The 57,671-nt window shown below is 45.0% G+C and carries 59 protein-coding genes and 1 pseudogene (1 of these 60 only partly in view); all 60 read left to right on the top strand.

What is annotated here, in order from left to right:
* Nucleotides 1–161 carry part of the coding region annotated (gene hslU / locus FE296_RS32525) for an ATP-dependent protease ATPase subunit HslU (protein WP_150367670.1) on the top strand (this coding region is incomplete at its 5' end). Its footprint begins 1,057 nt before the window's first position, so 161 of the 1,218 annotated nt are shown.
* A 983-nt stretch (nt 162–1,144) separates the two neighbouring features.
* On the top strand, nt 1,145–1,552 hold the full coding sequence (gene flgB / locus FE296_RS32520; RefSeq protein WP_076208905.1) for a flagellar basal body rod protein FlgB: 408 nt from the start codon (nt 1,145–1,147) through the stop codon (nt 1,550–1,552).
* A gap of 6 nt (nt 1,553–1,558) precedes the next feature.
* Entirely contained in the window at nt 1,559–2,008 is a 450-nt protein-coding gene (gene flgC / locus FE296_RS32515) for a flagellar basal body rod protein FlgC (protein WP_017689191.1), read from the top strand.
* A 58-nt stretch (nt 2,009–2,066) separates the two neighbouring features.
* Nucleotides 2,067–2,378, top strand: coding sequence for a flagellar hook-basal body complex protein FliE (gene fliE, locus FE296_RS32510; protein WP_017689190.1), 312 nt, complete (start codon nt 2,067–2,069; stop codon nt 2,376–2,378).
* Nucleotides 2,379–2,515: 137 nt separating this feature from the next.
* A complete protein-coding gene (fliF, locus tag FE296_RS32505) occupies nt 2,516–4,099 on the top strand; it encodes a flagellar basal-body MS-ring/collar protein FliF (RefSeq protein ID WP_124114068.1) in 1,584 nt (527 codons plus the stop codon).
* Nucleotides 4,100–4,110: 11 nt separating this feature from the next.
* The gene (gene fliG, locus FE296_RS32500; protein ID WP_047842476.1) at nt 4,111–5,127 is read left to right on the top strand and encodes a flagellar motor switch protein FliG; all 1,017 of its coding nucleotides are present in this window, start codon (nt 4,111–4,113) and stop codon (nt 5,125–5,127) included.
* A complete protein-coding gene (locus FE296_RS32495; protein WP_124114069.1) occupies nt 5,120–5,983 on the top strand; it encodes a FliH/SctL family protein in 864 nt (287 codons plus the stop codon). The genes fliG and FE296_RS32495 overlap by 8 nt, the downstream gene beginning before the upstream one ends.
* The gene (gene fliI / locus FE296_RS32490; protein ID WP_036609365.1) at nt 5,970–7,289 is read left to right on the top strand and encodes a flagellar protein export ATPase FliI; all 1,320 of its coding nucleotides are present in this window, start codon (nt 5,970–5,972) and stop codon (nt 7,287–7,289) included. The genes FE296_RS32495 and fliI overlap by 14 nt, the downstream gene beginning before the upstream one ends.
* 11 nt (nt 7,290–7,300) lie before the next feature.
* The gene (gene fliJ, locus FE296_RS32485) at nt 7,301–7,753 is read left to right on the top strand and encodes a flagellar export protein FliJ (RefSeq protein WP_091031905.1); all 453 of its coding nucleotides are present in this window, start codon (nt 7,301–7,303) and stop codon (nt 7,751–7,753) included.
* A gap of 43 nt (nt 7,754–7,796) precedes the next feature.
* On the top strand, nt 7,797–8,738 hold the full coding sequence (locus FE296_RS32480) for a MotE family protein (protein WP_150367669.1): 942 nt from the start codon (nt 7,797–7,799) through the stop codon (nt 8,736–8,738).
* Nucleotides 8,739–8,777: 39 nt separating this feature from the next.
* Complete coding sequence (locus FE296_RS32475) at nt 8,778–10,166, top strand: flagellar hook-length control protein FliK (protein WP_124114071.1); 1,389 nt, start codon at nt 8,778–8,780, stop codon at nt 10,164–10,166.
* Between the two features lie 19 nt (nt 10,167–10,185).
* A complete protein-coding gene (locus tag FE296_RS32470; protein WP_124114072.1) occupies nt 10,186–10,743 on the top strand; it encodes a flagellar hook capping FlgD N-terminal domain-containing protein in 558 nt (185 codons plus the stop codon).
* On the top strand, nt 10,740–11,123 hold the full coding sequence (locus FE296_RS32465) for a TIGR02530 family flagellar biosynthesis protein (RefSeq protein ID WP_047842481.1): 384 nt from the start codon (nt 10,740–10,742) through the stop codon (nt 11,121–11,123). Before FE296_RS32470 ends, FE296_RS32465 begins: the two co-directional genes overlap by 4 nt.
* Before the next feature lie 81 nt (nt 11,124–11,204).
* Nucleotides 11,205–12,023, top strand: a complete 819-nt coding sequence (gene flgG, locus FE296_RS32460; RefSeq protein WP_124114073.1) for a flagellar basal body rod protein FlgG — start codon at nt 11,205–11,207, stop codon at nt 12,021–12,023.
* Nucleotides 12,024–12,091: 68 nt separating this feature from the next.
* Nucleotides 12,092–12,313, top strand: coding sequence for a flagellar FlbD family protein (locus FE296_RS32455; RefSeq protein WP_076208897.1), 222 nt, complete (start codon nt 12,092–12,094; stop codon nt 12,311–12,313).
* The gene (locus FE296_RS32450) at nt 12,313–12,774 is read left to right on the top strand and encodes a flagellar basal body-associated FliL family protein (RefSeq protein ID WP_124114074.1); all 462 of its coding nucleotides are present in this window, start codon (nt 12,313–12,315) and stop codon (nt 12,772–12,774) included. Before FE296_RS32455 ends, FE296_RS32450 begins: the two co-directional genes overlap by 1 nt.
* Before the next feature lie 39 nt (nt 12,775–12,813).
* Entirely contained in the window at nt 12,814–13,812 is a 999-nt protein-coding gene (fliM, locus tag FE296_RS32445; protein WP_124114075.1) for a flagellar motor switch protein FliM, read from the top strand.
* Nucleotides 13,802–15,076, top strand: coding sequence for a flagellar motor switch phosphatase FliY (gene fliY / locus FE296_RS32440; protein WP_150367668.1), 1,275 nt, complete (start codon nt 13,802–13,804; stop codon nt 15,074–15,076). Before fliM ends, fliY begins: the two co-directional genes overlap by 11 nt.
* Nucleotides 15,077–15,104: 28 nt before the next feature.
* Nucleotides 15,105–15,470, top strand: coding sequence for a response regulator (locus FE296_RS32435; RefSeq protein ID WP_017689175.1), 366 nt, complete (start codon nt 15,105–15,107; stop codon nt 15,468–15,470).
* 11 nt (nt 15,471–15,481) lie between these two features.
* On the top strand, nt 15,482–16,018 hold the full coding sequence (locus FE296_RS32430) for a flagellar biosynthetic protein FliO (protein WP_091017292.1): 537 nt from the start codon (nt 15,482–15,484) through the stop codon (nt 16,016–16,018).
* Nucleotides 16,015–16,770 (top strand): flagellar type III secretion system pore protein FliP, encoded by a 756-nt coding sequence (fliP, locus tag FE296_RS32425; protein WP_036609355.1) that lies wholly within the window; start codon nt 16,015–16,017, stop codon nt 16,768–16,770. The genes FE296_RS32430 and fliP overlap by 4 nt, the downstream gene beginning before the upstream one ends.
* A 25-nt stretch (nt 16,771–16,795) precedes the next feature.
* Entirely contained in the window at nt 16,796–17,065 is a 270-nt protein-coding gene (gene fliQ / locus FE296_RS32420; RefSeq protein ID WP_017689172.1) for a flagellar biosynthesis protein FliQ, read from the top strand.
* Nucleotides 17,066–17,075: 10 nt separating this feature from the next.
* Entirely contained in the window at nt 17,076–17,864 is a 789-nt protein-coding gene (gene fliR / locus FE296_RS32415) for a flagellar biosynthetic protein FliR (RefSeq protein WP_036609353.1), read from the top strand.
* Nucleotides 17,865–17,887: 23 nt separating this feature from the next.
* Nucleotides 17,888–18,971 (top strand): annotated as a pseudogene (gene flhB / locus FE296_RS32410) (flagellar biosynthesis protein FlhB).
* Nucleotides 18,972–18,996: 25 nt separating this feature from the next.
* Complete coding sequence (gene flhA / locus FE296_RS32405; protein ID WP_036670372.1) at nt 18,997–21,030, top strand: flagellar biosynthesis protein FlhA; 2,034 nt, start codon at nt 18,997–18,999, stop codon at nt 21,028–21,030.
* Nucleotides 21,027–22,379, top strand: coding sequence for a flagellar biosynthesis GTPase FlhF (flhF, locus tag FE296_RS32400; RefSeq protein ID WP_150367667.1), 1,353 nt, complete (start codon nt 21,027–21,029; stop codon nt 22,377–22,379). The genes flhA and flhF overlap by 4 nt, the downstream gene beginning before the upstream one ends.
* Nucleotides 22,376–23,263, top strand: coding sequence for a MinD/ParA family protein (locus tag FE296_RS32395; protein WP_017689167.1), 888 nt, complete (start codon nt 22,376–22,378; stop codon nt 23,261–23,263). Before flhF ends, FE296_RS32395 begins: the two co-directional genes overlap by 4 nt.
* A gap of 32 nt (nt 23,264–23,295) precedes the next feature.
* Entirely contained in the window at nt 23,296–24,738 is a 1,443-nt protein-coding gene (locus FE296_RS32390) for a chemotaxis protein CheB (protein ID WP_150367666.1), read from the top strand.
* Nucleotides 24,739–24,770: 32 nt separating this feature from the next.
* The gene (locus FE296_RS32385; protein WP_150367665.1) at nt 24,771–26,843 is read left to right on the top strand and encodes a chemotaxis protein CheA; all 2,073 of its coding nucleotides are present in this window, start codon (nt 24,771–24,773) and stop codon (nt 26,841–26,843) included.
* 41 nt (nt 26,844–26,884) lie between these two features.
* Nucleotides 26,885–27,346 (top strand): chemotaxis protein CheW, encoded by a 462-nt coding sequence (locus tag FE296_RS32380; protein WP_036609340.1) that lies wholly within the window; start codon nt 26,885–26,887, stop codon nt 27,344–27,346.
* 10 nt (nt 27,347–27,356) lie between these two features.
* Nucleotides 27,357–27,977 carry a chemotaxis protein CheC gene (locus tag FE296_RS32375; protein WP_091034987.1) on the top strand — a complete coding sequence of 207 codons (621 nt, stop codon included), beginning with the start codon at nt 27,357–27,359 and terminating at the stop codon, nt 27,975–27,977.
* Complete coding sequence (locus FE296_RS32370) at nt 27,970–28,467, top strand: chemotaxis protein CheD (protein ID WP_017689162.1); 498 nt, start codon at nt 27,970–27,972, stop codon at nt 28,465–28,467. The genes FE296_RS32375 and FE296_RS32370 overlap by 8 nt, the downstream gene beginning before the upstream one ends.
* A 4-nt stretch (nt 28,468–28,471) precedes the next feature.
* The gene (locus tag FE296_RS32365) at nt 28,472–28,915 is read left to right on the top strand and encodes a hypothetical protein (RefSeq protein WP_150367664.1); all 444 of its coding nucleotides are present in this window, start codon (nt 28,472–28,474) and stop codon (nt 28,913–28,915) included.
* Nucleotides 28,916–28,930: 15 nt separating this feature from the next.
* A complete protein-coding gene (locus FE296_RS32360; protein ID WP_017689160.1) occupies nt 28,931–29,719 on the top strand; it encodes a FliA/WhiG family RNA polymerase sigma factor in 789 nt (262 codons plus the stop codon).
* Between the two features lie 62 nt (nt 29,720–29,781).
* The gene (locus tag FE296_RS32355; protein ID WP_124115514.1) at nt 29,782–31,191 is read left to right on the top strand and encodes a flagellar assembly protein A; all 1,410 of its coding nucleotides are present in this window, start codon (nt 29,782–29,784) and stop codon (nt 31,189–31,191) included.
* Nucleotides 31,192–31,243: 52 nt separating this feature from the next.
* On the top strand, nt 31,244–31,558 hold the full coding sequence (locus tag FE296_RS32350) for a hypothetical protein (RefSeq protein WP_150367663.1): 315 nt from the start codon (nt 31,244–31,246) through the stop codon (nt 31,556–31,558).
* Nucleotides 31,559–31,623: 65 nt separating this feature from the next.
* Nucleotides 31,624–32,205, top strand: a complete 582-nt coding sequence (locus FE296_RS32345; RefSeq protein WP_124114082.1) for a hypothetical protein — start codon at nt 31,624–31,626, stop codon at nt 32,203–32,205.
* 3 nt (nt 32,206–32,208) lie between these two features.
* Nucleotides 32,209–32,835 carry an endolytic transglycosylase MltG gene (locus tag FE296_RS32340; protein ID WP_150367662.1) on the top strand — a complete coding sequence of 209 codons (627 nt, stop codon included), beginning with the start codon at nt 32,209–32,211 and terminating at the stop codon, nt 32,833–32,835.
* A gap of 295 nt (nt 32,836–33,130) precedes the next feature.
* Nucleotides 33,131–33,829, top strand: coding sequence for a 30S ribosomal protein S2 (gene rpsB / locus FE296_RS32335; RefSeq protein ID WP_017689155.1), 699 nt, complete (start codon nt 33,131–33,133; stop codon nt 33,827–33,829).
* A gap of 115 nt (nt 33,830–33,944) precedes the next feature.
* Nucleotides 33,945–34,595: a translation elongation factor Ts gene (gene tsf, locus FE296_RS32330; RefSeq protein WP_124114084.1), complete on the top strand. Its 651-nt coding sequence runs from the start codon at nt 33,945–33,947 to the stop codon at nt 34,593–34,595.
* 232 nt (nt 34,596–34,827) lie between these two features.
* On the top strand, nt 34,828–35,556 hold the full coding sequence (gene pyrH / locus FE296_RS32325) for a UMP kinase (protein ID WP_017689153.1): 729 nt from the start codon (nt 34,828–34,830) through the stop codon (nt 35,554–35,556).
* The gene (frr, locus tag FE296_RS32320; RefSeq protein ID WP_017689152.1) at nt 35,556–36,110 is read left to right on the top strand and encodes a ribosome recycling factor; all 555 of its coding nucleotides are present in this window, start codon (nt 35,556–35,558) and stop codon (nt 36,108–36,110) included. Before pyrH ends, frr begins: the two co-directional genes overlap by 1 nt.
* 89 nt (nt 36,111–36,199) lie before the next feature.
* Complete coding sequence (gene uppS / locus FE296_RS32315; RefSeq protein WP_017689151.1) at nt 36,200–36,967, top strand: undecaprenyl pyrophosphate synthase; 768 nt, start codon at nt 36,200–36,202, stop codon at nt 36,965–36,967.
* 16 nt (nt 36,968–36,983) lie between these two features.
* Nucleotides 36,984–37,778 (top strand): phosphatidate cytidylyltransferase, encoded by a 795-nt coding sequence (locus FE296_RS32310; protein WP_100529403.1) that lies wholly within the window; start codon nt 36,984–36,986, stop codon nt 37,776–37,778.
* Nucleotides 37,779–37,848: 70 nt separating this feature from the next.
* Nucleotides 37,849–38,988 carry a 1-deoxy-D-xylulose-5-phosphate reductoisomerase gene (locus FE296_RS32305; protein WP_124114085.1) on the top strand — a complete coding sequence of 380 codons (1,140 nt, stop codon included), beginning with the start codon at nt 37,849–37,851 and terminating at the stop codon, nt 38,986–38,988.
* 113 nt (nt 38,989–39,101) lie between these two features.
* Nucleotides 39,102–40,373, top strand: a complete 1,272-nt coding sequence (gene rseP, locus FE296_RS32300) for an RIP metalloprotease RseP (RefSeq protein WP_124114086.1) — start codon at nt 39,102–39,104, stop codon at nt 40,371–40,373.
* A gap of 62 nt (nt 40,374–40,435) precedes the next feature.
* On the top strand, nt 40,436–41,890 hold the full coding sequence (gene proS, locus FE296_RS32295; RefSeq protein ID WP_091017266.1) for a proline--tRNA ligase: 1,455 nt from the start codon (nt 40,436–40,438) through the stop codon (nt 41,888–41,890).
* Nucleotides 41,891–42,042: 152 nt separating this feature from the next.
* The gene (locus FE296_RS32290; protein ID WP_150367661.1) at nt 42,043–46,362 is read left to right on the top strand and encodes a PolC-type DNA polymerase III; all 4,320 of its coding nucleotides are present in this window, start codon (nt 42,043–42,045) and stop codon (nt 46,360–46,362) included.
* 256 nt (nt 46,363–46,618) lie between these two features.
* Nucleotides 46,619–47,080 (top strand): ribosome maturation factor RimP, encoded by a 462-nt coding sequence (gene rimP, locus FE296_RS32285; protein ID WP_091017262.1) that lies wholly within the window; start codon nt 46,619–46,621, stop codon nt 47,078–47,080.
* 123 nt (nt 47,081–47,203) lie between these two features.
* The gene (nusA, locus tag FE296_RS32280; protein ID WP_062833827.1) at nt 47,204–48,301 is read left to right on the top strand and encodes a transcription termination factor NusA; all 1,098 of its coding nucleotides are present in this window, start codon (nt 47,204–47,206) and stop codon (nt 48,299–48,301) included.
* A 25-nt stretch (nt 48,302–48,326) separates the two neighbouring features.
* Complete coding sequence (gene rnpM / locus FE296_RS32275) at nt 48,327–48,632, top strand: RNase P modulator RnpM (RefSeq protein ID WP_124114088.1); 306 nt, start codon at nt 48,327–48,329, stop codon at nt 48,630–48,632.
* The gene (locus tag FE296_RS32270) at nt 48,625–48,954 is read left to right on the top strand and encodes a L7Ae/L30e/S12e/Gadd45 family ribosomal protein (protein ID WP_017689142.1); all 330 of its coding nucleotides are present in this window, start codon (nt 48,625–48,627) and stop codon (nt 48,952–48,954) included. The genes rnpM and FE296_RS32270 overlap by 8 nt, the downstream gene beginning before the upstream one ends.
* Nucleotides 48,947–51,532 (top strand): translation initiation factor IF-2, encoded by a 2,586-nt coding sequence (infB, locus tag FE296_RS32265; protein WP_091031850.1) that lies wholly within the window; start codon nt 48,947–48,949, stop codon nt 51,530–51,532. The genes FE296_RS32270 and infB overlap by 8 nt, the downstream gene beginning before the upstream one ends.
* 25 nt (nt 51,533–51,557) lie before the next feature.
* Nucleotides 51,558–51,917, top strand: coding sequence for a 30S ribosome-binding factor RbfA (gene rbfA / locus FE296_RS32260; protein ID WP_017689140.1), 360 nt, complete (start codon nt 51,558–51,560; stop codon nt 51,915–51,917).
* Between the two features lie 19 nt (nt 51,918–51,936).
* A complete protein-coding gene (locus FE296_RS32255; RefSeq protein ID WP_124114089.1) occupies nt 51,937–52,914 on the top strand; it encodes a DHH family phosphoesterase in 978 nt (325 codons plus the stop codon).
* A complete protein-coding gene (gene truB, locus FE296_RS32250; protein WP_124114090.1) occupies nt 52,908–53,831 on the top strand; it encodes a tRNA pseudouridine(55) synthase TruB in 924 nt (307 codons plus the stop codon). The genes FE296_RS32255 and truB overlap by 7 nt, the downstream gene beginning before the upstream one ends.
* Before the next feature lie 73 nt (nt 53,832–53,904).
* A complete protein-coding gene (locus tag FE296_RS32245; protein ID WP_411860613.1) occupies nt 53,905–54,843 on the top strand; it encodes a bifunctional riboflavin kinase/FAD synthetase in 939 nt (312 codons plus the stop codon).
* A gap of 47 nt (nt 54,844–54,890) precedes the next feature.
* Nucleotides 54,891–55,025 (top strand): hypothetical protein, encoded by a 135-nt coding sequence (locus FE296_RS33885; RefSeq protein WP_256719971.1) that lies wholly within the window; start codon nt 54,891–54,893, stop codon nt 55,023–55,025.
* Entirely contained in the window at nt 55,003–55,272 is a 270-nt protein-coding gene (gene rpsO, locus FE296_RS32240) for a 30S ribosomal protein S15 (RefSeq protein WP_056700672.1), read from the top strand. The genes FE296_RS33885 and rpsO overlap by 23 nt, the downstream gene beginning before the upstream one ends.
* Before the next feature lie 259 nt (nt 55,273–55,531).
* Nucleotides 55,532–57,634, top strand: a complete 2,103-nt coding sequence (gene pnp, locus FE296_RS32235) for a polyribonucleotide nucleotidyltransferase (RefSeq protein ID WP_091031843.1) — start codon at nt 55,532–55,534, stop codon at nt 57,632–57,634.
* Nucleotides 57,635–57,671 lie beyond the last annotated feature (37 nt).

Below are 57,671 nucleotides of genomic sequence, written 5' to 3'. Positions count from 1 at the left end.
GCGCTCGTCGATTGCATACGATTCTTGAAAAGCTTTTGGAGGATTTATCTTTTGAGGCACCTGAGCTTACACTGGAACGTATGGTGATTACTCCGGAGTATGTCCGGGAGAAATTAAATGATATTGCGCTTGATCGTGATTTGAGTCAGTATATCCTGTAACATGGAGCTAGCAATGTAGCTGTTAAAACGATGCTATAAATGAACGATATGCACGAGAGTAGAGAACATTTGTGTGATCGACAAAGGGAAGCAATCCTTTAGCGAATCACAAAGGCCCTCATACTTAACGCATATCGTTTATTTTTGTTTCCATCTAAAGGATTTCGATGTTACAACCGATAAAAGATGTGGGGTTGTTGTACGGGATCGACAAAACCTAGGACTTGTGCCGCATGTATACGAAGTTAAAACCTATCGGAGTGATAATTATTCTTCGTTTCAATACCCAACGATTCCCATATAAAAGGATTTTCCTTATTCCAAGTCTGGTCATCGGTTTAGTCGATAGATTGGTAAATGTTGCGTAAATGCGCAAAATGATGAATTGTAGAAAAGTGTGAAGCTACTAATTGTTTTCTTGAAATTAAAATATATAGACCCCGCTTAATTGTTAAGAAAGTGTTGTGTGGGAGAGACAAGTTTTCTTCATTCTTGAAAGATAACTTGTCAATTGATTAATATACAGCTTTGTATGTATACCTATCATATTGTCCATAAACCCTTAGTATAACGGCAAAAAATTCTAACATTATCAACTATGAAATATTCGGAAATATACATAATTACGGGCGTTGTAAGCTCATGTTGAGACTTGAAAGTTTTTTTTTATTTTAAGAATGTTTAAGAACAATAAGGGAGAGTATTAACATACTTTTGTTTTGGGCCCGAACATTTACGAAAAAATTCATAATTTGCAGAAAATACACAAAAAGCCCCGTCTTTCAGAAAAGATAGGGCTTTTTTCTTATTGTAATAAATCCCAAACTCGAAGAAACTTATGTTATACGACAACATCAGAGTTAATTCTACTTAAGTCCTAGAAAACCGTGTAAAGACGAATGTTTTTGTCGAAAAAAACATAAGAATTTTCAAGGGAAAAGATTCTATCTTTTTCCATTACTTCTAAAGAGAGGAGGGGGATTGTGAATCTTTTAAACGATATCAGCTTTAAAAGATTGCAAGGTGCACTCGATGCGTCCAATATCAGACAACGAACGATTGCTGACAACATCGCGAACGCCGATACCCCGTATTTCAAGCGCTCGAACGTTTCTTTTGAAGAAATGTTGCAAGGGCAAATGAATGGAGATATGCCTGTTCTTAAGGGTAAAGTAACTGATGCAAGGCATTTTGTCATAGGTCCTTCCTCTTCCGTGCCAACGCCAGTAGTTAATATGGACCAGTCAACCTCCATGAATAACAACGAAAACAATGTCGATATAGACAGAGAAATGAGTCTTCTGGCGGAGAATCAGTTACGCTATAACGCTTATATTCAGCAAGTGAACGAACAAATTAAAATCATGCGTGTTGGCGTGGAAGGGAGATAACCTAAATTGAACATTAGTAATAGTTTTAGTATCAGTAGCTCAGCTCTGACAGCCCAACGGTTGCGGATGGACGTAATATCTTCCAACATTGCCAACGCAGAGACGACGCGCGCGAGCGTATCTAATGGTGAAGCGGTCCCTTACAAACGTAAAATGGTTGTGCTTGAGCCGAATAAAACGTCATTTGGTACGATGCTGCAAAACCAGATGAGAGGTAGCGGTTCAGGAGATGGCGTAAGAGTAACGGAGATTCGCGAGGATCAGTCACCTTTGAAACCTGTGTATGACCCTTCTCATCCGGATGCCAATGCAGAAGGATATGTATTTATGCCTAATGTGGATATTGCGAAAGAAATGGTCGACATGATTTCTGCCTCGCGTTCCTATGAAGCAAACGTAACAGCACTGAATTCAACCAAAGCGATGATCTCCAAAGCTTTGGAGATTGGAAGATAATCTGCTTTGAGATGAAAATAAGAAAAATACAAACCAGGGATGAAGGGGAGGGACATTAATGATTCAGAACAACATGTTTAGCACACAGGGAATACAACCGCTACAGATGAAGAGTGCAACCGAAAGTAAGCCTTCTACACCAGCCGAAACCATTCAGAGCTTCGGTACATACTTACAGAATGCATTAGGGTCCGTTGCAGCACAGGAGGCTCAATCGCATGAAATGTCAAATCAATTTTTGGTCGGCAAAGCGAATGTGGATCAGGTGATGATTGCTTCAGAACAGGCCTTGTTAAGCCTACAACTCACAACTCAAGTCCGAAACAAAGTGGTCGAAGCATACCAGGAAGTTATGCGAACGCAGTTATAAAATAACCTACTTGCGCTTCGATAATAGCGCTGATCATTACAACAAAGCAGCTGCGATGCTGCTCCTGATCGTCAACCTATGAAACGGCTAGGGTTGAGTAAGGACAGACTAAGCAAAGTTTCGGATGGGGTGACAGAGTGAATGAGAGAATCGCCCAGTACAGGGATAAGGCATCCCAGTATTGGAATAGTTTTAGCAAAAAACAAAAAGTATTATTTATATCCACCTTCCTGTTTCTGATTTTGGCTGCAGTTGTACTCACGATGCAATTGTCAAAAACGGAATATGAAGTTGCTTTTACAGATTTGAATGCAAGTGATTCAGCAGGCGTGATCAGTTATCTCGATTCATCTAGCATTCCATACAAATTAAGTTCAGATGGCAAGACCATATCAGTACCGAGTACAAGTGTTGCAATTGCAAAGGTGAATGTTGGATCTCAAGGGATTATTCAGAATGGTTCATTAGGGTATAAGTCATTCGAGGAGTCATCATCCCCCATCGGGATGACGGATAAAGAGTTTGATGTAAAGTACAACAACGCTATAAACGGAGAAGTTGAACAGTTACTTCAGCGGATGCAAGGGATACAGGATGCCAAAGTACTCGTTAATATGCCGAAAGATAACATCTTTGCTGGTTTAGAAGAACAAGACAAAGCATCAGCATCGGTAGCTCTCCAATTCAAACCGGGTTATCACCCCAATCAGTCAGCGGTAGATGGCTACTTTAACTTGGTTAAGACTGCAATTCCTAATCTGCCTGTTGAAAACATCACAATTACGAACACAGATGAAGCAGAATTGATTCCAACTGCCCGAGGTGGCAGTGGCGGGTTGTCTTCCGAAGTTCAAGAGAACATGGCATTACAGAAAAAGTTTGAAAACGATGTCCGTAATAACGTAAAGCAATTCCTTTCCCAGATTGTAGGCGAAGACAAAGTTAATGTTTTGGTAGCCTCCAAGCTTAATTTTGACAAAGAAACACGTAAGGAAAATCTGGTCACACCTGTTGATGTAGATAATATGAAAGGCATCGAAATCAGTGTGCAGGAGATTCAAAAGAGCTACACTGGCGCAAGCAACCCAACAGGTGGTGTTGCTGGCACAGGACAAGAGGAAGTTCCGGGTTACCCATCATCTGATGCAACCGGTAACTCTACCTCCGAAGAATCATCCAGCACTATAAACTACGATGTTAATCGAATCGCCAAGGATATCATTTCTAGTCCGTATACTGTAAAAGACTTAACCATTAACGTTGCAGTTGAACCACCGAATGGAGAAACAGAATTACAGGGACCGGTTCAGGACGCAATTGAGAACATTTTGGTTAACATTGTTCGTGCTTCACTGGCAGACTCAGGCACTGTAATAAGTGACGCCGATCTGACAAAGAAAGTTTCAGTCATGTCACAAGGATTCCAGACTGCCTCTGCAGACAATACAGGTTTCCAGCTTTCCTCAACGATGATGTGGGGTGGAGGCGCACTCATAGCGGCATTGATCGCAGCGGTAGTTATTTTGTTAGTACGCCGTCGCCGCAAACAAAACGAAGTCGAAGAAGAAGAGATTCCTCTTCCAATAGCAACAGAGTTCCCGTCCATTACGCTGGACAGTGTAACGAACGAAAGTCAGGTGCGCAAACAATTGGAGAGTTTGGCCAAGAAAAAGCCAGACGAATTCGTCAATCTGCTGCGTACATGGCTGGCTGACGAATAGAGGTGAACGCATTGGCGAAGGCAAGCAGTCAAGGTTTGACTGGCAGACAAAAAGCAGCAATTTTGTTGATTACATTAGGTCCGGAAGTATCAGCTCAGATCTTCAAACATCTGCGTGATGAGGAGATTGAGCAACTTACGTTGGAGATTGCCAACGTTCGCAAGGTTGATTCTTCCGAAAAGGACATGATCATGGCCGAGTTTCACCAGATCTGTCTGGCGCAGGAATATATCTCACAGGGCGGTATCAATTACGCCAGAGAAATCCTGGAGAAAGCTCTGGGTTCATCAAAAGCACTTGAAGTCATTAACCGTTTGACAGCTACGCTGCAAGTCAGACCATTTGACTTTGCGCGCAAAGCAGATCCGAACCAGATTTTGAACTTTATTCAGAATGAAAGCCCGCAAACGATTGCCCTGGTTCTGTCTTACCTCCAATTCGAACAAGCTGCGGCGATTCTATCATCCTTGCCGCAAGAGAAACAGGCAGATGTCGCTCGCCGGGTGGCTGTTATGGATAGTACTTCGCCGGAAGTCATCTCTCAAGTGGAGCGGGTTCTGGAACAGAAACTATCTTCTACCGTAACGCAGGATTACACGAATGCGGGTGGTATCGAATCGATCGTTCAGATTCTGAACGGGGTCGATCGGGGTACAGAACGTACCATTTTGGACTCGCTCGAGATTCAGGATCCGGAGCTTGCAGAGGAAATCAAAAAACGCATGTTTGTATTCGAAGATATCGTCAATGTGGATGATCGATCGATTCAGCGCATTATTCGGGATATCGACAACGCAGATTTGCAGCTGGCACTCAAAGTGGCAAGCGAAGAAGTTCGGGATGCCGTGTTCCGGAATATGTCGAAACGGATGTCCGAGACATTCAAAGAAGAGATGGAGTTCATGGGACCTGTGCGATTGCGTGATGTTGAGGAAGCTCAGACACGTATCGTAGGAACGATACGCAGATTGGAAGAAGCCGGTGAGATCATTATCGCACGCGGTGGAGGAGATGATATCATTGTCTAATTTGATTAAGTCTTTCCAGTATGTACCTGTTGATGACCGTAAAAAACTTGAAAATCATCATCATTATGGTGGTGCTGAGGAGTCTGAAACGGAATTATACGGTGATAGTGCTGAAGATTCTGAAGCAGAAACGCTTCAAGCACGCGTGGACGAAGAAACAAAACGTCTTACCGCAGAGATGCTGGAAGATGCCAAGGAGTTTGCAGAAAAGCAAGTACGTGAAGCTTCAGAAGAGGCAGAGCGCATGCTTCAAGAGGCCCGTGAACAGATCGACAGCTGGTGGCAGGAACAACGACAACAGGATGAACATCTCACTGAAGCGCTTCGTTCACAAGGTTTCCAACAGGGTTTTGAAGAAGGCAAAGTACAAGCTGAACTGGATCTCCAGGTGCAGATCGAAAAGATGATGATTGAAGCCCAGGAAGTGCTCAAGGAAGCTTATGTAGCTAAAGATCAGATCATTCAGGAAGCCGAACCGTTCCTCGTGGACCTCGCTTGCGGGATCGCTGAGAAAGTCATTGATAAGCAACTTACCATTGAACCCGATCATACATTGGAACTGATTCGTCAGAGTTTGTCACGTAAACGGGAGCAGGGTTTGATCACACTCTGTGTGGCACCTGATCAGTTTACATTTGTACAGGCAGCTCGTGAAGAATTGTCTCTGTCTATTGACTCTCAGGCAGAATTGCAGATTTTGCCTGATTCAACGGTCAAAGATAAGGGATGTGTCATTCGTTCTTCGTTCGGAAGTGTAGATGCGAGAATTGATACACAACTTGCTGAGATTAAAAAAGAACTGGTCCGCATAGCACTTGAGGATGAGGAGCGAAAAAATCAACATGAAGGTTCTTAGTTCACAGCGATATATGGAACATTTGCGCCAATTCGATCCTGTTCGTATTAACGGCAAAGTTACTCAGGTCATTGGTCTTATGGTGGAGTCAGAAGGGCCAGATGCAAGTATCGGTGACGTATGTTATATCTATCCTGGTAAATCAGCCAAGCCTCTTCAGGCCGAAGTTGTTGGATTTCGAGATAACAAAGTGCTTCTTATGCCACTGGGAGAACTTCAATCCATCGGTCCTGGTTGTGATGTAGTAGGTACAGGTAAACCACTCGGCGTTCAGGTAGGCTCCGAATTGCTAGGTAAAGTGCTGGACGGACTTGGGCAGCCGCTAGACGGCTCCCTTCTCCCATCCAGAATGCCGATGTACTCTACCTCCAATACACCGGTTAATCCAATGGATCGTCCACGTGTACTTGAAACGATGGGTGTTGGTGTAAGAGCTATCGATGGATTGCTGACCGTAGGTAAGGGACAGCGTGTAGGTATTTTTGCCGGCTCTGGTGTTGGTAAGAGTACATTGATGGGCATGATCGCTCGTAATACAGCAGCAGATGTCAATGTCATCGCGCTTGTGGGTGAGCGTGGACGTGAGGTGCGCGACTTTATTGAACGGGATCTGGGGCCGGAAGGACTGGAACGCTCCGTAGTCATTGTTGCAACTTCAGATCAGCCTGCCCTGATTCGGATTAAGGGAGCAGTTATTGCGACCACTATTGCAGAGTATTTCCGAGATCGTGGAATGAACGTGATGCTCATGATGGATTCGGTAACCCGATATGCAATGGCACAAAGGGAAGTTGGTCTGGCCGTGGGTGAACCTCCGGCAATGAGAGGATATACGCCATCGGTTTTTGCAAGTTTGCCCAAACTGCTTGAACGGGCGGGTACAGGACCTACCGGTTCGATTACAGCCTTTTACACCGTTCTGGTCGATGGGGATGACATGAATGAACCAATCGCGGATGCGGTAAGGGGTATTCTGGATGGACACATTGTGTTAAATCGATCCATTGCAAATAAAGGTCATTTTCCAGCGATTGATGTGCTAGCCAGCATAAGTCGTGTTATGAAGGATATTGCTCCGGAAGAGCAGTTGGAAGCCGTTAATAATATGAAACGTTTGATGGCTGTGTACAAAGAATCTGAAGATTTGATCAATATTGGAGCTTACCAGCGGGGATCAAATGCAGCCATAGATGAATCGATAGACCAGATTGATAGTATATGGAACTTTACCAAGCAGAAAGTCGACGAGAAAGTCACTTTAAGTGAAGTACAGGAACGTTTGATTCTTGAATTTGCAAGGAGATGAATGGGTAAACGATGAAATTTCGATATCATTTCCAGAAAGTTGTTGACCTGAAGAGTAATGAAAAAACACAGGCAGAGTGGATGTTATCCACAGCGATCGGTAAACTTCAGACGGAGGAAGAACATCTGATACAACTTCTTAATGATAGAAGTAATCTGATCGGCATTATCCAATCTGCTACGGAAAATACAGCGTCTGTAAACAGTCTGCAGGAGATGCAGCGTTATGTACATCACCTTGACGAGTGCATTTCACGCAAAAACAGTGATGTTAAACATGCTCAGGTCAATGTGCAGCGGAATCAGACGTTTCTAAACGGTAAGATGATTGACGAAAAAGTATGGCTTGGAGCGAGAGACAAGGCCAAAATCAAATTTCAGCAGGAGATGCTCCTCCGGGAACAGAACGATCTGGACGAGATGGCTACTGTACGCTTCGCTGCCAAAGCCGGACGCGCGAATTGATGTGAGCCGGACGCGAAGTTGTCTCGTGAAGGAGGAATGAACGATGGCTGTTAAAGATGATAGCGACATGGAAAAAGAGTCGGGAGGCGGTTGGGAAAAATTTCTGATGATTTCAATCCCGATTGTATTCACCGTAGTACTTCTAGGTGTACTACTTACGCTATTTAATGTAGATATTCGTAATAATTTGTTTGAATTCGCCAATAAGATACCGGTAGTCAAGGAATGGGTACCTGATCCTGTACTGGATCCGGAGAAGGAGAAGCTGGAGAAGAGTGAGCAGCAGGTTGAAAGTGCTGAAGCCACAATCGAAAAGCTGAAATCCCAGGTAACTGCCAAAGAAACAGAGCTCAAGGCTGCACAGGAAGCGACAACAACCGAAGCAAAGAAGGCCACGGATCTTCAGAAGAAATTGGATGATGCGGAAAAAGCGGCTGAAACGGCTACAGCAGCAACGCCAGAGACGGAATCTGATTATCAAAAACAAATCAAAGATTTGGCTAAAATGTATGCTGACATGAGCCCAAGCAAAGCTGCACCGATTTTGCAAAATATGACGAATGAGGAAATGGTATTGTTGTTGAATGCCATGCAGTCATCTGCTCGGACCAAGGTGCTTGAAAAGATGGACCCGAAAACAGCAGCCGATGTCACCATGATGATGAAGGATGCTAAACCGTCCGGAGATCTGGCACTGGATGCGCTGCAATCCAGATTGAAGAAAGAAACCGCAGCAACTTCAACTGCATCCACAACCACAAGCAAAAACCTGGATAAAAACCAGCTTAGTCAAACATTTGCTTCGATGTCTGCTTCAAGTGGTGCCAAGCTATTATTGGAAACATACAAGTTAAGTCCTGACAAAACATTGACCATCCTGAATTCAGTTGATGATGCAACACGTTCTCAATTGCTTGAGAACATGTCTTCAGAGGACTCGGTTGCAACTGCAAAAATTTTGAACAGATTAATGGGTAACAAGTAGATCTGATTACACTGTATAACCGAGAGGAGGTGAAAATAAATGTCGATTGTATATCAAATGGCATCCACAGCATCTGCAAAAGCAACAGGAGCAGGTCAGACAACTGGAGCACAATCCAAAGGTTCAGCTACAGGTGCTAGCGGTGAATTTCTCCAAACTCTTGCACAATCGCTATCTGGAGGAAACACAGAAGGTGATAGTTCAAGCGCTACCGGAAGCTTAACTGCCAATCCGTTGGTGTTTTCTCTTGCTACAAGTGAAGAAGGAGAAGCGGCATCAATCACGGCTATACTGAATTCGTTGTTCACGGACTTGGATTCACTTGACGAAGCTTTGGAAAATGACCCAGCTCTACTTGCAGGTTTGCAAACTCTGATTCAACAGATGTATACACAATTAAGTAATCCTTCAGGTACTAATGCAGAAGGTTCCGACGAGTCTTTGAACGGAGCAGAAAGCGTAAAAACAGTACCCGCAATTGAACTGTCGCAGCATCCGGCAGCAGTACGTTTTGTTCTGCAAGATATGCTTACACAATTAGTAGCCGGAATGAATGATCCAGAGAGTAACGTTGTGAAGAATGCTCCTGAGTTCAAACATTTGTTACAATCTCTGCAGAGTCAGCTTCAAGAGGCTGGAGTGGATACCACTAGCAACAAAGGGTGGACTGAACTGAAATCGATACTGGATACATTGACTGCAGTTAAGGATCAGATTGCACAAGTGACTCCAAGTACTTCGCTTCAAGCATCCAAACAGGATTCTGTCGTACCACAAGTTCTTGTAGCGGCAGTGGCGAATTCTGGAACCCAGGTGAAAGCTGAGGCTGAGACCACGTCTGCTCCAAATGCAGGTGGAGAAGTGGAACACTCAACCATCATTACTGCAGGAGAGCTGTCCTTGCGTTCATCAGGTACAACAGCAGGAAAACCGGCTGAACCTGTAATGCAAACATCACAGTTTGCCAAGGAAATGACACAGTTTGTTGTTAACAAGCTGGATATTGTCCAGCAAAAAGGATTTTCCGAGGCGACCATCTCACTTCGGCCTGAGCATCTAGGTAAATTGGATGTTCAAATTACCTTGCAGAACGGGCAGTTGGTTGCACGGTTTATGACTGAGCATACGATGGCTAAAGACATGCTTGAACAACAAATGACGCAGCTGCGTTCTTCACTTCAAGCCCAGGGGATTCAGGTGGAACGACTTGAGGTTACTCAGAACAGTTCAATCGGATCACAGATGTATCAGGACGGAGGCCGTCAGCCGGGAAGTAACTCTCAGCAACAACGCCGTTCGCGTGAGCGTGAGGAACAATCGGATGATGCTATAGCTACAGCAGGGATTCAAGAAGAATTGCGTAACTGGCGTAGCGAGCAAGTCGAAGGAAACGAATTACAGAGAGATACGTTTAGTGCTAAGGCTTAAACAGAAATGAGGTGAGCAAATGGCTAATGAAATTGTTTCAATGAATAATACCTGGCCGAACTATTCGGCAGCTAATAAAGCAACCACAAGTGCAGCAACAAAAGAATTGGGTAAAGATCAGTTTCTAAAAATCCTGATCACCCAGCTGCAAAATCAAGACCCGATGCAGCCGATGGAGGATAAGGAATTTATCGCTCAAATGGCACAGTTCAGCTCAGTGGAACAACTGGTCAATATTTCTACGCAGCTTAAAACATTGAACCAGTCACTTGGTGCTGTATCCGGTATGATTGGCATGGAGGTAAGTTGGCTTTCTTCTAATAAAGATGATAACGGAACTCTTCGTCAGGGTATTGTAGATTCCATCATTGTAAGAGATGGCGTTCAATACGCAAAAGTGGGCAACGACGAAATTAAGCTGGATGAGATCATTCAGGTGAATTATCCAAAACAGGCAGAAGAGAGTCAAACTCCGGTACAGAACGTTCAGGATGTAACCCCTGAAACGAACGAGAGTCAAGAAGTTGAATCATCCGCTGAAACGGGTGATACGGAAGATAGCGGGAAAACGATATGAGTGATCGCATAACGGTTGGACAATTATACGCAGGCCCGATTACACCGAATATGCTTCAAAGACCCAAAACGGGAGAAGCTTCGGCTATACCCGAAAAACCTTTTGCAAAGGTACTGGAAGATAACCTTCTGAAATTGAGCAATCATGCTGCCAAACGATTGGAACAGCGTGGTATTGAACTCAAGACCGAGCAAATGGAACAGATTGGTTCTGCTTTGGACAAAGCTGCTGCCAAAGGAGCCAAAGAGTCATTGATTTTAATGCAGGATATGGCTTTTATCGTCAATGTCAAAAATCGTACTGTGGTTACAGCTATGGATAGTGAGAGCATGAAGGATAATGTGTTCACTCAGATTGATAGTGCCGTAATCATTTCTTGACCGGCTGGCCCTTCTCGGGAGCCGGAATGCCGCTGACCGACTGATGCGGTAACCAAATGAAGACTGGGAGGATTTTTAAAAATGTTGAAATCAATGTACTCAGGCGTTTCCGGGATGCGGGGTTTCCAAACAAAACTCGACGTAATTGGTAACAATATTGCGAACGTAAACACGGTTGGCTTCAAAGGCAGTCGGGTTATGTTCAAAGATATTATGAGCCAAACTACGGCAGGGGTAACTGCCCCAACTGATGCTCCATCTGGTGGTGTGAATGCAAAGCAAATCGGTTTGGGTGTATCTGTGGGATCTATAGATACATTGCATCTTGCAGGAAGTCCTATGACAACAAACAATCCAACGGACTTGCGTATCAATGGTGACGGGTTCTTCTTAGTTTCCATGGGGGGAGATCAGGAAGTTCCATTTTTGACTCGCGCCGGGGATTTCCATGTAGATGCAGCTCGTAATCTGGTTACATCTGATGGCCTCTTCGTATTAGACAGTGAAGGGGAAGCAATCACTATTGGTGATGATGTTGTTTCATTCACAATCGGACAGAACGGTATGATTAATCAGACAATGGCTGATGGAACAATCGAAGGCGATACTCAAATTGGAATAGGGAAGGTAGTTAACCCTGAAGGATTGGAAAAAATAGGGGGTAACCTATACCGGATGACAGCTAACGCAAATCCTGACGGTACTCTTGATCCTTTAACAGCGAACAGTGCTGAGGACGGAACAGGAGCAATCATTGCTGGACAGCTCGAGATGTCTAACGTGGATCTGACAGGAGAGTTTACTGAGATGATCGTAGCTCAACGTGGATTCCAGGCAAACTCCCGCATCATTACAACGTCGGATGAAATACTTCAAGAAGTTGTTAACCTGAAACGTTAATAACTGATTAATGAATTTTTAAAACGTGGGGGAGCTTGCTCCTCCCACTCTGATCAAGGGGGCTTAGCATGATTTCGGTTACGCGGTTAAATGGTTCTCCCATGTGGTTAAATGCGCTGATGGTTGAAATTGTGGAAGAGACGCCGGATACGTATATTACTCTGGTAACTGGAAAGAGACTCATTGTGCTTGAAAAAGCCGATGACGTTATTTCCAAGATTAAAGATTACAACCGTGAAATCGGGGTTCAGGCAGCCACTATTAAAGTGCAGCAAACGGAGGAATCCTGATGAAAAAAATGATGCCCTGGCTTGCAACAATGTTGCTGGCAATAACACTCATTGTGGTGGTTGTGTTTGTATTTATGCAAGGACAGAACGGGAATAAGGACGACACACATACGGCGTCAGCTGCTGAAGAAAAAAAAATGACTGCGGATGAAATTGTAGAGGTATCGTCAGAGCTTGCACAGATTAAAACGAATCTGGCCGATCCGGATCGTATTATTATGGTTAGTTTTTCTTTCAAGTTATCTGACAAAACAGCCAAAGAAGATTTTGAAAAAATTAAAAGCATTACGGTGAAGCCCATTATTATTCAGGCACTTGCAGATACCAAGGCTGAGGAACTGAGTTCGGCCAAGGGCATGAAACAATTCAATGAGAAATTGACAGGTCTAATTAATGAGGTATTGCCTGAGCCAAAATTGAAAAGCACTAGTTTTTCAGACATTGTTATAGCACCAATGTAATGAACAGAACACGCTGTAGACCTGTAAGGGGGTGAGAACATGGTGGATGTATTATCACAAAATGAGATTGACGCCCTATTAGCTGCCCTTTCTTCTGGTGAAATGGACGCAGAAGAATTGAAGAAGGAAGAAACTCAGAAGAAAATCAGATCGTACGATTTTAAGCGGGCAGTGCGTTTTTCCAAAGACCATATCAGAAGCTTGACTCGTATTCACGAAAACTTTGCACGCTTTCTCACCACTTATTTTTCAGCCCAACTGCGGACGTTCGTTCAAATCAATGTCGTTCAGGTCGAACAGTTGCCTTATGATGAGTTTATCCGTTCTATTCCTAAGATGACGATATTGAACATTTTTGAAGCGGAGCCACTACAGGGACGAATGGTGATGGAAGTCCATCCAAACGTGGGATATGCGATGCTGGATCGCCTTCTTGGTGGAACCGGGAGTGCTCCAACAAAGATTGCATCGATGACGGAGATTGAAACGACCATCATGGAACGAATATTCAGCCGTGCATTTGAAAGTTTGCAAGAAGCATGGAAGACCGTGTTGGATATTACCCCGAGGATGGAAGCGCTCGAGACCAATCCGCAATTTATGCAGATTGTATCTCCCAATGAGACCATTGCTCTGATCTCGCTCAGTACCAAAATTGGTGACACGACAGGCATGATCAATCTATGTATACCGCATGTCGTTCTTGAACCTATTATGTCACGGTTGTCCACTCATCAGTGGTTTGTTTCGGAGAAGAAAACGAGAGCTCCGGAGGAGTATGATGCTCTAAGAGAGCGCGTGAACAAAGCCAAGTTACCCATCGTTGCGGAATTGGGAGAATCCAGAATTTCAATTGCAGAATTTCTGGGTCTATCCGTTGGTGATGTCATTACGTTGAACAAACCAGTTGATGAGGGACTTTCCATTAAAGTGGGTGACAAACTGAAATACATGGGCAGTCCGGGAACAATCAAGGACCGTGTGGCTGTGCAAATAGACGAGATTGTCACCGAAGGAGTTGAAGAATTTGACGAGTAAGGATTATTTATCCCAAGAAGAAATCGATGCTTTGCTCAGGCAATCGGAATCGATAAACAGCTCGGAACCCGCTGAAAAGACGGTGGATGATTTTTTGACCGAGCTGGAGCAAGATGCCTTGGGGGAGATTGGTAACATTACATTTGGTAGCGCGGCAACAGCCTTATCCACGCTATTAGGCCTCAAAGTAGATATTACAACACCTAAAGTTTCTATCATTAGTCGAACGCAGTTTGAAGAAGCTTTTCCTAAGCCACATGTTGCCGTTCATGTGAATTACGTGGATGGATTCGAAGGCATTAACTCACTTGTTATCAAGAAGAGAGATGCTCAAGTCATCGCTGATTTGATGCTGGGTGGCGAAGGAAATCCGGTCGATGAAGAACTGAATGAAATCCATATTAGTGCGGTACAGGAAGCGATGAACCAGATGATGGGTTCCTCTGCAACCTCAATGTCCACGATTTTTAATCGTTTTGTGAATATTTCCCCTCCGGGAATCGATATTCTCAATCTGGAGAGTGGAGAGGGTGTAAGTAATCTTCCAGCAGATGAGACCCTCATTCAAGTTTCATTTCGTTTGTTAATCGGGGATCTGATCGATTCCAATCTGATGCAGTTGCTTCCAGTTCATTTTGCCAAAAACATGGTAGATATGCTAATTGGAGGCGCTCAGGAGTCAACTGCCAGCGCACCAGTGGCATCAACACCTGAACCTGCACCAGCAGCTGTACCAGCAACGCCACCACCGGTTGCGGAGCAGCCGCCCGTTCAGCACCAACAGGCTCCACAGGCTCCACAACAGCCTGCTCAGGACTATAACGGATATGGACAGGCCCCGATGGGTATGCCTCAAGGAATGCCGCCACAGCAGCCGTATGGCATGCCACCACAGCAACCTTATGGTGCACCTCAACATTACGGTGGAATGCCAAATAGGAATGTTAACGTACAACCAGTTCAATTCGCCAATTTGCAAAATGGGGCGTATGGTCAGGTAGACGAAAACAATTTGAATTTATTGATGGACATTCCCCTTAAAGTCACCGTAGAATTAGGAAGGACCCAGAAGCAAATTAAAGATATTTTGGAACTGTCACAGGGTTCGATTGTCGAACTGGATAAGTTAGCCGGGGAACCCGTCGATATTTTGGTGAATAACAAACTGATCGCCAAGGGAGAAGTTGTCGTTATTGACGAAAACTTTGGTGTACGTGTTATAGATATCGTTAGCCAATGGGACCGAATTCAGAAATTACAATAAGCACAATTTAGGGAGGACTTGAATCAAGATGGCAAACCGAATTTTAGTCGTAGACGACGCTGCATTTATGAGAATGATGATCCGGGACATTTTGTCCAAAAATGGATATGAGGTTGTTGGTGAGGCACAGGATGGCTCACAAGCAATTGAGAAATTTAAAGAGCTTCGTCCGGATCTGATCACAATGGATATTACGATGCCTGAGATGGACGGCATTGCAGCTTTGAAAGAAATCAAGAAGATTGATGCTAACGCTAAAGTAATTATGTGCTCCGCGATGGGTCAACAAGCGATGGTAATCGACGCTATTCAAGCAGGTGCTAAAGACTTTATCGTTAAACCGTTCCAATCTGACCGGGTTATCGAAGCGATCAGCAAGACACTGGGCGTTTAAGAGACATGATGATGGCTCAGGGTGATATTCCAGGAGGAGCTGGCGTGGGAAGTAATTATTATTTACAGCTTGTATGGGTGATTGTTGTCCTGGCCGTCATCCTGGCCCTTATTGTTTATCTGATTCGTTTTTTAAACAAACGGAATCAGCAAATGTTCCGGCACGGCACAATTCGTACTCTGGGCGGGGTTGGACTGGGGCAAAACAAGTCGTTGCAAATTATGGAGATTGGTGGATGTGTATATCTGCTTGGTGTAGGTGAAGACATCCAGTTGATAGACAAGGTTTCGGATCTGGAAGAGGCCCAAAGAATCATTGATTCCTTCGAACGAGATGCTGCTGCACAACAAGGAAATCTCTCACCTCTCATTGCCAAGCTCACAAAACGTTTCCGTAGAGAAGAACCGCCGCGGGAAATGGAACTAGAGGACACAACTTCTTTTCACGAAATGTTTGAATCCAAACTTCGGCAGATGCCTAACCGTAAAGAGAAGATGGAAAAGCTCCTGGATAAAGACAATACTACAGATCGGTCGAGGGATTCATGAAGAAAAAGATTTGGTTAGCGTGTTGTTTATTAGGACTTATCAGTCTGGCATCTGTAACGGTTGCCTTTGCCGAACCCATTCCGAATATTGATATTCAGATTGGAAACGGTGATGGAGGGACACCAAGCACGAGTTCACTGTCCATCATTCTGTTAATTACGGTGCTTAGCATTGCTCCAGCAATGCTTGTACTGATGACCAGTTTTACTCGGATTGTGATTGTGCTCGGTTTTATACGTACATCTTTGGGTACACAACAAATGCCACCCAATCAGGTGCTGGTCGGTTTGGCGCTATTTCTGACACTTTTCATTATGTCGCCGACATTGTCTTCCATAAATCAGGTAGCGCTCCAGCCCTATCTCCAGGGAGAGCTAACGCAAACCGAGGCACTTGAAAAAGCAGCGGATCCCATGAAGAAATTCATGTTTAGTCACACCAGAGAAAAAGATCTTCTGCTGTTTATGAAGTACAATCAGACTGAACAACCAAAGACCTATCAGGATATCCCAATTACTGTTATGGTGCCGGCATATGTAATCAGTGAGTTGAAGACAGCATTCCAGATGGGGTTTATGATTTTTATTCCGTTTCTGGTTATAGACATTGTTGTCGCGAGTACACTCATGGCAATGGGGATGATGATGCTTCCGCCGGTCATGATCTCATTACCTTTCAAAATACTGCTCTTTGTCCTTGTGGACGGGTGGTATCTGGTTGTCAAGTCACTGTTACTGAGTTTTAACACTTGATCCGGAAAGTTAAAGGAGGACGGTCATGACTTCGGAATTTATTATCGGTCTGGCCGGGAAAGCGGTATACACGTCATTGCTGGCCAGTGCACCCATGCTTATACTAGCTCTGGTTGTAGGACTTGCAATCAGTATTTTTCAAGCGACAACTCAAATTCAGGAACAAACATTAGCTTTTGTACCCAAGATTGTTGCCGTACTTCTGTCAGTACTTTTGTTTGGACCTTGGATCTTAAATATCTTGGTCGATTTTACGTTTAACATTCTCGATAATCTATACAGATACATAGGGTAGGCTTTAGCAGATGGAGACATTGTTGCAAAGTTTCCCTGTCGCTCTGCTTATGTTTTGTCGAATCACATCATTTTTTGTAACTGCGCCAGTTTTTTCGGCTCGAAATGTGCCGGCTTCAGTTAAAATTGGTATCTCTGCATTTGTCACATTGTCTGTCTATCTGATTTACGGAATAGACCAGACCGTACCCACCGATCTGAGCTATGTTTTATTGATCATCAGAGAGATTCTAATTGGCCTGCTTTTAGGTTTTGTGGCTTATCTGTTGATGACGGCTGTTCAGACTGCGGGAACCTTTATCGATCTACAGATCGGTTTTGGTATGGCCAATGTATACGATCCAATGACAGGTGCTTCAGCGCCACTTACGGGAAACTTGAAGTATGCATTTGCTATGCTTCTGTTTCTGACGATGAATGGACACCATTATTTGCTGGATGCGATCGTTTACAGTTACCGGTGGGTACCATTATCGAATGTGTTTTTCCTACGGTTGGCAGATGGAAGTATTGCTGAATTTTTGATTCAGACCTTAGGTCAATCATTTATGCTGGCTTTTCAGATGTCGGCTCCGATTGTAGTTGCGTTGTTTTTGACGGATGTTGGATTAGGTTTTTTGGCCAAAACTGCTCCTCAATTTAATGTATTTGCAGTTGGGTTGCCGCTTAAGTTACTCGTTGGTCTTGCTATTTTGCTTTTGCTGGTTCCCAGTTTCTCCTTTGTATTTAGTCAATTGTTCGAAGCGATATTCAGATCGATGGAAAAATTGCTTGGAACCATTGGACAAAGGCCCGGCTGAGTGAAACGGAGGAAAAGACACGGATGAAACTTCAACTCGACCTCCAGTTGTTTTCAGGGGAGAAGACGGAGAAAGCTACCCCGAAAAAGAGACAGGATACACGAAAAAAAAGGACAGATTGTCAAAAGCGCTGAACTATCTGGCGCATCCATTCTCCTAATCGTGTTTTTGATCATGATGGTATTCAGCAATTTCTATAAAGAACGTATAGTTCGTCTGTTTACAGATATCTTCATCAATCGATTGAGTATGGATATCACCGGAGAGAATGTAATGGCGCTTATGATGCGCTATGGCATTGAAGTTTTGTTATTGATCGCTCCCGTTTTGCTGGGTGCGTTACTGGTTGCTTTGATCGTTAACTACATGCAAGTTGGTTTTCTTCTTGTAGGGGAAGGTTTGAAGCCAAAACTTGAGAAACTGGACCCGATTAAAGGTTTCAAAAATATATTCTCTCTCCGCTCATTAGTGGAATTTGCTAAATCTATTTTGAAAATGTCGATTATCGGTTATCTCGTTTACAGTACAATTAAAGGCTACCAGTCAGATATTGCTTCACTTTCTCATTTTTCATTGGATGCTATTTTACATTTCGCTGCGTCGATCACTTTAAGTCTTGGTATCAAGATTGCAGTGGCATTAATGATACTTGCGATATTTGATTACATGTATCAGAAGTATGACCATGAGAAGAAGATTCGTATGTCCAAGCAAGACATCAAAGACGAGTACAAGAAAATGGAAGGTGATCCGCTGATCAAAGGTAAAATCCGGGAACGCCAGCGTCGTATGGCTATGCAGCGTATGATGCAGGAAGTGCCGAATGCGGATGTAATCATCACGAACCCAACTCACTTTGCGGTTGCGCTAAAGTATGAAGGTTCCGAGATGGAGGCACCACAGATTATTGCCAAAGGTCAGGATTATGTCGCCTTGCGTATTAAGGAAATTGCCAAAGAAAACGGTGTTATTACGATGGAAAACAAGCCGTTAGCACGGGCATTGTTCCAGAGAGCCGAGATTGGTGACGCTATACCAGCCGATTTGTTTCAAGCGGTAGCTGAAGTGCTGGCTTATGTATATAAACTAAAGGGCAGAACGAAATAAAAGGGGATCGGAGGCCGTACATTCATTGAAGATTAAAGATATAGCTGTCCTTGCGGGTATCATTGGCATTGTGTTGATGATGATTCTTCCGATCCCAACCTGGCTGTTGGACTTGTTGCTGGTCGTCAATATTTCAATTGCACTGATGATACTCCTTGTTGCAATGAACAGCAAAGAAGCGTTGCAGTTTTCTATTTTTCCAGCTTTGCTGTTGATCACTACACTATTCCGACTGGCTCTGAACATATCGACAACCAAGCTAATCCTTGGTGAAGGGGATGCCGGAGCTGTAGTTGCTACCTTTGGCAGCTGGATTGCTGGAGGGCAAATTGCGATTGGATTTATCGTGTTTTTGATCCTCGTTGTTGTTCAGTTTATCGTTATTACAAAGGGGTCTGAGCGTGTAGCTGAAGTTGCTGCACGATTCACTCTCGATGCGATGCCTGGTAAACAAATGAGTATCGATGCGGATCTGAATGCGGGTCTGATCAACGAGCAACAAGCTCGTGAGCGTCGTTCCAAAATTGAACGTGAAGCCGATTTTTATGGAGCGATGGATGGAGCAAGTAAATTCGTAAAAGGTGACGCAATTGCAAGCATTATCATCCTCCTGATCAATCTCATTGGTGGATTTATAATCGGTATGACTGTGCATGGGATGGCTTTTGCAGATGCAATGTCAACGTACTCTGTATTGACTATCGGAGATGGACTGGTAAGCCAAATCCCTGCTTTGCTTATTTCCACAGCAGCAGGACTTATCGTCACCAGAGCGTCTTCAGAAGGAAATCTGGCAGATGATATTACGGGGCAACTGTTTACATATCCAATACTTATTTATATCGTAGCTTTCGTTATTGCCATGCTCGGTTTCTTCACACCAATTCATGTTATTACTACACTTCCGTTGGCAGGTGTGTTGGCATATGCCGCGTGGCGTATGCAGAATAATCTGAATTTGAAACAAGTAGCGGAAGAACAGTTGGAAGAAGAACAGCAGATTGAAGAGGTTAGAAGTCCTGAAAGTGTAATTAACCTGCTTCAGGTGGACCCTATTGAGTTTGAATTTGGTTATGGTTTAATACCGCTTGCTGATAATCAGCAGGGTGGGGACTTATTGGATCGGATCATTATGATTCGGAGGCAGTGTGCTCTTGAACTGGGGTTGGTCGTTCCAGTCATACGGATTCGAGATAATATCCAGCTCAGACCTAATGAGTATGTTATCAAAATCAAGGGTAATGTGGTAGGGGGCGGAGAACTGTTGTTGAATCATTACCTTGCCATGAGTCCTGGCTATGATGAGGAGTCTGTGACAGGTATTGAAACGACAGAACCTGCTTTTGGACTTCCGGCACTATGGATTGATGAAGTAACCAAAGACAGAGCCGAACTTGCAGGATATACGGTCGTTGATCCGCCTTCCGTTGTGGCTACACATCTGACGGAACTGATTAAGAAACATGCGCATGAGTTACTTGGAAGACAAGAGACAAAAGCACTTGTGGATAATCTCAGAGAGAACTATTCTGCCCTTGTGGATGAACTGATCCCTTCTCTACTTTCCATTGGTGATGTACAGAAAGTGCTTGCTAAGTTATTGCGTGAGAAAATATCTATTCGGGATATGGTTACCATCTTCGAGACACTGGCTGACTATGGTACGTATACGAAGGATCCTGATGTGCTGACTGAATACGTCAGACAATCCCTCTCACGTCAGATTACTCAGCAGTTCTCACAGAAAGGTGAGACACTTCGAGTGATCACGGTTGGACCTGGTCTTGAGAAGAAAATTGCTGAAAGTGTGCAACAATCGGATCAAGGCAGTTATCTTGCGCTAGACCCTGTATCTACACAAAGTGTGTATCAGAAGCTGAGTGAACAAGTGAACCGTTTGATTCAATCAGGTCAACAACCTGTTGTATTAACTTCTCCAACCATTCGGATGTATCTGCGTCAGGTTATTGAACGTACTATGCAGGACATTCCTGTGCTTTCCTACAGCGAGTTGGAGCCGAATGTTGAAATTCAAAGTATCGGGGTGGTGAACTTATGAGAGTAAAACAATACGTTGTTGAGACCATGCCCGAAGCTATGCTTCAAATTCGCAAGGACCTGGGAAGTGATGCCGTTATTCTGTCCACCAAAGAGATTAAGGTGGGCGGGGTGATGGGAATGTTTCGCAAAAAACGGATCGAAGTTGTAGCTGCAGTGGATAAGGAAGAAAACAAGCAAACAACAAAGCCAGTACAAAATCAATTCACACCTGTACCTCGTGCATTTGTACCTGAGGCTTATCGGCAAACAGCTCGTTCGTTTGTTGCGGCTTCTGATGAGTCGGCTACAACGAATACAGCTGATCAAAGTGTACAGGACCAATCTGCTGCTGCCCCGTCTGTGTTTGAATCGCGTAATATCGGTTCAGACATAGACAGCGGCTCAGGTTCTTCGAGCACGGATCATAAACCGCGACCGCAAGGGGCGGATTTTTCGGGTTCAACAACTGGTCCAAAGCCAACAGGTTCAGACCTGCAGCAGGATAAGTTGATGACTGAATTGCAGGATCTTAAACAGATGGTGAACAGGCTTTCAAAGCAAGGTACTTCTGCGGACCCTGTGCCAGAGGAATTGCATATGATCCGAGAACGTTTGACAGAACAAGATGTCTGGCCTGAAGTATGGGAATCCTGGTTTGATTCAATTCAAGCAAAATGGTCTGAGGATGGATTGAAAGAACAGGATGTAGAACAATTAGTGAAGCTTGAGGTCATGCACTTTTTGGAGCAACGTATTGAAGAAGGCATTCTTCCTACCACGCGAATCGTCTATGTAGCTGGACCGACCGGTGTAGGGAAAACGACGACAATTGCAAAATTGGCAGCTGAACAAATGTTCAAAAAACAGCGTAAAGTTGGATTCATAACATCAGATACGTATCGGATCTCGGCGGTAGAACAGCTGAGAACATATGCATCTATACTGAATGTTCCACTTGAGGTGGTACAATCGCCCGGTGATACACAACGTGCCATTTCTCGATTAGAGAATTGTGACTTGATCTTTATGGATACAGCGGGTAGAAATTACAGAAATGAATTACTTGTTTCGGAACTGCAAAGTTTGCTTGCTCCTGTAGAGAATAGCGAAACCTTTCTGGTCATGAGCATGACCTCCAAAAGTGCTGATATGGTGCAGATAACGGAACATTTCAGTAAATATGGTCTGGATAAGGTGATTTTCACCAAAATGGATGAGACTGGGAGCTGCGGTCCGCTATTTAACTTGTTACACCGTTTTCCACTCAAGCTCGCATATGTGGCAAATGGACAAAATGTTCCGGACGATTTGTTGAAACCAGATGCAGATTCATTGTCTAAACAGTTGCTGGGAGAATGGTCACAATGAAGGATCAGGCAGCTGCACTTCGAAGTATGGTCTCCGCGCCATTGGAATTGGAAGGCATTGAGCGAGATATTCGATCCTCAAAAATCATTACTGTGGCCAGTGGTAAGGGAGGTGTTGGTAAATCCAATTTCACACTGAACTTTGCCTTGGCATTGCAGGCTTTGGGGCAAAAGGTACTTGTATTTGATGCCGATATTGGAATGGCTAATATTGATGTTCTTATGGGTACGTCTTCTTCCTATAATCTTTACCACCTGTTGTACCGACAAAAATCCATAAGAGAAATCATACAACTGGGTGCCAGTGGCTTGCCTTACATTGCTGGAGGATCGGGCATGAAAGAGTTGTTCTCATTGTCAGATCGTGATCTGGAGTTTTTCGCCAGTCAAGTCGAGGATATTGCCCAGGAAATGGATTATGTCATCTTTGACACTGGGGCAGGACTCTCCAGAGAGAATATGAAGTTCATCGGTGCTGCTGATGAATGCCTGATTATAACTACACCTGAACCGACTTCAATAACCGATGCTTATGCTTTAGTCAAAGTTATGCACGGCCAGGAAAATGCTACGCCCTTTCGGATGATCGTTAACCGGGTGGAAGATGAACGAGAAGCGGAACGGGTGGCAGAAAAAATAGCTGGAGTGGCGAGACGGTTTTTGCAGACGGATATTCCGCTGCTTGGGTATATTTCAGAAGACGCCCAAGTAGTCAAGGCGGTTAAAAGGCAAATGCCCTATAGTCTGGCTTATCCGAATGCCAAAGCCTCCAAAGATATAGAGAAACTTGCTCTTCGTTATCTGGCTGTACCTGCAACTCCGGGATCCGGAACCTTGACAGGAATCAGGGGATTTATGAATAAGTGGCTTAAACGGACAACATGATTTCTGAATAAAGGAAACAGGGGTGACACAACATGGCGGTGTATCAAGTATTGGTTGTCGATGATTCCGCTTTTATGCGTAAGATTGTTACGGATTTGATTCAAGCGGATCCGGAATTCAAGGTCACGGCAACAGCATCAAACGGTAGAGAAGCGATTCAAAAATCACTAGAATTAAAACCCGATATTATTACAATGGACGTTGAGATGCCCGAAATGAATGGGTTGGACGCATTAAAATCAATTATGAAGGAATCCTTCGTTCCTGTGATTATGCTCTCTGGTATCAATGAACAAGGCATGAAAGAAACCATTATGGCGCTTGAAGCCGGGGCATTTGACTTCATTCGCAAACCATCTATTTCACATGACCAGGATATTGCTCAAGTCGGTAAAGCCTTGGTTGAGCGCATGCGTGCTGCGATGAATGAGATCAAAAGAAAAGCTGATCGTGAGTTATCCATGAAAAATAGAGACATGTTGCGAGGAGCAGTTGCTCCCCCAACTCAGCCAGTGCAGAAAGAACTGCCGGCCAGGGATCGAGCGGAGCCTGTGAAAAAAACGATCGAACCTGTCGAGACGAGTCAACGCTCTCTTCGAGAGCGGACTGAAGCCTTTCAGACCAAATCAAAGAAACCAATTGAACCAGTGTCACCTTCAAAACCAGGTCGCGTAGAGAACAAACCGGAGCCATTGCCAAAAGCTGAGCGTAATTTGGGGACGAAGGCAGAAAAAGCAGTGAGGTCTGCTAATCCAGTACAGACTCCAAAGGAAGTTCGACTACCTAATGCAGCTAGAGTGGCAGCTGATCAAATAGCGGCAACTTCTGCCTCTGCAAAAGCCAAGGATGTAATCAAGCCCAATCCTGTCCCCAAAGGTGGAGGGGGGCTGGAAGGACCATTCAACAAACTTGTGGCAATAGGTTGTTCTACGGGTGGACCGAGGGCTCTCAAGACATTGCTTGAGCAGTTGCCTGCTGATTTGCCTGCACCGGTCATTATTGTGCAGCATATGCCGCCCAATTTCACACGTTCTCTGGCTCAACGATTGAATACATTCAGTCCACTGCATGTGGTTGAAGCTGAAGAGGGCATGGTTCTGAAAAAAGGAACCGCCTATATAGCACCCGGCGGATTCCATGTGAAAGTTAACAAAACAGCAGACGGGAAGTTTATCGTGAAGCTGACTGAAGATCAACCAGTGAATGGACATAGACCTTCAGTGGATACGATGTTTGAGTCACTTCTGCCGTTTACATCTTTACAAAGGCATCTTGTTTTGCTGACGGGAATGGGAAGTGATGGAGCACGTATGATGAAGAGATTATACGAAGCTGGAGTTACATCAACCTTTGCCGAGAATGAAGAAACATGTGTTGTATATGGTATGCCGCGTTCTGCTGTAGAGCTGCAATGCGTTCGTCATCTTCTGCCATTGCAGGAGATTGCGTCTAAACTTGTTCAAGCAGTGAAATAACGGAGTGTAACTCACGGAGGAGGTGCCTCACAATGGACATGAACCAATATTTATCCATGTTTATTGATGAGTCTAATGATCATCTGCAATCGCTTAACGAAAACATGCTTCAACTTGAAGGCAATCCGGAAGACCTGGGCATAGTTCAGGTTATATTCCGCTCCGCTCATACCTTGAAGGGTATGGCAGCAACTATGGGCTTTGAAGATTTGGCATCACTGACGCATAAAATGGAAAATGTGTTGGATCTGGTTCGTAATGAGAAGTTGAAAATGCAGGATTACATTTTTGATACCATGTTCAAGAGTCTGGACGCTTTGGAAACCATGGTTCAGGATATTACCGAAGGTGGACAAGGTAAAGCAGATGTGTCGTCAATCGTAGCTTCACTTCAGGCCATTGAAAATGGTGAAATGACAAACGGAAACGGACCTGCTGCAGAAACAAACAAGCCGGCTAACACTTCAATCTCTTCGGCTGTGGAGCTGGATGAATTCCAATATTCAGTGCTGGATCAGTCGATCGCCGAAGGTCATCGTGTATTCTATGTGGACGTGCTTGTTAGCGAGCATAGCCAGTTAAAAGGTGTACGGGCTTATATGGTCTTTGATATGCTGGAACGTTCAGGTGAAGTCGTTAAGGCTTACCCATCCGTTCAGGATATTGAGCAAGAGAAGTTTGAGCGCAGTTTCTCGTTGTATTACATAACAACTAAAGAGGCGCACGAACTGGAAGAAGGCATCATGAGTATCTCTGAAATTGAAAGTGCAAAGCTCATTCAACTGGATCAGGAGACTCTTCAGCAGATGGCCAATCAGGTAGCAGCTACAGTTGAAGCGCCACCCGCTCCAACAGCTGTAGCTGAGGTTGCTTCGCCGGATAAGAATTCTGTACCCAAAGAAGAAGCCACAACGGCACCAGCTAAAACAGCTGCACCGAAGCAAGCTGCTGCACCTTCACGTACCATTCGTGTGGATATTGAACGCCTCGACGTATTGATGAACCTGTTCAGTGAATTGTTGATTGACCGTTCACGTCTGGAGCAACTGGCCAGCGAAACAGGCAACAATGATTTATCCGATACAGTAGCTCATTTAAGTCGAGTTAGCACAGATTTGCAAAATATTGTACTGAAATTGCGGATGGTTCCGGTAGATACCGTATTTAATCGATTCCCGCGCATGATCCGTGATCTGGCTAAGACACTTGATAAAAAAATCGATCTGGTGATTACAGGTGCTGAGACGGAACTGGATCGTACGGTAATTGATGAGATTGGTGATCCGCTTGTGCATTTACTGCGTAACGCGGTTGATCATGGTGTGGAATCCATTGCAGAGCGTGTAGCTGCAGGCAAACCAGAGATGGGTACAGTAAACCTGCGTGCCTTCCACAGTGGAAATCACGTATTTATCGAGATTGAAGATGATGGTAAAGGTATCTATCGCGACAAGCTCTTGAAAACCGCGATCAAACGTGGTGTTGTAACCGAAGAACAAGGTGCCAAGATGAGTGATGATGAAGTGAATCAATTGTTGTTCGCACCTGGTTTTAGTACTGCTGATATTATCTCGGATATCTCTGGCCGGGGCGTTGGCTTGGATGTAGTAAAATCGAAGATCACTTCGCTTGGCGGTAATGTAACGATTCATTCAACTCCAGGCAAAGGCACGAACTTCTCTGTTCAGCTTCCGTTGACTCTATCCATTATTGCTGCAATGCTTGTACGACTTGGTTCAGAGAAATACGCTGTTCCGTTGTCCTCCATTGTAGAGACGGCCATTGTACAACGTGAGCAAGTTCGTAATATTCACGGCAATAAAATGATCACGTTCCGTGAGTCACTGATTCCGTACTTGTCCTTGAGCGAAGTATTCTCCGTACCGGATTTCAATGATGCTGATGAGCAAGAAACAGAAATCGTCGTGATTCGCAAAGGCGACCGTCTTGCAGCCGTAGCTGTTGAAGAATTTATTGGACAAAGTGAGATTGTTCTCAAATCAATGGGAACCTATCTTCCTGCTATTGAAGGAATCTCTGGAGCAACCATTCTCGGAGATGGACAAGTAGCCCTGATTCTTGATCCTAATGCATTTATTAAATAAGCATAGAGCTAAGTCTTACATTTAATAGGGAGGTTTTTTACATGGAAGAAGAGTTGAAAGTCATCGTCTTTAAATTGGGTTCCGAAGAGTATGGTATTGAGGTAGACAAGGTTCAGACGATTGAGCGCATGATGCCAATTACCCGTGTTCCCAAAACACTTTCCTTTGTAAAAGGAGTTATTAATCTACGCGGTGTTGTAATTCCAGTCATTGATCTACGCGGTCGTTTCTCCCTTCCGGAAACGGAATACACGGATCAGACTCGTATTGTTATCGTAGGTGTAGACGACATGCAAGTTGGCTTTATCGTAGATTCTGCCAATGATGTTATTGATATCAAGAGCAGTGCGATCGATAGCCCGCCAGAAGTGGTTGGCGGCGTCAAAGCGAGATACCTGCGAGGTGTTGCTAAATTGGAGGATTCACGCTTGTTGATTATGCTCAACCTAAATGAAGTATTAAATAAAAGCGAGATTGTACAGCTGGAAAGTGTTGAGGGCTAGTACCGTGGAGATGTTCAACCGATTTGAGGTATTCCAGATGGATGTGCTCAAAGAGGTCGGTAACATTGGAGCAGGCAACGCCGCAACGGCGTTGTCTCAACTCCTCAACAGACCGATTGACATGGGTGTACCTACAGTACAAATGCTCCCTTTTGAAGAAGTTGCCGAAAAAGTGGGCGGAGATGAACGCATCGTGGTTACCGTGTTTCTTCGTGTAGAAGGCGAAGCACCGGGAAATCTTTTCTTTATGATGACACCAGAGGCTGCTAAAATGTTGTTGAATAGACTTGCCGGGTTTGATCTGAAAGAAGGGCTCGCTTTTACAGATATGGAACAATCAGCGCTTTCCGAAATTGGAAATATTCTGGCCGGATCCTATCTCTCTTCTTTGGCAGATTTCACAAAGTTGTCTATGTATCCAACTGTTCCTGGACTTGCCATCGACATGGCGGGTGCCATTCTAAGTTATGGTTTGCTGCAATTTGGCGAGATGGGTGACGCTGCATTGTTGATTGACACATCTTTCTTTGAAGGTGAAGATCAAGTGGAGGGTCAGTTTTTCCTCATTCCGGATCCACCATCCTTTGCAAAGATATTTGAATCGCTAGGGGTGCCACTGAGCCATGATTGAGGACAAAAGCGTCGTTAAAGTCGGTATGGCGGATTTAAACATCGCTCATCTTCCTGGTGTAATCCGTACGACTGGCTTGGGTTCGTGTGTGGGATTAACAATGTATGACCCACATTTGAAGCTGGCTGGAATGGCGCATGTCATGCTTCCTACTTCAGAGATCGCCCGTGAAGGGAAACTGAACACTGCGAAATATGCGGATACAGCGTTGCCTGAGCTTTTGGAAAAGATGATAAAACTAGGCGCTTCTCACTCACGTATTGTGTCTAAAATGGCCGGAGGCTCTCAGATGTTTGCCTTTGCTGGCGCTGGAGATACAATGCGCATTGGACCAAGGAATGCAGATTCTTGTCGAGAGTGGCTTCAAAAACTCAATATCCCTCTTCTAGCAGAAGATACGGGTGGGAATTATGGACGAACGATTGAGATGGATTGTGAAACTGGACTTTTGACTATTCGAAGCGTACAAATGGGTGTAAAGGAACTATAAGACTATGATAGGAAACTACCGCATTAATCTTGGAGCAGGCATCGTTGGGTTTATTCTTACTTTTTTTGTAGCATACAGCAGCAATGTGCTGATGACCAGTTTAATTCGCGGATTGATCGGATTCGTAGCCTGGTTTGTCCTTGCATATGGTTTACGCTGGGGATTGGGATTGCTGCTGAACCCTCAGATCGAGGGAAATGGGTATGGCTATGATTCACCAAATGCTCAAGATCAAAGAGGTTCACAGGTGGACATTAAAATCGAAGACGATGGACAAGAGCTGAATGATTTGCTTAAGAGTGGACAGAACGCTTCATCTGGGGACGATCTTCCGCCACCTGAGACGAAAGCTCCAACGGGATTCGCCCCTTTGGATCCGCCTAAACTTGTCCGGACCAAGGATCCGGAGGAATTGGCGCAGGCCGTTCGTCACCTGACAGACAAATAAGGAGGGTGAAAGCAATTGAACGAGCGTAAAGCTTCACATTTGAACCATTCTGATCTGTGGGAAAAGTGGAAAGAACATGGAGATCTTGAAGCCAAGAAAACTTTGATTGAAAAGTATCTTCATATTGTAAATTATGTATCCGGTCGACTGGCTGTGGGTTTGCCCAAAAATGTTCCCAAGGATGACTTGGAAAGCAATGGCGTTATGGGTTTAATTGATGCATTGGAGAAGTTCGACTATGAACGTGGTCTGCAATTTGAAACTTATGCCTCATGGAGGGTCCGCGGAGCCATTCTTGACGGTCTGCGTCAAGGTGATTGGGTTCCGCGTTCTGTGCGGGAGAAGGCCAAGCGAATCGAAGACGCCTACCAACAGCTGGAACAAAGTTATCTCAGGTCTGTTAGTGATGAGGAAATGAGCGAGTACTTGGACGTATCCACTAAAGATTTTCAACATATGCTTCAGGAAGTGGCAGTCATGTCACTTTGCTCGCTGGAGGACCCAATTCGTGAGGAAGAGTCTGAGACTCGTCTGTCTTTGATGGTGGATGAGAAAGCCAAAAATCCGGATTATAAAGTGAATGAGTTTTATTTGAAGGAAGCTTTGGTGCAAGGGCTTGACAAGTTGACGGTAAAAGAGAGAACGGTTGTTTCACTATTGTATTACGAAGATCTTTCTCTTAGTGAAATTGCTGAGGTTATGTCTCTTTCTCCGTCTCGTATATCCCAGTTACATTCCAAGGCAATATTACGATTACGCGGCACGTTGGACAAACAGAAAGATTTGTTGATGCGTAAAGATTAATAGAGAGAAGTAATATCATTGGAGTTTGGGGAGTGGAAAGTCTAAAAGGGGGAAGAATTGCGGTGACACAGCGGACTGCTTTGGAACAATGTTTAAACATTGTTTTATCGGACGACAAATGCACAGCCTACCTTGAATTTTCCAAAGAGGAAGAAGGCTTTGCCTGCACGATCGATGAACTTGAACAATTTGTGGCAAACAAGGGCATCAAACAAGGTGTATCGCGAGAGGCACTATTACTTTTTGTGAACAACCCTGAAACCTATTTGAAAGATAAATACAAGATTGCAGAAGGTGTCGCTCCCATTCAAGGAACAGATGGCTTCATCAAGGTTCTGGTTGGAATGGATGATACGAATGAACGACGTCCACTGGAATCGGAAGATGGAACTGTCGATTACAAAGAAGTGACCCGGTTAAACAATGTCCGTAGTGGCCAGATCATTGCAGAGCGGATCGCTCCTAGCGATGGCATACCAGGCAGGGCAGTAACGGGTGAGGAAATTCCTTATCGTCCGGGAAAAGAAGCTCGGTTTAAAGTTGGGAAAAACGTTGTGATTAACCCGGATGGTTCTGCGATGTATGCTGCACTGGATGGGCTGGTTACCAAAACGGACGGTAACAAACTGAATGTTTTTCCGGTTTATGAAGTCAATGGTGACGTTGACTACAATAACGGTAATATCGACTTTGTAGGCACAGTTGTCATACGCGGCAATGTACTTACCGGATTTAAAGTAAAAGCAGCAGGTGACATTCGTGTCGTCGGAGGTGTCGAAGGAGCTGAACTGGAAGCAGGCGGCTCAATCGAAATTACCGGTGGTATTATTGGTTATAACAAAGGACTGGTACAAGCAGGCCATAATGTTAAATGTACTTTCATTCAAGAAGGCAACGTGGATGCCGGTGAAGATGTTCTGGTTTCCCAAAGTATTATGCATTCCAATATTCGTGCTGGCCACGGTGTCATCTGTGCGGGTACCAAGGGTCTTATCGTTGGTGGCTCGATCCAGGCTGGTCAGAACGTCTCAGCGCGTGTTGTGGGCAACAGCATGTCCACGGTCACTTCCATTGAGGTTGGTGTGCTACCAAAGCTGCGTAACGAACTCAATGATTTGCGCAAGGAAGTCAGAGAGCAGATGGATTCCTTGGATAAAACGAAGAAAGCTTTGACATTGCTGGACCAATTAGCTGCCGCTGGACAACTAACTCCAGATAAGATGTCGATGCGAATCAAGCTGAATGCTACGCAGAAATCTGCTCTTCGCATAAGTGAAGAAACGAAAATGCGTATCTTTGAAATTGAAAGGGCACTTGAAGATACAAGTAAGGCTCGTGTTGATATTCTGAAGATGATTTATGGAGGCTCTAAAATAGTTATCGGCAGATACACGAAATTTATTAAAGATCCAGTGAGTCGAATTTCATTTTATTATCACGATGGTGATATTACGATGGTTCCATATGTTTAAGTACAGCATTCAGGCACAGGAAGAAATCCATTCGAAACCGTGAGGTGAGCGTATGAGTTTCAAAGCAGTGGAGTTGCAGATTGCGGTACCACGAACAAGTGAAGCGGGACGTTATCAAAGTGAAGCCCAGCAGCGACCGATTACGGATCAGAATCTTTTGGCAGAGCAAACGTCGAAAGAAGCAAATGAAGCAAGGCAACGAAGTGAAGCAATGGACGAAACTTCACAGACTTCGGTGCGTGATGGTCATAGCCATGATGGGGATCAGCAGAGTGGTTCCGATGGACAGGAGACTTCTCAGGCTCAAGAACATGTCAAACCTGCAGAGCATCCGTATAAGGGAAAACACATAGCTCTGTCTTTATAATAAATGGTTGTTATGGACATGCAGTCTTGCGCACCGATGGTTGAATCAGAAGGAGAGAACCCAATTTGTCACCATGGATCATTATTGTCATATTAGGGGCCTGCGCCATCGCCTACGCTTATATTATGCCTCGGAAAAACAAGGCGCAAGAGCCTGGGCATCAACTGGTGCAGGAAATGGAATCTACGCTTGAACACTACATGACCGAGATCGAAAACGATAATGATGCTCTTATTCAACGTGTGGCTGAAATGAAGGGAGAAGCGACAGCAGCCGATCAACGTATGCAATTGCAACTTCAGGAATTACAGCAGCGGTTGGATCAGCTGGAACAGAGCAAAAAGAATGAACCTGTCGCAACTGTTCCACATTCCGGTAATGTACCCGTACAATCTTCCGAAGGTTTGCAAGCACAAGCGCTCGTGAAAAGTGTACAAGCAGAGGCAGCCCAGCAGGCGTTAGAAGCAGACCTACAGACCAGTGAAGTCGAATCTCTGCCTGGGCGTGCGTCGATTAAAGATCGATATGCAGAACTCTTTAATCTACATGCTGAGGGTAAGTCGATGGATGCCATATCCAAGCAGACAGGCATTCAGCGTGGTGAGGTACAGTTAATACTGCAACTGGCAGAACGGGAGGAAAGCTAAGTCATGGACAAGCGATCCTTATGGATTGGTCTGGGGAGCGGTATGATTATTGGTGCAGTTTTGCTTCAACTGGCCACAGTAGGACAAAATGCATTATCTGATAGTAATCTTGACCCTGAGCAGACCGCCAATATGACGAAAGAACAGCTGGAAACAGTCGCAAAAAGCCTGGATATGAAGTTGGTCGGTTCTGAAGAGGAATTGTACACAGAAGCTGAGTGGGTAGAGAAGAAAAAGCAGGAAAGCAGTGAGTTGCAAGGGGAAACAGCAACACCACCTGAGGCAGTAAACTCTACGGAAACACCTGCAGAGCCTGAGAAGCCACAAGAGCCTGCTGCAAGTGAAGGTGAAGGGCAGAAAGAGATAACTGAACCGAAGACAACAGAACCTGTAACGCCGAGCAATCCGAAAGGCGCAACAGTATCATTTAAAGTACGTCCAGGCAATAGTCTGGCGATCGTTGCAGCAAACCTAAAAACCGCGGGAATCGTAGATGATGCTCAAGCATTCATAAAGGCTGGCAAGGCTGAGCGAATCAATACCAAAATCCAAGTGGGTACCTATGCGCTTGAAAAAGGCGAAAGTTTCAAATCCATTATCGCAAAAATTACGAAAGAACCGTCAAACTGAGCATGCTCGGACAGGACGGTTTTTGCGTATTAAACGGTGCATTTTCAAAGCTTGATAATAATTAGCGTTGAGTTACATATCAGGTTTAAATTGATTCGATACTAGCAAAAAACGAAAAGTAGATTTTAGCTTTAAAGGCTGTTGCATCGGACAGTCAGTTATGCTATATTAGATAACGGTGTTAAAACACACGCATGTGCTAATTTTGTTGAGGGTGCTTTCCTTATGGAGAGTCTTGGCGAAAAATGATGCCGGCGGAGGACACAATAAAAACCATATTAGGAGGTGTGTGAAGATGGCAGTAATCTCCATGAAGCAGCTTCTCGAAGCTGGGGTACACTTCGGTCACCAAACTCGTCGTTGGAACCCAAAAATGGATCGTTATATCTTCACTGAAAGAAACGGAATTTATATCATCGACTTGCAAAAGACGGTGAAAAAAGTCGAAGAGGCTTACAACTTCGTTAAAGGAATCGCAGGAGAGAATGGTAAAATTCTTTTCGTGGGTACTAAGAAACAAGCTCAAGATTCCGTTAAAGAAGAAGCTGAACGTGCTGGTCAATTCTACATTAACCAACGCTGGCTCGGCGGTACCCTGACTAACTTCCAAACTATTCAAAAACGTATTGATCGTTTGAAACAGTTGGAAGCTTGGGAAGAAGATGGTACATTCGCTGTATTGCCTAAAAAAGAAGTTATCTTGCTTCGCAAAGAAAAAGATCGTCTGGAGAAATTCTTGGGCGGTATTAAAAATATGAAAGGCCTGCCAAGCGCCCTGTTCATCATCGATCCACGCAAAGAGCGTATCGCTGTTGCGGAAGCTCGCAAATTGGGTATCCCAATTGTTGGTATCGTTGATACTAACTGCGATCCGGACGAGATCGATTATGTTATCCCAGGTAACGACGACGCGATCCGCGCTGTTAAATTGCTGACAGGTAAAATGGCTGACGCTGTAATCGAAGCTAACCAAGGCGAAGAAACTTCCGCTTAATAGATTCGAACATATGTTATAAACTAAATGAAAAGGGTGGTTGGCAGGTGGATAACCTCTCACTGCCCTTTTTTTAGAGTGTACGTACAATACTTAATTTTGGAGGGAATTTATAATGGCAGTTAATGCGAGTGCAGTAAAAGAACTTCGCGAAAGAACGGGCGCTGGTATGCTCGATTGTAAGAAAGCACTGGAAGAAGCAAACGGTGATGTAACAAAAGCAGCTGAATTGTTGCGTGAGAAAGGTCTTTCTGCAGCAGCAAGCAAAGCAGGCCGTGCAGCAACTGAAGGTGTTGTTGAATCTTACATCCACGCTGGTGGACGTATTGGCGTCTTGGTTGAAGTTAACTGTGAAACAGACTTCGTTGGTAAAACGGATCAATTTAAGGATTTCGTTAAAGATGTAGCTATGCAAATCGCTGCAGCTAATCCTAAATTCGTTACACGCGAAGAAGTTCCTGCAGATGAGCTGGAAAAAGAAAAAGAAATCCTGAAAGCTCAAGCTCTTAACGAAGGCAAACCAGAGAAAATCATTGAAAAAATGGTTGAAGGCCGTATCGGTAAATACTACGAAGAATACTGCCTGATGGAACAAACTTTCGTTAAAGATCCAGACAAAACGATCTCTCAATTGCTGAACGAAAAAATCAGCCAGATTGGTGAAAATATCTCCATCCGTCGTTTCGTTCGTTACGAACTGGGTGAAGGTCTTGAGAAAAAAGTAGACAACTTCGTAGAAGAAGTAATGTCCCAAGTAAACAAATAAGACGGTTTCTATAAACCGGCGAGCAGAATTGATTTTCGAAGATATAAGAATGATGAAACTTCGAAGCGTAAACTCCCTTATATCTCAGGAAAACAGTGCCTTACCGGTTAAACGTTTTTCCTAAAAGAGCGGAACACAACTGTGTTCCTTTCTTTTTAAGCAGGAGGCCATGCGCGAGAAGTTTTGTTGGTTGAACACCAAGCGTGTTCGATTCAAAGTGGAGGGTGAATAATTGGAACAGCCAGTATTTAAACGTGTTGTCTTAAAGGTCAGCGGAGAGTCTCTTTCCGGTCAAAACGGCTACGGTATTGATGCAGATACGATCTCGTCGATTGCCCAACAGGTAAAAGAGGTTGTTGCACTTGGTGTACAGGTTGCTATTGTATGTGGCGGCGGAAACATCTGGCGTGGTATTGCCGGTAGCGAAAACGGCATCGATCGTGCAACTGCCGATTATATGGGTATGCTGGCGACAGTAATGAACTCGCTGGCACTGCAGGATGCTTTGGAACAGATTGAAGTGCCTACGCGTGTACAGACATCTATTGCAATGCAACAGATTGCAGAGCCTTATATTCGTCGTAGAGCTATTCGCCATCTGGAGAAAGGCCGGGTCGTTATTTTTGCAGCAGGTACAGGTAACCCGTTCTTTTCCACGGATACAACAGCAGCACTGCGCGCAGCGGAGATTGAAGCAGAAGTTATCTTGATGGCCAAAAATAAAGTTGATGGTGTATACTCAGCAGATCCGTTTAAGGACAGTACAGCTGTGAAATTTGATCAGTTGACTTACATGGATATTCTTAACAAAGACCTTGGTGTAATGGATTCGACGGCATCCTCGCTTTGTAAGGACAACAACATCCCGTTGATCGTATTTGCCATTACGGAACAAGGTAACATCAAACGTGTTGTTCTGGGCGAACGTATCGGAACAATCGTTAAAGGGAGTGTAGATTAATGCCACAAGCGGTTAAACAACATGCCGAAGAGCGTATGGAAAAAGCAATTCAAGCATTGCGTCGTGACCTGGCTACTTTGCGTGCAGGCCGCGCAACTCCAGCTCTTCTGGACCGAATTCAGGTAGAGTATTATGGAGCAATGACGCCATTGAATCAACTCGCTAATATCAGTACTCCGGATTCCCGTACACTGATGATTCAACCTTGGGACAAATCCTCCATGGGTGACATCGAGCGTGCCATCATGAAATCGGATCTGGGTCTTACTCCAGCCAATGATGGTAGCATGATCCGTTTGTCTATTCCGGCATTGACGGAAGAACGCAGAGCGGAACTTGTTAAGTTGACGAAGAAGTTCGGTGAAGAAGGTAAAGTAGCGATTCGTAACATTCGCCGTGACGCGAATGATGACATCAAGAAAATGGAGAAGTCAGATATTTCCGAGGATGAATCCCGGAGACATCAGGACGATATCCAAAAATCGACCGACAAGTTTATTGCTGAAGTCGATAAGGTACTCGCTGCCAAAGAAAAAGAAATCATGGAAGTGTAAGACAAGCGCAGCCCCTCCAATACGGTGGGGTTTTGTCTCTTTTTCCAAGCTTCAGATAAAGAAACTTCAGGGATTTTGGAGGAACAGGAATGATCAAACGGGTTCGGTCGTGGTGGAATGGGGCTGACAAGCAGGAAACGCTGACTATATCCGAGGACAATATCCCGCAGCACGTCGCCATCATCATGGACGGCAATGGACGATGGGCCAAACGTTTGGGACTCCCGCGTATAGCCGGGCACCAAAATGGCATGAAGGCGGTCAAACGTGCGACCATCGCGGCGGATGAACTGGGCATCAAATATCTGACGATGTACGCTTTTTCGACAGAAAACTGGACGCGTCCAAAAGAAGAAGTGGATTTTCTGATGCGACTTCCGCAAGAATTTCTAGCCATAGAGCTGGATGAACTTATAGAAAAAAATGTGCGCATTCGCATGATGGGTCAAGAAGAACATTTACCTTCTCATACCATTAATGCCTTGCGGGAAGCCATTCGTCTTACGGAACATAATACAGGTCTCGTTTTGAACTTTGCAATGAACTATGGAAGTCGTCGTGAAATGACGGACTGTGTTAAACAGATCGCTCTGCAGGTGAAATCGGGGGAACTATCGGCAGAGGACATAACACCTGAACTCATTGATAGACATATGCTGACGGTTGACATGCCCGATCCGGATCTGCTGATCCGGACGAGTGGAGAGTTGAGATTAAGCAACTTTATGCTCTGGCAGCTTGCATATAGTGAATTATGGTTTACGGATATATACTGGCCCGAATTTGGCAAAAAGCATTTGCTTGAAGCAGTAGCCGAATATCAGCGCAGAACAAGGCGTTACGGCGGTTTGAAATAGATGGAGGATGAAGCCGTTGAAACAGCGATTAACGACAGGAATCATAGCAGGTGTGTTGTTTTTAGGTTTTTGCATGCTGGGCGGACCCTGGTACCATGGTTTGGTATTGCTTATGGCTCTCATCGGTTATTATGAATTTGTTAAAATGACCGGGGTGATGCCTTTTTCAGGTGTGGCCCTGATTGGATATGCTGGTGTTTTTGCCATCGTGTTTCCTTGGGAAATGCTTTGGGAGGCAAGACCGCTATCCTTATTTCAGGTCATCTGGATAGTAATGCTTGTACTGATGACAGCTTCGGTTGTCACTAAAAATAAGGTTCCCGTGAATACAGTGGCGATGCTTTTCCTTGGCGTGTTATATATAGGAATCGGTTTCTACTACATTGCAGAATCCAGACATCTGCATCATGGATTGTTCTGGACGTTCCTGTTGCTGGGCTCCATATGGGCCAGTGATGCAGGAGCTTATTTTGTTGGGAAACTAATTGGTAAAAACAAACTGTGGCCTTCCATCAGTCCAAACAAGACTATAGAGGGTGCACTGGGTGGCATCGTGATTGCAATTGTTACTTCTGTTATTTTTGCATTAGTATCAGATGGTTTGCTTTCCTGGCAGAGAGCGATTGTGATCGGAATTGCCTGTGCAGTTGTAGGTCAGATGGGTGACTTGATCCAGTCTGCATACAAACGTGTATATAATATCAAGGATTCAGGCAGTCTTCTCCCAGGGCATGGAGGCATTCTTGATCGGTGCGACAGCTGGATTGTTGTTTTTCCATTCGTACATATACTAATGCTACTGCCCTACTAAAGAAGAACATGAGTCTGAGATAACAGCAGTGTTCGCCGTAGGCATTGGATAATTAAAGATGAGGTGCAGCATGAAAAAAATTGCGATTCTCGGGTCAACCGGTTCCATTGGAACCCAGACACTGGATGTAGTTGATATGCATCCAGAACTCTTTCAAGTGGAGGGACTGGCTGCCGGAGGCAATACAGACCTGCTGATCGAACAAACCAAACGTTACCGACCGAAGAAGGTATCGGTGGGGTCCAAAGAATTAGCGGAGAAGGTAGCTCCACATTTGCCTGCAGGAACGCAACTGTTTTATGGCACAGAAGGACTCGTAGAAGTTGCGGCAGGAACCGATGCGCATACGGTTGTTACAGCGGTGGTGGGGAGTGTTGGATTGGAGTCAACGCTTGCTGCCATAGACGCAGGCAAACAGATCGGGCTGGCCAACAAGGAGACATTGGTTACGGCGGGGCATATTGTTACTACAAGAGCGGCTGCCAAAGGAGTCTCTTTGCTACCCATCGATAGTGAGCACTCTGCGATATACCAATGTTTGAATGGTGAAAACAGAGAACGCTTGGCAGGTATTACGCTCACCGCTTCAGGTGGATCATTCCGTGATCTTACCCGTGAGCAGTTGAAGAGTGTGACTATAGAGGATGCGCTTAAACATCCGAATTGGTCAATGGGGTCCAAAATTACGATAGACTCGGCAACGATGGTTAACAAGGGTCTCGAGGTCATTGAAGCACATTGGTTATTTGGTCTTCGATATGATCAGATTAATGTATTGCTTCACCCAGAGAGTGTTATTCATTCCTATGTGGAATTTGATGACACCAGCATCATCGCACAACTGGGGAATCCGGATATGCGAGTTCCAATTCAATATGCACTGACTTACCCTGATCGCTTGCCATCACCAGCACAGCGTCTGTCTCTTGCTCAAGCTGGGAAATTACATTTCCGTGAAATGGATATGGAACGGTTCCCGTGTTTAAGAATGGCGTATGAGTGTGGTAAAATGGGAGGAACCGCAACAACGGCGTTTAATGCAGCCAACGAGGTTGCTGTAGCCCGTTTCTTGCGTAAAGAGATTTCATTCCTTAAAATAGAAGATATTATTGCTTCTGTGCTGGAAGCACACCACAATGTGGACGAGCCTGATCTGCAGGAGATCGCGCGTTGTGATCAGGAGAGCCGCAAGCTTGCGGCCAGTCTGTAATCTCTTTTTTCATAACAAATTGGAAGAAGTGATTCTCTTGTGCTGCATCAGAGAATAATGATAATCTAGAGGGACAGACTGCGGTATGTGCCGTGAAGGAGGATGGATAGGGATTGGAAACCATACAAGTGGTATTTCTAACGGTGCTCATGTTCTTTGTCATCGTGACGGTTCATGAATGGGGGCATTATTATTTTGCCAAACGCGCCGGTATTCTTGTACGGGAGTTTGCGATCGGTTTTGGTCCCAAATTGTTCTCATATAAAAGAAACGAGACTCAGTTTACATTGCGTTTGTTGCCTTTTGGTGGATATGCACGGATGGCAGGGGAAGATCCGGAACTGGTAGAGATCCAGGAAGGACAGACCATCGCGGTAAGATCAGCGGATGACCAGGTGAAGATGATCTATCTGGATCAGCTGGATAATCGTAAAAATGTAATACGTGGTGAAGTCATCTCCATTGATATGGAGAATGCACTGAAGCTTCAACTGGATGTAGATGGTGAGATTCAAGAGTATCGTATTCATCCTCAAGCAATGTTGGTAAGCCGTGGCAAACAAACGCAGATTGCACCGAAAGATCGTCAATTCGGCAGCAAAACCGTTGGACAGCGTGCATTGGCTATTTTTGCGGGCCCACTCATGAACTTTATCTTGGCCTTTGTGCTGTTTGCTGTATATGCACAGATGGCAGGAGTTCCGGTGGAAAATCCAAAAAATCTTGAAATTGGTGAAGTGCTTGAAGGTGGGGCAGCCGATCAGGCGAACCTGCAAAAGGGTGATATTATTGAGACGATCAATGGTACTGTTATTGGTACAGATTCACAAAAAATGGTGTCGATGATTGCCGATTCCAAAGACAAGCCGATGGAATGGACGCTGCGCCGGGGTTCGGATACGTTTAATATAACGATTACTCCACGTGCTGTAGAAGGACAAGAGGGCGGTAAAGTGGGAATCGTACCTACGTTACCAACCCGATCTGTTGGATTTGTAGAGACATTAAAAGTCTCAGGCGTGGCCATGGTTGATACAACCAAAATAATATTTGAAGGTTTTAAACATCTGATCAATCAATTCAACATGGATGATATTGGTGGTCCAGTTCGTACATTTGAAGTGACAGGGCAAATTGCTAAACAAGGCATTGAGCAGTTAACGAGATGGGCAGCGATTTTGAGTCTATATCTTGGGATATTTAACCTGCTACCAATACCTGCACTGGACGGCAGTCGTCTGGTATTTTTGGGAATTGAAGCGCTGCGCGGCAGACCTGTTGATCCCAATCGCGAAGGCATGGTGCATTTCATCGGATTTGCGATGTTGTTTGTGTTAATGCTGGCAGTAACTTACAATGATATATTACGTTTAATTAACGGATAATTACGGTTGGACTAGGCTCTGGACATTCAGAGATAGTCGTTATGGGAGGACGCTGGAGTCTTATGTCAAAGGAAAATGATAAACAGTTCGTGACTGAAATCACACCACAGGGTGAGGACTTCTCACGCTGGTACATTGATGTTATCAAAAAAGCTGATCTCATGGACTATGCACCCGTACGCGGTTGTATTGTGTTTAAACCAGACGGCTTTGAAATCTGGGAACATATTAAGGATGAGTTGGATCGTCGTTTCCGGGAAACGGGTCATCGCAATGCGTACTTCCCGATGTTCATTCCTGAGAGCTTCTTTCAAAAGGAAAAAGAGCACGTAGAAGGTTTTAATCCTGAATTACCATGGGTTACGGAAGCCGGCGGAGAGAAGCTGGAAGAACGGCTGGCAATCCGTCCTACATCCGAAACGATTATTGGTCACATGTATTCCAAGTGGATTCAGTCTTATCGGGACCTTCCGGTACTGATCAACCAGTGGGCTAACGTAGTTCGTTGGGAAAAAAGAACGTTGCCTTTCCTTCGCACAAGTGAGTTCCTGTGGCAGGAAGGTCATACTGCGCATGAGACGGAAGAAGAAGCACGTGAAGAAACGATGAAAATGCTTGAGATTTATCGTGAAGTGGTTGAGGAATACTTGGCTATTCCTGTAATTGTGGGTCAGAAAACCAAGTCCGAGAAGTTTGCGGGTGCGGTGGATACGTACTCGATCGAAGCCATGATGAAGGATGGACGTGCAGTACAAGCAGGTACATCTCACTACATGGGGACGAACTTTGCAAAAGCATTTGAAATCCAGTATCTTAGCCGCAATAATGTGCTGGAGCTGGCTTACACTACTTCATGGGGAGTAAGCACACGTTTGATCGGTGCATTAATTATGGTTCACGGAGATGACCGTGGTCTAGTACTTCCTCCTAAAGTCGCACCAACACAAGTGGTTATGATTCCAATTGGACCTCCGAAAACGCGTGATGCTGTTGTTGGGCGTGCAGATGAGTTGTTCACTGAGTTGAAAAAAGCTGGAGTCCGTGTAAAAATGGATGATCGCAGCGATGTTCGCCCAGGTTGGAAGTTCAATGAATACGAGATGCGCGGTGTTCCGATTCGTCTGGAGATTGGTCCACGTGATATGGAAAATGGCGTTTGTGTACTCGTATCACGGATCACAGGTGAGAAGAAAGTGGTAGAACAAGCAAACCTGGTAGAAGAGATCCAGGCTATGCTGACACAGATTCAGGTAGATATGTTAGAGCGTGCTCGCACATTTATGTCGGATAACTTCTACTCTGTGGATACACTCGATGAGATGAAAGAACTGATGGAAAATAAACGCGGGTTTACACTGGCTGGATGGTGCGGTTCAGAAGCTTGCGAAGATAAAGTAAGAGAAGTCACAGGTGCAACAAGCCGGAACATTCCGTTCCAGCCTGCGGAAGAAAAGCATACGTGCCTGGCTTGTGGTGAAAAGGCAGAACACACGGTTGTGTTTGCAAGAGCATACTAAGTCAGGATCACTTGACGAAAGGCACTTATTCACCGTTTAAGTAATGAATGGAGAGCTTCTGTCGGATAAAATGAGTCGGTGCGAGTTCGGATCGGTGACATTTTTGAATGCAGGGGCTTTTCATGCTTTAAGGGGGTACAAGGAGGAACACGATGAGCGGATTCGAGGAGAAGAGAAAACGGTTTGAGTTGTTGATGAAACAGGCAGAGCTCCCGGCTGGTCTGTTAGAGCCCTATTTTTTGGATGGATGGATTGAACAAGTAGAGACCAATCGAAGTAATCGGGAATGGAATATTCTGATTGCAAAGGATACGTTGGTACCCGCTCCAATCTATCGCACATTTTGCCTGCATATTCAAGAGAAGATGAATCATATCGCCAAAATTTCATTTGGCTTCAAATACACGGACCAAGTACAAAATGGTGATATCGTCAGTGAATATTGGAATCTGTTTCTGGAGTGGGTTACCCGTGAGATTCCATCTGTAAATGGTTGGATGAACCGGACAACCTTTAAATGTGAAGAGGATCTTCTACAACTGACAATGAGTGATGCAACGTCGATGGAATTGGCTCGTAAGAAACAGATTGATCAAGCTATCACAAAATTCTATGAAAAATACTTTCATCTACCTCTTCGCATCAAGATGCAAGTGGGTGAAGTGGGAAGCAATAAAGAGGCCATGGAACAGTTCCAGGCCCAAAAACGTGTAGAAGAACTTGAGGTCATCGAGAAGATGATGAGTGAAGTGGACACAGAAATCCCGGTGGATGAGGAGCAGGGTGATCTGCGTTTGCAAATGGGTTATGACATCAAGGAGCCAGCAGTACCCATGCAGGAAATCCAGGATGAAGAGAAAAAGGTCACGCTTCAAGGTTCGGTGTTTGGATTGGATCGTAAAGAATTGCGAAACGGAAATACGTTGTTTACCTTCTACCTGACCGACTTCACGGATTCCATGCAAATGAAGATGTTTGCCAAAACAAAAGAGGATGTTAAGATTCTCAGTTTGTTGGCTAACGGTAAATGGGTGAAAGTGCGTGGTCGTGTAGAATATGACCGGTTTATGCAAATTCCTGAACTCGCCATGATTCCTTCGGATTTGATTGAAGTTAAAGCACCGCCGTCTCGCAAAGATAATGCACCAGAGAAACGGGTGGAGTTCCATTTGCACTCTACAATGAGTACGATGGATGCTGTAACTTCAATTGACAAATACGTGAAAATGGCAGCCGAGTGGGGACATAAGGCGATTGCTGTCACTGATCATGGTGGGGTGCAGGTATATCCCGAGGCTTCCAAGGCTGCTAAGAAAAACGGGATTAAGATGATCTACGGCCTTGAGGCCAATGTCGTGAATGACTCTGTTGCCGTTGTAATGGCTCCTCAGCCATTGGATCTCCAAACAGCAACATACATCGTATTTGATATCGAGACCACAGGTTTGTCGGTAACACAGAACAAAATCATTGAGATTGCAGCCGTGAAGATGCAAGATGGTAAAGAAATCGATCGGTTTGCAACGTTTGTGAATCCGCATGAACGTATTCCCTACAACATTCAGCAGTTGACCAATATTAATGATGACATGGTAAAAGACGCACCTGAGCTGGAGCCTGTTATCCGTGATTTTGTACAGTTTGCTGGTGATGGTGTGCTTGTTGCGCATAATGCACGTTTTGACATGGGCTTTATCCAGGCTTCCCTGAAGCAAATTGGATTGCCAGAGCTTCCTAACCCGGTCCTTGACACATTGGAACTGGCGAGATTGTTATTTCCAAAAAACAAGAACCACCGTCTGAATACAATGGCGGATAAGTATAAGGTTGGACTTGAAAGTCATCACCGTGCCATTGATGATACGGTTGCACTCGCGGGTATACTAATCGGATTATTAAATGATGCTGCTCAGATGAAAGGATTAACGAGGCTTGATCGCTTGAACGATTATGTAGGTGTCGACTTGTCGAATACAAGACCTTTCCATTGTGGAATCTATGCATTGAATGATGTCGGTAAGAAAAATCTATATAAGCTGGTATCTCTTTCTCATACGGAACATTTCAAGCGGGTACCGTGCATTCCCAAATCAAAACTGATTAATTTGCGTGAAGGCCTTGTAGTTATATCGGGCTGTGAAAAAGGGGAGTTTTTCGAAGCGGTGCTTAACAAATCGCTCGAAGAAGCGGAAGAGATCGCTGAGTTCTATGACATACTGGAGATTCAACCACTTACCATGTATATGCATTTGGTGGATAAAGGGTTGGTGGCTACACCCGAAGAAATCAAAACAGCGATCCGTAAAGTCATTGATATAGGTGTAAAACTTAATAAACCGGTCATAGCTACAGGTAACGTGCACTATTTGGAACCACGTGACAAGTTATATCGGGATATCACCATTCACGGTATTACAGGATTTAGTCCACTGAAAGATCAACGTAAACCGGATGCACATTTTAGAACAACAGAGGAAATGCTGGAAGAGTTCCAGTTCCTGGGTCAAGACAAAGCATACGAGGTCGTTGTTACAAATACGGTGGAGTTGTCTGACCGATTTGAGGAAATTAAGCTGTTCCCGGACAAACTGTTTACTCCAATTCTGGAAGGTGCGGACGAAGAAATCCGTAATACCTGCTATAACACTGCCAAGTCCATCTATGGCGAGGAATTACCAGAAGTAATCGTGGCACGACTAGAGAAAGAACTCATTCCAATCATTAAATACGGTTTTTCTGCCAACTATCTGATCTCGGAACGCTTGGTTAAAAAATCGAATCAGGATGGTTACCTCGTAGGTTCGCGGGGATCGGTTGGCTCCTCGGTTGTTGCTACATTCCTGGGGATATCCGAGGTTAATCCACTACCTGCTCATTATATTTGTGTGAATTCAGAATGCAAACACAGCGAGTGGTTCCTGGACGGCAGTGTTCGGAGTGGTTTTGACCTTCCAGAGAAAGAATGTCCGAATTGTGGTGGTACGCTTAAAGGAGAAGGCCAGGATATCCCTTTTGAGACCTTCCTTGGATTTAAAGGAGATAAAGTTCCCGATATTGACTTGAACTTCTCTGGTGATTATCAGCCTCATGCCCATAACTATACGAAAGTACTATTTAGTGAGAAGAGTGTTTTCCGTGCGGGTACCATTGGTACGGTGGCTGAGAAAACAGCATTTGGTTTTGCCAAGAAGTATGAGGAAGAACATCACAAGAAATGGCGCGGAGCTGAATTGAATCGTTTGGCCTCTGGCTGTACTGGGGTGAAACGGAGTACTGGACAGCACCCCGGCGGTATTGTCGTGGTACCTGATTATATCGAGGTCGAAGACGTTACACCTGTTCAGTTTCCGGCTGACGACGTTAATGCGGAGTGGAAAACGACACACTTTGATTATCATGCTTTTGAAGAAAACTTGCTGAAACTTGATATTCTGGGGCACGATGATCCAACTATGATGCGGATGTTGCAGGATTTGACAGGGGTCGACCCAACGACCATTCCGATGAATGATCCCAAAGTCATGAGCATGTTTAACTCAACCGATGCTCTGGGTGTTACACCGGAACAGATTAGGTCGCCGGTCGCGACGTTTGGTGTGCCGGAAATGGGAACGAAGTTTGTACGTCAGATGCTTGTTGAATCCCAACCGACGTCCTTTGCCGATTTACTGCAGATTTCCGGATTGTCCCATGGTACAGGGGTATGGCTTGGAAACGCTCAGGATCTGATTAAGAACGGAACGTGTAACATTAAGACGGTAATTGGTTGTCGGGATGATATCATGTTATTCCTGATCTATAAAACAGGCATGGACGCAAGTCTTGCCTTTAAGATTACCGAGAGTGTTCGTAAGGGACGGGGGCTGCCACAGGAATGGATTGACGAGATGAAGAATTGTAAAGTGCCTCAATGGTACATTGATTCGTGTCTCAAAATCCAGTACATGTTCCCGAAGGCTCACGCGGCCGCTTATGTTATTTCGGCAGTACGTACAGCGTTCTTCAAGCTGTATCATCCGATTGAATATTACGCAACTTACTTTACCGTGCGGGCGGATGAGATTGATATCGAACTGATGTGTCAGGGATATGACGCGATCTATCGTAAAATTACGGAAATTGAGCAATTGGGTTTCCAAGCACCTCCAAAAGAGAAAAACATGTTACCTGTCCTGGAAATGGGTCTGGAAATGGCAGCACGCGGATTCTCGCTGAAGTCCATTGACTTATACCGTTCGGAAGCGACAAAGTTCATCGTTGACGGAAAATCACTAATCCCTCCATTTTCGGCGTTGGCAGGAATCGGGGATAATGCTGCTCGCAATATTGCTGCAGCAAGAGATCATGGTGAGTTTCTATCGGTCGAGGACTTCCAGCAGAAGTCGAAAGCAAGTAAGACCATTGTTGAACTCCTGTCGAATATGGGATGTTTCCGTGGCTTGCCAGAGAGCAATCAGCTTTCCCTTTTCTAGGATTGAATTTGGATTTAAACATAGCGATTGCTGGGGGAACGTAATTTTTCCTTCATTAGTAAGTAAACTGCCTGAACCATCGCTTACTTGTCACTATTACCAGACTATGTTATAATTTTTGAAGTGAACGAGATAGTACGAATTTCTAAAGAGTGGGGAAACCCACTCTTTAGTCTTTGGTATACAAGAATCTTGGGTATTGAATAATCTGCCAGTGCTTTTTTGCTGGTGTAACCTAAGTTGGAGGTTATTGGTTTTGAGCACAACGAACATTAAATCTACCGTGGAAGAAATGATCCAACCCTACTTGAACGAACAAGGCTTCGAGCTGGTTGACATCGAATACGTCAAAGAAGGCAGCAACTGGTTTTTACGGGTGTATGTCGACAAAGAGGGTGGCATCGACATCGACGATTGCGTCTTGATCAGCGAAAAGCTGAGTGCCAAGCTGGATGAGAACGATCCGATTCCAACCATCTATTTCCTTGAAGTGTCTTCTCCCGGTGCGGAGCGTCCACTAAAAAAACCTGAGGACGTTACCAAATCTGTAGGCAAAAATGTTTTTGTTACAACCTACGAGCCGGTGAACGGATTGAAGGAATTTGAAGGCAAGCTGCTTTCCTTTGATGACGGGGAACTCGTGATCGAAGCAGGCAAAAAACAGCATGCCATTTCTTATGATAAGGTTGCCAGTGCGCGCCTAGCTATTTTGTTTTAAGTGCCTTGTTCACTTTATTAATGAAAAAGACACATCTCACGATAACGGCAAGGTGCTCATGAGTTCAGAGCCTTTCGCCGTTTTACGTATGAGATGCCATGTTTGAAAGGGGGATCAACATTCATGAGTATGGATTTTATTGAAGCAATGAATGAATTGGAACGGGAAAAAGGGATCAGCAAGGATGTGCTGTTTGAAGCGATCGAGGCTGCACTAATTTCCAGCTACAAGCGGAATTTCAACACGGCCCAGAATGTGCGTGTTGACATGAACCGTAATACGGGAGTTATTCGGGTGTATGCCCGTAAATTGATCGTGGAAGAAGTCCTGGATTCACGTACCGAAATTTCATTGCCTGCTGCACGAGAAATCAACCCACACTTCCAGCTGGAAGATATTGCGGAGATTGAAGTTACGCCGCGTGATTTCGGACGTATCGCCGCACAAACTGCCAAACAGGTAGTGACCCAGCGGATTCGTGAAGCCGAACGCGGCCTGATCTACAACGCTTTCGTAGATAAGGAAGAAGATATCGTTACGGGAGTGGTGCAGCGTCAGGATTTGCGCAATATCTACATCGATCTGGGCAAAATCGAAGCGGCTTTACCGCTGACCGAATTGATGCCGAACGAGAAGTTTGTTCATGGTGACCGTATTAAGGCGTATATCACCAAGGTCGAGAATACGACGAAAGGGCCGCAAATCATTTTGTCCCGTACCCATCCGGGCCTCTTGAAACGTCTCTTTGAACTGGAAGTGCCCGAGATCTTTGACGGTGTAGTTGAAATTCGCTCCGTCGCTCGCGAAGCAGGGTTCCGCTCCAAGATTGCCGTTCATTCCCGCAACGAGGAAGTGGATCCAGTTGGATCTTGTGTAGGTCCTAAGGGAATGCGCGTGCAGACCATTGTGGGTGAGCTGCGCGGTGAAAAAATCGACATCGTTCGTTTCTCTGATCAGGTAGACGAATATGTTGCTAATGCACTGAGTCCTTCCAAAGTATTGGAAGTTCATGTATTTGAGGAAGAAAAGATGGCTCGGGTTATCGTTCCGGACTATCAACTGTCGCTCGCAATTGGTATCAAAGGCCAAAATGCCAGATTGGCAGCCAAATTAACCGGCTGGAAAATCGACATTAAGAGCGAGAGCCAAGCGGAACAGGAATTCGGCAGAGAAAAAGATTCTTCTTCTGAAATGCATCAGGATTCCGTCTCCGTCGACTAAAGTAAAGTACGGGGGGCGCTGACGTATGAAACCAAAAAAAGTGCCGCTGCGCAAATGTGTGGCATGCCAAGAAATGATGCCCAAAAAGCAGCTGATTCGCATTGTTAAAACGCCAGAGGATGAAGTGCTGATCGATTTGACTGGCAAAAAATCCGGACGTGGTGCCTATTTATGCGGCAAAGAGTCCTGTTTTAAGCTCGCACTCAAAAACCGGGCTTTGGATCGGGCGTTAAAAGGCAAAGTCTCACCTGAAATTTACGAGCAATTAGCAGCTGACTTCATCGCGGTTGAGAATGAATTCAAAGCAGCACAGGAGCGTGAACATGACTAATATTAAAACGCTGTCTTATTTGGGACTCTCTATGCGTGCAGGTAAACTTGTAACAGGTGAAGAAATTGTACTTAAAGCGATCCGTTCTTCCGAAGCTAAAATGGTTATTGTTGCGGGTGACGCCTCAGCCAATACACAAAAGAAATTTCGCGATAAATGCGGAACTTATAAGGTTCCTCTGTTGATCGGATTTGACCGGGATAGTCTGGGTTCAAGTATCGGTAAAGACACGCGTGTTGTTCTTGCAGTAACGGATCGAGGGTTTGCAAAAATGATCTCCAAGCAAGTCGGTATAATGTCGGAGGTGGAGTATATTGAGTAAACAGGAAAACAAGGATAAATTGCGAGTTTATGAATATGCGAAGTCCCTTAATATGAGTAGTAAAGAAATTATAACCATTCTTAAAAAGCTGGAAATTCCCGTAAACAATCATATGAGTGTCATGGAGAATGGTTCAGTCGGTAAGGTGGAACAATTTTTTAAAGATATAAAATCCACTGCTGCTTCGAAACAAGGCAACGATGCAAAACCAGTTGCTACTTCGGCAGTGCGCAGTGACAAACCAGTGGACAGCAACAAGCCGGCCGGCGGAGTGAACACGCCGAAGAGCAGTAACCCATCCGGTAGTCCCGTACAAACAAAAATACAACAGGAAAAGCAGGTAGGTATGAACAATAGACCAAATTCCAACAATAACAATGGCACCCAAAGACCCAGCGGCCAAGACAGCCGCAACAGAACGAACTCTTCCCAAGGCTCAAGCCAAGGAGGACAATCAACTAACCGCCCAAGACCAGCTCAAGGTGGACAAAGCAGTACTGCATCCCGTCCGCAAGGATCGGGTCAACGTCCGAATAACAGCGGTGGCGGTCAAGTAAGAACTTCAGGACCTAATAGCGGTGGTAATACAGGTACTGCTGGCAACCGTAGCGGTGGCCAAGGTCAGAGCCAAGGACAAGGCCAACGTCGAAGCGGCCCAGGTGGTACTACTGGCAGCAACAACAACAGTGGTAACCGTTCGAACAGCGGTGGCGGTGGACGTCGTTATGATGACAACCGTGGCGGTAACTTCCGTGGTAACCGTGGTGGCAAGAACAACCGCAACAGAAATCAACAACAGTACCAACAACGTGAGAAAATTGATAACACACCTAAGAAAATCATCGTTCGTGGTGATATGACTGTAGGTGAAACAGCGAAGTTGCTCCATAAGGATGCTTCCGAAGTTATCAAAAAGCTCATCGCTATGGGCGTTATGGCAACAATCAACCAAGAGCTTGATATCGAAACGATCCTTCTGCTTTCAGGTGAATTCGGTGTTGAGGTTGAAGTGAAGATTGTGCTTGAAGATGACCGTTTTGAAACACTGGAAGAGAATGATGATGCTGCTGACTTGCAAGCTCGTCCTCCGGTAGTTACAATCATGGGTCACGTTGACCATGGTAAAACAACTTTGCTGGATGCCATTCGTTCCACGAATGTAACAGGCGGCGAAGCAGGCGGAATCACGCAACATATTGGTGCATACCAAGTCGAAATCAACAACAAAAAAATTACGTTCCTGGATACTCCGGGTCATGAAGCGTTTACAGCGATGCGTGCACGTGGAGCACAGGTTACGGATATTACAATTATTGTTGTAGCTGCCGATGACGGTGTTATGCCACAAACGGTTGAGGCAATTAACCATGCCAAAGCTGCGGGGCTTCCAATTATCGTGGCTGTCAATAAAATTGACAAACCGGGCGCTGATCCGGATAAAGTAAAACAAGAATTGACTAACTATGAACTCGTTCCGGAAGAGTGGGGCGGAGATACCATCTTTGTTAACGTATCAGCAAAACAAAGAATGGGTCTGGAAGGTCTGCTTGAAATGATTCTGCTCGTTGCAGAAGTGAACGAATACAAAGCGAACCCGGACAAACGTGCCCGTGGTACAGTGATTGAAGCCGAGCTGGATAAAGGACGTGGCCCAGTTGCACGTATCCTCGTACAGCACGGTACATTGAAAGTCGGCGATGCTTTCGTAGCAGGTAACTGCTTCGGTCGTGTCCGTGCGATGGTCAATGACAAAGGTCGTCGTCTGAAAGAGGCTGGACCTTCAACACCTGTAGAAATCACAGGTTTGACTGAAGTTCCAGGTGCGGGAGATCCATTCATGGTGTTTGAAGATGAGCGCAAAGCGCGTTCCATCGCTGACAAACGTGCGATTACCCAACGTGAATCCGATCTGGGTACACATACTCGCGTAACGTTGGATGATCTGTTCCAGCACATCAAAGATGGCGAGATCAAAGATCTGAACGTAATCATCAAAGGTGACGTACAAGGTTCGGTTGAAGCATTGAAAGGTTCCCTTGCGAAGATCGAAGTTGAAGGTGTACGCGTGAAAATCATTCATAGCGGCGCTGGTGCAATCACTGAGTCCGACATCATTTTGGCGGCAGCATCCAATGCCATCGTGATTGGTTTCAACGTTCGTCCTGATAACCAGGCGAAAGCAACTGCAGATCAAGAGCAAGTAGACATTCGTCTGCATCGCGTAATCTACAGTGTTATCGAAGAAATTGAACAAGCGATGAAAGGTATGCTTGATCCGATCTACAAAGAAAAAGTTATCGGTCATGCTGAAGTTCGGAGCACGTTCTCCATCAGTAAAGTGGGTACCATCGCTGGTTGTATGGTTACCTCGGGTAAAATTACGCGTTCTGCGGAAGCACGCCTGATTCGTGATGGCATTGTCCTTTACGAAGGTAAGCTGGATTCCCTGAAACGTTATAAAGATGATGCCAAAGAAGTAGCACAAGGTTACGAGTGCGGTATCACACTTGATAAATATAATGATCTCAAAGAAGGCGACGTTATCGAAGCTTTCATTATGGAGACAGTACAACGATAAGCAAGGAAGCATGAGGTGAACAACGATGGCTAAGATTCGTACAGGTAGAGTGGGCGAGCAAATCAAGAAAGAAATCAGTCTGCTCATCCAGTCTGAACTGAAAGATCCACGTATCGGCTTTATTACGGTAACGGGAGTCGAAGTGACAGGAGACTTGTCGCAAGCCAAAGTTTATCTGAGTGTCTTCGGTGAACAGGAACAAAAAGATAACACGCTCAAAGCTCTGGCAAAAGCAAATGGATTTTTGCGTTCCGAGCTGGGTAAACGTATCCGGTTCCGGCATGTTCCCGAATTGATATTTAAGATTGATGAATCCATCGCTTATGGCAGCCGAATTGAGAAGCTGCTTGGCGATATTGGTTCCGACAAGAACGAATCCCAGTAACAGAATAGAGGAGACGGCAATGCACACTTATGAACAGGCGCTCCAGGCCGGAAAGCAATTTCTGCTGGAGCATGATGATTACCTGGTCGTGTCGCATGTACAGCCGGACGGTGACGCAGTCAGCTCGACGGTAACGGTGGGCTGGCTGCTGTCATGTCTGGGTAAGACATTCACGATGATTAATGAAGGCGAAATCCCCGGGCGAATGCAATTTTTGTGGGAAGCAGGCAACATTGTGAACATGACCGAACAACCACTGCAGCGAAAATATAAAGCTGTTATCTGTGTGGACTGTGCAGACTTTGCCAGGGTAGGTTTGACACGTCATTATTTCGAAGACGATGCTGTTATTTTGAATATTGATCATCATCCTACAAATGACGGTTATGGTACAGTCAACATCATTAAGTCAGATGCTGCTGCAACGGCTGAAATTTTGTTCGATTTTCTTAACCTGTTCCAAGTTACATGGGATAAAGATGTTGCGACGGCAGTTTATACAGGATTGCTTACCGATACAGGTGGGTTCCGTTATGCCAACACCAGTCCAAATGTAATGACAACGGCATCCAGACTGCTTGAACATGGCGTGGATGGACCCTATCTCGCCCAGACTTTGTTGGAGCAGGTGACTCTTCCACAAGTTCGGATTTTGAATCAGGCACTATCAAGCCTGCGGATGACAGATGATGGAAAGATAGCCTGGGTTGTTATTACACCAGATGATATGGTCGCTTGTGGAGCAGCTAATGAAGATCTTGAAGGGGTGGTGAACTATCCGCGCAACATTCAGGGCGTGGAAGTTGGTATCTTTTTCAAAGTCATCAACGAGAATGCAGTCAAGGTTTCTTTGCGTTCAGCTGGTAAGATTGATGTTGCTGCACTAGCACAGACCTTTGGCGGAGGCGGGCATGTGCTCGCAGCCGGATGTCGTCTGGAAGGCAGATTTGATGATATTGTCGCAAAAGTACTGAAGCAGGTGAATTCACAATGGTAAAGCCATTTGAAGGTGTACTTCCGGTATATAAACCGGCGGGATTTACTTCTCATGATGTTGTAGCCAAAATGCGTCGCATTCTCAAAATGAAGCGCATTGGCCATACGGGCACACTTGACCCACAAGTTACAGGCGTTCTGCCGCTCTGTCTTGGACGGGCGACACGTGTGGTGGAGTACATGCAGGAGCTTCCGAAGGAATATCTGGCTACGCTTAGATTGGGACTGTCTACTGACACAGAGGATATGACAGGGGAAGTCATTGAGCGGGCTGAAACGACTGTGGAAGTAACACAGGAACAGGTTCAACAGGTGCTTGAGCAGTTTCTGGGCACGATCTCACAGGTACCACCTATGTATTCTGCGGTAAAGGTAGACGGCAAACGTCTTTATGAGCTTGCTCGTGAAGGTAAGACGGTAGAGCGTAAGAGCCGTGAGGTCACAATCTATGAGCTCGAACTTACAGGAATTGAGACTCAGGGTGAGACCACCGATATATCCTTCCGGGCCTTATGTTCAAAAGGTACCTATATTCGGACATTGTGTGTAGACATCGGCCGACAACTCGGATATCCATCGACCATGGTTCGACTGGAGCGTACGATATCGGCAGGTATCTCTGCAGATCGTTGTCTTCGTATTGAAGAAGTGGAACAACTTATGGCTGATGGGACTTTGGCGGAGGCGCTGATTCCTGTTGACGAGGCTATTGCTTCGATTCCGGCCCACAAGGTTGGAGAAGAACAGGCCAAAGGAGCACTTCAAGGTCAGAAACTGTCTGCACGTCTTCTGGAACCCCCTGTAGAGCAACCTGGTTTGTTACGGTTGTATGCTCAGGATGATACGTTTCTGGGGATATTTGAACGGGATGAACTAAAACCAACGGTGAGGGCAGTTAAAGTCTTTTTGCCGGAATAAAGAGGTCTCGGGCTTGAAGCTGTTGTGGTGATGCTCAAGCTTGGCCTATCTAGTGAAATGCAGGTGAATGATTGTGAAAACCGTAATGCTAACCTATCCGCAGACGTTACATTCGACTGAGCTGAGCACACTTCCGCAAGTGCTTGCGATTGGTCAATTCGACGGACTGCATCTCGGACATGCAAGTGTCATTTTATCAGCTGTCCGCATTGCGCGGGAAACGGGCATGCAGGCAGCGGTCATGACCTTTCATCCACATCCGAAGGAAGTTATGCGCAAAGGGGATTACGAGGGTTATTTAACTCCCTTGAGAGATAAAGAAGACATCTTGGCAGGAATGGGCGTTGATGTACTTTATGTGGTGGAGTTCAATGAAGATTTCTCCCGGTTGACGCCACAACAATTCGTACAGGACCTGTTGATTCCTCTTCAGACACGAACAGCAGTGGTGGGTTTTGACTTCCGTTTCGGTCATAAGGGTGCAGGGGATGAACAGCTTCTTCGTACTTTGGGAGAAGGAGAGATGACGGTGGAGACCGTTCCTCCATTCCTTTTAAATGGTGAAAAAGTGAGCAGCTCTCTCATTCGTGGCCTGTTGAAGCGTGGGGAGATAGATGAAGCCAGTCAGTGGCTTGGCCGACCTTACAGCATCAGAGGAACCGTCATTCACGGGGAGAAGCGTGGACGAACGATTGGATTTCCTACAGCCAACCTTGAACTCACGGATCATTACGTTACCCCATCGAAGGGTGTTTACGCTGTTCGTGTGCAGTATGGCGAACAGGAACTGCACGGCGTAATGAATCTCGGTGTGAAACCTACGTTTCACGAAAGCGGGATGAAACCTACGTTTGAAGTGCACCTGCTTGATTTTGACGGACACTTGTATGACCAGGAACTAAAGGTTGAGCTCGTTCACTATATTCGTGCAGAACGAAAGTTTGACTCCATTGATGCATTGATTAGCCAGATTCGTGAAGATGCATTAACTGCCGGCCGCCTGTTATCTTAAAGGTTCTGGATTAAATGCATGTTTACATTTACTTTAACTAGGCAATTATGATATACTGTACTACGTTGTCGATTGAGACAACATTAACCTTGGCTTGGTTGCTTGCTCTCACCGGCGGTGACGAGGCTAATGGCGATTATATTGAAGGAGGTGAACAGGATGGCATTGACTCAAGAACGTAAACAACAACTGATCGACGAGCACAAAACTCACGAGTCCGATACAGGATCTCCAGAGGTGCAAGTTGCTATCCTTACGGAAAACATCAGAAGTTTGACAGACCACTTGCGTACGCATAAGAAAGACCACCACTCACGTCGTGGACTTTTGAAAATGGTAGGTCAACGTCGTAAGCTTTTGGCTTACGTGAAAAACAAAGATGTTAAACGTTACAGCGCACTGATCGAAAAACTCGGATTGCGTCGTTAATTATCGTACATGTTTTCAAAACCAACCTGGCTGTTATCCGTCATTCTTTTGTCTAAAAGGACAAGCGGAACTTACAGCCGGGTTGTTTTGTAGATGAACATGTTGCCATATATTTGTAGATGGGGCTCCGTGAGGAGCTTTTGTTGTGCAGGTTAGCATGTTGAAAGTTCCATACATAGCTAATGAATGCAGGACAAGCAGGAAATACTGTGAATATGCAGAATCCATTGAATTAGGAACGAACAAAAGGAGGGGTTTCATGGAACAGCGTGTTGAAATGCAGCTTGGTGGAAGAAAGCTTACGTTTGAGACCGGGCGTTTGGCCAAGCAGGCTAATGCTGCCGTTAAGGTAACATACGGGGATACCGTGGTATTGTGTACCGTGACAGCATCAAGTGAGCCGAAAGATTTGGACTTTTTCCCATTAACAGTGAACTATGAAGAAAGATTGTACGCCGTAGGTAAAATTCCGGGTGGATTTATTAAACGTGAAGGCAGACCGAGTGAGAAAGCTATTCTTTCAAGCCGTCTGACAGACCGTCCAATTCGTCCATTGTTCCCGGAAGGCTTCCGGAATGATGTACAAGTTCTGAATATCGTTATGAGTGTGGACCAGGATTGCGAACCGCAAATCGCTGCAATGATCGGTACATCAGCAGCATTGAGCATTTCGGATGTTCCATTCAGCGGACCGATTGGTGGCGTGAAAGTTGGACGTATTGATGGCGAGTTCATCATTAACCCAACGATTGCACAGCTTGAAGTCAGTGAACTTGAGCTGGTGGTTGCAGGAACCAAGGATGCCATCATGATGGTTGAGGCTGAAGCAAACGAATTACCGGAAGAAGTAATGCTTGAAGCAATCATGTTTGGACATGACGAGATCAAAAACATTGTTGCGGTAATCGAACAACTCGTGCAAGTTGCTGGTAAAGAAAAAATGGCTGTTAAGTTGCATGCCGTTAATGCTGAAGTCAACAGCAGTGTGCGTGATTTCGCAAGTGCTCGTCTGGTTGAAGCCGTTAAAATTGCCGAGAAGCATGCTCGTCAAGATGCAATCGATCTAGTGAATGACGAAACTGTTGCTCACTTTGAAGAGAAATATATTGAAAGTCCTGAATTGCTTAAAGACGTGAAGGAAGTCCTGCACGATATCGTTAAAGAAGAAGTGCGCCGTCTGATCACACATGATAAAGTTCGTCCGGATGGACGTGGACTTGCTGAGATTCGTCCAATTGAATGTGATACTTCCCTGCTGCCACGTACGCACGGTTCAGGTTTGTTCACACGTGGACAAACTCAAGCACTTAGCATCTGTACCCTTGGTGCACTGGGCGATGTTCAGATTTTGGACGGAATCAGCCTTGAAGAAACGAAACGTTTCATGCATCACTATAATTTCCCACCATTCAGCGTAGGTGAAGCTCGTCCATTACGTGCTCCAGGCCGTCGCGAAATCGGACATGGTGCTCTGGGTGAGCGTGCGCTTTCCAAAGTCATCCCTTCCGAAACAGACTTCCCATACACGATTCGTCTCGTATCTGAAGTTCTGGAATCCAACGGTTCAACTTCCCAGGCAAGTATCTGTGCCAGCACACTAGCTATGATGGATGCAGGTGTACCAATCAAAGCTCCAGTTGCGGGTGTAGCTATGGGTCTGATCAAAGATGGAGATCATGTATCCATTCTGAGTGATATTCAAGGTATGGAAGATCACCTCGGTGATATGGACTTCAAAGTAGCCGGAACACCTGAAGGTGTAACTGCGATTCAAATGGACATCAAAATTGATGGTATTGATCGTCAAATTTTGTCTGAAGCATTGGCTCAAGCCAAAGAAGGTCGTTTGCACATCTTGAGCAAAATGACTGAAGTGATGAATACGCCACGTGAGCAGTTATCACAATATGCACCTAAAATTACAACGATGCATATCAATCCGGACAAAATCCGTGATGTGATCGGTGCAGGTGGTAAAATTATCAATAAAATCATCGAAGAAACCGGTGTTAAAATTGATATTGAACAGGATGGACGTGTCTTTATCGCTTCTTCCAACCAGGAGATGAATGATAAAGCCAAAGCGATCATCGAAGGTATTGTGCGCGAAGTATTGGTCGGCGAGATTTATGTTGGCAAAGTAAAACGCGTAGAGAAATTCGGTGCATTCGTTGAAGTACTTCCGAACAAAGAAGGTCTGGTACACATCTCGCAACTGTCAACTGAACGTGTTGCCAAAGTGGAAGATGTTGTAGCTATCGGTGATTCCATTACGGTAAAAGTAACGGAAATTGACCCACAAGGTCGAATCAATTTGTCCCGTAAAGCAGTTTTGACTGCTGAAGCTCCGGCTCAATCCTAGGATACCGAATCGACAGGTTATAAATGAATAGATTGAA

The sequence above is a fragment of the Paenibacillus sp. UASWS1643 genome, from assembly GCF_008693195.1.
GTDB classification, from domain to species: Bacteria; Bacillota; Bacilli; order Paenibacillales; family Paenibacillaceae; genus Paenibacillus; species Paenibacillus amylolyticus_B.
This window is presented reverse-complemented; position numbering and strand designations above follow the sequence as displayed.

Bases quoted from the DNA above. Each gene is read 5' to 3' on its own strand.
- flgG (WP_124114073.1), top strand. From the start codon at position 11,205: ATGTTGAAATCAATGTACTCAGGCGTTTCCGGGATGCGGGGTTTCCAA.
- FE296_RS32365 (WP_150367664.1), top strand. From the start codon at position 28,472: ATGATAGGAAACTACCGCATTAATCTTGGAGCAGGCATCGTTGGGTTT.
- proS (WP_091017266.1), top strand. From the start codon at position 40,436: ATGTCAAAGGAAAATGATAAACAGTTCGTGACTGAAATCACACCACAG.
- FE296_RS32470 (WP_124114072.1), top strand. From the start codon at position 10,186: ATGGCTAATGAAATTGTTTCAATGAATAATACCTGGCCGAACTATTCG.
- FE296_RS32375 (WP_091034987.1), top strand. From the start codon at position 27,357: ATGTTCAACCGATTTGAGGTATTCCAGATGGATGTGCTCAAAGAGGTC.
- pnp (WP_091031843.1), top strand. From the start codon at position 55,532: ATGGAACAGCGTGTTGAAATGCAGCTTGGTGGAAGAAAGCTTACGTTT.
- FE296_RS32370 (WP_017689162.1), top strand. From the start codon at position 27,970: ATGATTGAGGACAAAAGCGTCGTTAAAGTCGGTATGGCGGATTTAAAC.
- FE296_RS32270 (WP_017689142.1), top strand. From the start codon at position 48,625: ATGACTAATATTAAAACGCTGTCTTATTTGGGACTCTCTATGCGTGCA.
- FE296_RS32390 (WP_150367666.1), top strand. From the start codon at position 23,296: ATGGCGGTGTATCAAGTATTGGTTGTCGATGATTCCGCTTTTATGCGT.
- rpsO (WP_056700672.1), top strand. From the start codon at position 55,003: ATGGCATTGACTCAAGAACGTAAACAACAACTGATCGACGAGCACAAA.
- FE296_RS32450 (WP_124114074.1), top strand. From the start codon at position 12,313: ATGAAAAAAATGATGCCCTGGCTTGCAACAATGTTGCTGGCAATAACA.
- flhF (WP_150367667.1), top strand. From the start codon at position 21,027: ATGAGAGTAAAACAATACGTTGTTGAGACCATGCCCGAAGCTATGCTT.
- uppS (WP_017689151.1), top strand. From the start codon at position 36,200: ATGATCAAACGGGTTCGGTCGTGGTGGAATGGGGCTGACAAGCAGGAA.
- rnpM (WP_124114088.1), top strand. From the start codon at position 48,327: ATGAAACCAAAAAAAGTGCCGCTGCGCAAATGTGTGGCATGCCAAGAA.
- fliI (WP_036609365.1), top strand. From the start codon at position 5,970: ATGAAGGTTCTTAGTTCACAGCGATATATGGAACATTTGCGCCAATTC.
- rbfA (WP_017689140.1), top strand. From the start codon at position 51,558: ATGGCTAAGATTCGTACAGGTAGAGTGGGCGAGCAAATCAAGAAAGAA.
- FE296_RS33885 (WP_256719971.1), top strand. From the start codon at position 54,891: ATGATATACTGTACTACGTTGTCGATTGAGACAACATTAACCTTGGCT.
- FE296_RS32290 (WP_150367661.1), top strand. From the start codon at position 42,043: ATGAGCGGATTCGAGGAGAAGAGAAAACGGTTTGAGTTGTTGATGAAA.
- fliM (WP_124114075.1), top strand. From the start codon at position 12,814: ATGGTGGATGTATTATCACAAAATGAGATTGACGCCCTATTAGCTGCC.
- FE296_RS32305 (WP_124114085.1), top strand. From the start codon at position 37,849: ATGAAAAAAATTGCGATTCTCGGGTCAACCGGTTCCATTGGAACCCAG.
- FE296_RS32435 (WP_017689175.1), top strand. From the start codon at position 15,105: ATGGCAAACCGAATTTTAGTCGTAGACGACGCTGCATTTATGAGAATG.
- FE296_RS32255 (WP_124114089.1), top strand. From the start codon at position 51,937: ATGCACACTTATGAACAGGCGCTCCAGGCCGGAAAGCAATTTCTGCTG.
- FE296_RS32395 (WP_017689167.1), top strand. From the start codon at position 22,376: ATGAAGGATCAGGCAGCTGCACTTCGAAGTATGGTCTCCGCGCCATTG.
- truB (WP_124114090.1), top strand. From the start codon at position 52,908: ATGGTAAAGCCATTTGAAGGTGTACTTCCGGTATATAAACCGGCGGGA.
- frr (WP_017689152.1), top strand. From the start codon at position 35,556: ATGCCACAAGCGGTTAAACAACATGCCGAAGAGCGTATGGAAAAAGCA.
- nusA (WP_062833827.1), top strand. From the start codon at position 47,204: ATGAGTATGGATTTTATTGAAGCAATGAATGAATTGGAACGGGAAAAA.
- fliR (WP_036609353.1), top strand. From the start codon at position 17,076: ATGGAGACATTGTTGCAAAGTTTCCCTGTCGCTCTGCTTATGTTTTGT.
- FE296_RS32340 (WP_150367662.1), top strand. From the start codon at position 32,209: ATGGACAAGCGATCCTTATGGATTGGTCTGGGGAGCGGTATGATTATT.
- rpsB (WP_017689155.1), top strand. From the start codon at position 33,131: ATGGCAGTAATCTCCATGAAGCAGCTTCTCGAAGCTGGGGTACACTTC.
- tsf (WP_124114084.1), top strand. From the start codon at position 33,945: ATGGCAGTTAATGCGAGTGCAGTAAAAGAACTTCGCGAAAGAACGGGC.
- FE296_RS32455 (WP_076208897.1), top strand. From the start codon at position 12,092: ATGATTTCGGTTACGCGGTTAAATGGTTCTCCCATGTGGTTAAATGCG.
- FE296_RS32385 (WP_150367665.1), top strand. From the start codon at position 24,771: ATGGACATGAACCAATATTTATCCATGTTTATTGATGAGTCTAATGAT.
- FE296_RS32380 (WP_036609340.1), top strand. From the start codon at position 26,885: ATGGAAGAAGAGTTGAAAGTCATCGTCTTTAAATTGGGTTCCGAAGAG.
- FE296_RS32480 (WP_150367669.1), top strand. From the start codon at position 7,797: ATGGCTGTTAAAGATGATAGCGACATGGAAAAAGAGTCGGGAGGCGGT.
- fliQ (WP_017689172.1), top strand. From the start codon at position 16,796: ATGACTTCGGAATTTATTATCGGTCTGGCCGGGAAAGCGGTATACACG.
- FE296_RS32350 (WP_150367663.1), top strand. From the start codon at position 31,244: ATGAGTTTCAAAGCAGTGGAGTTGCAGATTGCGGTACCACGAACAAGT.
- FE296_RS32465 (WP_047842481.1), top strand. From the start codon at position 10,740: ATGAGTGATCGCATAACGGTTGGACAATTATACGCAGGCCCGATTACA.
- fliJ (WP_091031905.1), top strand. From the start codon at position 7,301: ATGAAATTTCGATATCATTTCCAGAAAGTTGTTGACCTGAAGAGTAAT.
- FE296_RS32475 (WP_124114071.1), top strand. From the start codon at position 8,778: ATGTCGATTGTATATCAAATGGCATCCACAGCATCTGCAAAAGCAACA.
- FE296_RS32430 (WP_091017292.1), top strand. From the start codon at position 15,482: ATGGCTCAGGGTGATATTCCAGGAGGAGCTGGCGTGGGAAGTAATTAT.
- fliP (WP_036609355.1), top strand. From the start codon at position 16,015: ATGAAGAAAAAGATTTGGTTAGCGTGTTGTTTATTAGGACTTATCAGT.
- fliE (WP_017689190.1), top strand. From the start codon at position 2,067: ATGATTCAGAACAACATGTTTAGCACACAGGGAATACAACCGCTACAG.